A 56,257-nucleotide genomic window follows, 5' to 3' on the forward strand; every position below is an offset into this window, starting at 1 on the left:
CACCTGGCCCCGAAAATCCTGGTAGTGCTGCAGGGGCTCGTCGCCGATGGTAGCGGCTGTGGCCGCGGCATCGGCGAGGCGGTAGCCGGTGGTCTGGCGGCCGTAGCCCCGGCTCAGGATGGCGGGGTGCTGCCCGGCCAGCAGGAGTTGGCGCACTACCCAGGCCACATGGGGCGTTTTGCCCGTGCCGCCCGCCCGCAGGTTGCCGATGCTGATAACCGGCACCGGAAAAGCCACTGATTCTTTCAGCCCGTTGTCGTAGAGCCAGTTGCGCACGCGCATCACCCCGGCGTAGAGCCAGGCGAAGGGCAGCAGCAAAAAGGCAAACGGATGAGGCATGGCAAAGCAGCGGAAGCGCGGAGCCGCAAAAGTACGCCTACTTCTTAAGGTACGAAACAATATGCGTGGCGGGCTGCGCATTCCCTGCGTTTGCGCCCTGGCCGCGGCAGCGCACTGCCACCGGCCGGGCATCTGCGTATGCCAGGGTTCTACCCTGCCCGCCATGTCCACGTTTGCCGACCGTCTGCTGCACTTTCTGACCTCTTTTCCGCTGCCCACCGGGCTGCCCGACGAGGCCACGGCCCTGAGCCCCTACCAGGAAGCCATGCCCCGGGAGCTGTTCACCCGCTTTGCCCGGCGCTATTACCACGACAACCAGCCCCGCATTGCCCTGCTGGGCATCAATCCCGGCCGCCTCGGCAACGGCCGCACCGGCGTGGCCTTCACCGACCCCGTAGCCCTGGCCGACCACTGCGGTATTGCCAACGAGCTGCCGCGCCACCGGGAGCTGTCGAGCCAGTTTGTGTACGAAGTCGTGCAGGCCCTGGGCGGCCCGACCCTGTTCTACCAGGACTTTTTTCTGGGTTCCCTCTACCCGCACGTGCTGCTGCGCCAGGGCCGCAACTACAACTACTATGACTCGCCGGCCCTGCTCAAGGCCCTGGACCCGGCCATTCGGCTTTCCTTGCAGCAGCAGGTGCTGGAAGTGGGGCTGGTGCGACGAGTGGCCGTGTGCCTGGGCCGACGTAACGGGCAGCACCTGCTCCGGCTGAATCAGGAGCTGCAGCTCTTCGACCAGATTCACGTGCTCGACCACCCGCGCTACCTGATGCAGTACAAGCGCCGCGACCTGCCCGCGCACGTGGCCCGCTACGTGGCAGTGCTGACGGCCTGCCGCAACCAGATTGCCGCCGCGCACTAGCGCCTTTCCTATCTTTGCCCCATGCCTACCGTTGCTGACCTCGCCCGCGCCCTTGAGCAAGTGGCGCCCCTCGCCTACCAGGAATCCTACGACAATGCCGGCCTGCAGTGCGGCGACCCGCAGGCCCAGGTCCGCGGCGTGCTTATTGCCCTGGACTGCACCCCGGCCATCATCGACGAGGCCCTGCGGCGGGGCTGCAACGTGGTAGTAGCGCACCACCCGGTAGTATTTCGGCCCCTGAAGCGCCTGACAGGGGCCAACGAGGTGGAGCAGACGTTGATCAAAGCCATCAAAAACGATGTAGCCATCTACGCGGCCCATACCAACCTCGACAACGTGCTGCCGGGCGTGAACCACAAGCTGGGCGAGAAGCTGGGCCTGGAAAACCTGCGCATTCTGGACCCCAAAGCCGGCACGCTGGGCAAGCTCATTACGTACGTGCCCACCACCCACACCGAAGCCGTTTTGCAGGCGCTGTACCAGGCCGGCGCGGGGCAGGTGGGCCAGTACTCCGAATGCAGCTTCCGCGTGGAAGGCACCGGCACCTTCACGCCCGGTGCGGGCACCACTCCGTTTATCGGCACCCGGGAGCAGCCCGAAAAAGTGCGCGAGGAGCGCGTGGAAGTTCTCCTGCCGCTGCACTTGCAGGGTGCCGCCCTGCGGGCTCTGCGGGCCGCTCATCCATACGAGGAAGTGGCCTACGAGCTGGTAAAGCTGGAAAATACCGACCAGGACGTGGGCTCCGGTATGCTGGGCGAGTTGCCCGAGGCTCTGTCGCCGGCCGAGTTTCGCCAGCGGCTGCGCACGGCCCTGGGCGTGCCCGTGGTCAAGCACACGGAATTTGATAAACCCATCAAAAAAGTGGCGCTGTGCGGCGGGGCGGGCAGCTTTCTAATCGGCACTGCCCGCCGGGCCGGGGCCGACGCCTTTGTCACCGGCGACCTGAAGTACCACGAGTACTTCGGGGCCGAGGGCCAGCTGCTACTCTGCGACGTGGGCCACTTCGAAAGTGAGCAATTTACCGGGGAAATCTTCCGGGATTTGCTTACGGCCAACTTTAAAAGTACTTTTGCGGTCTTAATTGCTGAGACCCTCACCAACCCTGTCCGTTATGATTTCTAATCCTTCCACGGAAACCACCGTTGCCAGTAAGCTGGAAGCCCTTCTGAACCTGCAGCGCCTTGACTCGCAGCTCGACGAAATTCTGCGCGTGCGTGGCGACCTGCCCGAAGAAGTGCGCGACCTGGAAGACGAAATTGCTGGCTACGAGGTGCGCGTGAGCAAATTTGACGAGGAAATTCAGTCCCTGAACGACCAGATCAAGCAGCGCAAGCAGAACGCCAAAGATGCTGACAGCCTCATCAAGAAGTATGAGGACCAGCAGCAAAACGTGCGCAACAACCGTGAGTACGAGGCCATTGCTAAGGAAATAGAGCTGCAGCGCCTGGAAATCCAGATTTCGGAGAAGAAAATCAAGGAGGCCCAGTATCAGATTGAGCAGAAGAACGCCGATATCGCCGGCACCAAGCAGCGCCTGGAAGAGCGCAAGAAGGACCTGACCAACAAAAACCACGAGCTGCAGACCATCGTGGGCGAGAGTGAAGCCGACGAGAAAAAGCTGCTCGACGAGCGCGAAGAGGCCGTGAAGCCCATCGAGGAGCGCCTGCTGACGGCCTACACCCGTATCCGCGGCAACGTGCGCAACGGGCTGGCTGTGGTAATGGTAAAACGTGACGCCTGTGGCGGCTGCTTCAACACCGTGCCACCCCAGCGCCAGGCCGACATCATCTCCCACAAGAAAATCATCGTGTGCGAGCACTGCGGCCGGGTACTGGCCGACGTAGACGTGAAGCCCCAGGCTTAAAACGTCCCCGCTCGTTCTTCGAACGCACCCCAAAAAAGGAACGGCCCGCAAAGTCGTTCCTTTTTTATTGCCCTTCCGCTGTCTTGCCTCACTTCCCGCCGCTCCTGCGCTTCTCTGTTTCCCTCCGGCTGCCGCTGCTCTGGCTGCTGGCGTGGCTGCTGGGCGCGGCCGCCCCGCCCCAGCACGACACGGCCACCGCACAGGCGCCGGAAGCAGCCACAGCAGCGGCTGTGAGCTTATCGCCCACGGCCCGGCGCGCCTACGCCGAGTTGCTGAAGCTGCGCGTGGAGCCGGCCCGGGCCATTTTGCGCGAGGAGCTGAAGCGGGCCCCCACCAGCGCCGGCACCCTGCTCGTAGCCGACTGCATCGACTTCACCGAGCTGATGATTTTGCAGAATGCCAGCCGCTACGAGGCCGTGGTGGCAGCCCAGGACCAGCGGCTGGCCCTGCTGGAAAAGTCGGCGGAGCGGGGCCCGCTGCGCGACTACGCCCGGGCCGAAATCCGGCTGCACCAGGCCGCCGCCCAGGTCACCTACCAGCACGAAATTCAGGGAGCCTGGAGCCTGCGGCAAGCATATCAGCAGCTGCAAAGTGTGGTAAAGCGCTACCCGGACTTCATCCCGGCCCGCAAAACCCTGGGAATGTGCCAGTTTATGGTGGGCTCGTTGCCCGAGGGCTACCACTGGTTTCTGAAGCTGCTGGGCATGCCCGGCAGCGTGGAGGCCGGCGTGCGGAACCTGCGCCTGGCCGCCCAGAAGCCCAACGACTTTCAGCCCGAAGCCCGCATTATCCTGGCCCTGGTGCAGGAAACCTATTACAAGCAGGGCGAGGAAACAACCCGGCTCGTGCAGCAGCTGGCCAGTCAGCAGCCCGACAATCTGCTCTATAGCTACCTGCTCCTCAGCCTCAACAAGCGCCTGCACCGTACCGACCAGGCCCTGGCCGCCTACCGCAGCCGCCCTACCGGTGCGGGCTACCTGCCCATTGCCTACCTGCACCACATGGCCGCCGATTTGCTGCTCTACCAGGGTCAGTACGCGGCTTCCATGCGCGCCAACCAGCAGTTTTTGCAGGAGTACCAGGGCGTGCACTACCGCAAGGATGCCGCCTTCAAGCTCTACCTGGCCGCTTGGCTCAGCGGCGACGCGGCCCTGGCCGAGCGCTACCGCCAGCAAATCAGCGCGGGCGGGCGTACCGTGGTGGAGGAAGACACCTACGCCCAGCGCTTTCTGGAAGACAAGCTGCCGCTGAACCGTACCCTGACCCGGGCCCGGCTCCAGATTGACGGCGGCTATTACCGGGCCGCCCTGGCTACCCTGCGCGGCTTTGCGGTGTCGGGGCTGCTGCGCGACCGGCTGGAGGAGCCCTACCGCCGGGCCCGCGCCTACCACGGCCTGGGCCGCCTGGATTCGGCCCGCCTGTTTTACACCCGCACCATTGCCCTAACCGGCAAGTCGCCGTACTACTTCGGGCCGCAGTCGGCGCTGCAGATGGGCTACCTCTGCCAGGCCGACGGACAGCTGAACCTGGCCCGGCTGTACTTCCAGAAGGCGCTCGACTCGCCCAAGCACGAGTACAAGAACAGCACCGACGCCAAGGCGAAAGTGGCGCTGGCGGGGCTGCCGGCGGCCAAAGTCCGGTAGCGGCTGGCTACTTTTGCAGCCCGCCGCGCTTTCCCGCTTTTTGCACTTTCCGTTTTGGCTGAAGTCATCCTCTTTGCTGCTCTTCCGGTTTCGGCCGATGAATTCCGGGCCCGGGCGCTGCACTGGGCCGCGCAGCAACCGTATTGCGCCTACTTCGAATCGAACGACCTGGCCTACCCCCACGGCACCTTCGAGCGGCTGCTGGCCGTTGCCGATGCGGCCGATGCGGCGCCCGGCTCCCTGGCCGACCTGCAGGCCTGGCTGCAGCAAGCAGCGCAGGGCCCGCGCTGTGGCTTCGTGACCTACGACGTCAAAAACGAGATTGAAAAGCTGCACAGCCGGCATTTCGACGGGCTGCAGTGGCCGGCCCTGCACTTTTTCGCACCCAAGACCTGGCTATGCTGGCAGCCCGACGGAGTAGAAATCCACGGAAGGACGGCGGGCGTCTTGGCGGCTATTCTGGCGACGGTACTTCCGGCCGATACGGCACCCCCGGTGGGCCCAATGCGGCCCCGTTTGCTTAAAAACGAGTATCTGGCGGCAGTAGAAGCTATTCGGGAAGACATTCTCGACGGGGAAGTCTACGAGCTAAATCTGTGTCAGGAGTTTTACGCAGAAAATGTACCGCTGGAGCCAGTGGACACGTTTCTGCGCCTGAATGCGGCTTCGCCTACGCCCTTCGCCGGCTTCTACAAATGGCAGGACCGGTACCTGCTCTGCGCGTCGCCGGAGCGGTTTCTGCAGAAAAAAGGGCCGCAACTGATTTCCCAGCCCATCAAAGGTACCATCCGGCGCGGCACCACTGCCGTGGAAGACGCGCAGCTGCGCGAACAGCTGCGGCACGACGAGAAAGAGCGGGCCGAAAACCTGATGATTGTGGATCTGGTGCGCAACGACTTGGCCCGCGTGGCCCAGCCCGGCACCGTGCGGGTGCCCGAGCTGTTCGGCCTCTACCCCTTCCGCCACGTCTGGCAGATGATTTCGACCGTAGAGGCCGAGCTACGCCCCGGCGTTGATGTGGTGGATATGCTGCGCGCCACCTTTCCGATGGGCTCGATGACGGGGGCCCCGAAAATCCGGGCCATGCAGCTCATCGAGCAGTATGAGCGCACCAAGCGCGGCCTCTACAGCGGCAGCCTGGGCTATATCTGGCCCGATGGCGAATTTGAGTTCAACGTCGTGATTCGCAGCCTGCAGTACCGCGCCGATACCGGCTACCTCAGCTTCCAAGTGGGCTCGGCCATCACCTACGACTCCGACCCGCAGCGCGAGTACGATGAGTGTCTGCTCAAAGCCCGCGCCATGCTTGAGGTGCTCGGAGCCGAAGTGGCGAGATAGTGAGATGGTGAGTTTGCTGCTCGTATGGTGCAAATAGCGCGGGCGGCTGTCGGCACATGCAACACTGGCAAACGCCCTGTAGGTGCCGACAGCCTATTCACAAGTAGAAAAATGCCCGCCTCCTAGGCAGTAAGCACCTTTGGAAGGCAGACTGCTCATACCGCCTAGGAGGCGGGCATTTTCGTATCTTATGTAGCCTCTGCCGCCTAGGCGGGAGGGATTTTTGTAAGTACACCAGTGCCTCCCGCCTAGGCGACGCGCACTTTGGGAGTTGCGCAAGCGCCTCCCGCCTACTCGGGAGGCATTTCTGGAGTTGTGCAAGTGCCTCCCGTCCGGTCGACAGGCACTTTTGGCAAATAGCAACTGACGTTGCATGTAGAGACGCATACTTGGGTCTCAATCGTCGTTTGCCTTGGGCCCGTGAGGGCGAGGCAGAACAACGAGGAGACGCGTGTATGCGTCTCCTTGTTGTTCCGACCACCGGTGCGCAACCAGCGTTTCCCTATTTCACCACCTCACCTCTAAGCCGCCGCTCGAAGGCCTGCAGAAACTGGCCCACATGGTAGCCGTCGGCCAGGGCGTGGTGCACGTTCACGGCCACGTTCAGGTAGGTGCGGCCGTTTTCCTGGTAGAGCTGGCTGAAGGAAATCTTGGGGCAGCTGTCGGGATGAGCGAAGCTGCGGGCGTGGGTCAGGCCGGTGAAGCGCACCCAGGGAATGGCCGAGCAGTGCAGCACGTCGACACGGCCGGTGGTGTCGCTCAGGCGCAGGCCGGTGCTGGTCTGCACCGCCTCGATTTCGGCCGTGGCCGCCGCCACGAAGCCGGCCAGCTCGTCGTGCTGCTCGATAAAGGAAAAGGCGAAGGTGTGGTCCGCGCGGCCCAACGTGGCCGAGGCGTGCACCCGGTCATACAAGTACACCTGCCCGTCTTCGATGCGGGTGCGAAACTCGGGTACCTCGTTGGCCGCCTGCACGGCGTGGTAGAGGTAGTAGAGGAAAAACGACACGCCCAGCCGCTTGGCTTCGGCCTGGGCGCCGGTGCAGTCCACGGGCGCCACCAGCCCGAAAAACGGTTCTTCAAAGGCCCCGAAGAAGGCGAAATGGTCGCGGCGGTTCCAGGTCGTCAGGTCGATAAGCTGTTTCATGGCCGGCAAGTTCGGTAACTTTACGGCCTCCGCTGGCCTTTCCGGCGGTTTTTCCTGACGCTTTCCGCCATGTCCGTCCCCTACCTGATTGCCTTCGACGCCGACGACACCCTGTGGTCCAACCAGCCCCACTTCGACCAGGTGGAGGCCCGCCTGCTCGACATCCTGGCTCATTGCGGCGACCCGGCCCGCATTACCGAGCAGCTCAACGCGGTGCAGCGCCAGAACATGAAGCTCTTCGGCTACGGGGCCAAGTCCTTTATGCTGTCCATGATTGAAACTGCCATCCAGCTTACCGACGGCAAAGTGACGGGCGTGGAAATCCAGCAGATTCTGGATATGGGCAAAGACCTGCTGCGCTACACCATCGAGCCGCTGCCGGGCGTGGTGGAGGTGCTCACCGAGCTGCGCCGCCGCGGCCACCGCCTGATGGTGCTCACCAAGGGCGACCTGTTCGACCAGGAAAGCAAGCTGGCCCGCTCCGGCCTGGGCGACTTTTTCGACTACGTGGAAATCGTCAGTGAAAAGGACGAGGCCTCCTACCAGCGCATCCTGGCCCGCTACAATGCGCTGCCGGGCGAGTTTTTTATGATCGGCAACTCGCTTAAGTCCGATATTCTGCCCGTGGCCCAGCTGGGCTTTCGGGCCGTCCACGTGCCATTCCACGCCACCTGGATATTCGAGCACGTCGACCCCGAGAAGCTCGAAGGCCTGGAGTTTCACGCCGTTACGGACCTGCGTCAAGTGCTTGATCTAGTGTGCTAATGTGTTGGAATGTGTTGGAATGTGCTGATGTGCTAATTGTCTGTCATCATTGTTGATCCTGTCATTCTGAGCTTTCGAAGGACCTTCCTCACCTGAGTGACAAGGCTCCATTCAACACGAAAAAGCCCTTTACCATCAGTGTGGTACAGGGCTTTTCACTAGAGGAAACGCAGCGCATTTCAGAGGACGGATGGCGTCGTCATACTTCCTAGCAATGACACGGAACTTCATTTAGCACCTCAGCACATTCAACCATATTCGCACATTAATCAAGCTCTGCCATTCTGTCATTTTGGGGCAAAAACCGTTACCTTTGCCCTCCTTCTGTGTTTACGATACCTATGTCTCAGCCTCTGCTCACCCTCGACTTTCTGGATACGCCCGCCGCACCCACTACGGCCGACCATCAACCGGCTCAGGATGTGCGCGTCAGCCCGGCCACCCGCACCGGCCGGCAGCGCAAGCTCTACATCGAGAGCTACGGCTGCCAGATGAATTTCTCCGACTCTGAAATCGTCTCCTCCATTCTCTTCGAGGAGGGCTTTGATACCACCGAGCAGCTCAGTGACGCCGACTTGGTGCTGCTCAACACCTGCTCCATCCGCGAAAAGGCCGAGCAGACCGTGCGCATGCGCCTCTCGCAGATCAACAGCCACAAAAAGCGCAACCCCGGCCTGCTCGTGGGCGTGCTGGGCTGCATGGCCGAGCGCCTGAAAAGCAAGTTCTTGGAGGAGGAAAAGCTCGTGGACCTGGTAGTCGGCCCCGACGCCTACCGCGACCTGCCCAACCTGATCCGGGAAGTGGATGGCGGCCAAAAAGCCGTGAACGTGCTGCTCTCCCGCGACGAAACTTACGCCGACATCACGCCGGTACGCCTCAACTCCAACGGCATCACCGCCTTTGTAAGCATCATGCGCGGCTGCGATAATATGTGCTCCTTCTGCGTGGTGCCCTTCACCCGGGGCCGCGAGCGGAGCCGCGACGCGCACAGCATCGTGCAGGAGTGCCGCGACCTGGTGGCCGAGGGCTACAAGGAAGTGACGCTGCTGGGCCAGAACGTGGACTCCTATAAGTGGACGTCGGAGGACGGCCTGGAGTTCGTCAATTTCGCCCAGCTGCTGGAGCGCGTGGCCCTCATCAGCCCCGAGCTGCGTGTGCGCTTCTCGACCTCCCACCCCAAGGACATCACCGACGAGGTGCTCTACACAATGGGCCGCTACGAGAACATCTGCAAGTACATTCACCTGCCCGCCCAAAGCGGTAACTCGCGCATTCTCAAGCTTATGAACCGCACCTACGACCGGCCCTGGTACGAGGATCGGGTGCAGGCCATCCGCCGCATCCTAGGCCCCGAGTGCGCCATCAGCACCGACATGATTGCGGGTTTCTGCTCCGAAACCGAAGAGGAGCACCAGGACACGCTCAGCCTCATCGACTGGGTGCAGTACGACATGGCCTACATGTTCTTCTACTCGGAGCGCCCCGGCACGCTGGCCGCCCGCAAGCTGGAAGACGATATTCCGCTGGCCGTGAAAAAGCGCCGCCTGCAGGAAATCATCGATTTGCAGCAGAAAAGCAGCGCCGCCCGCAACCAGCTGGCCGTGGGCAAAGTGCACCGGGTGCTGGTCGAGAACTTCTCCAAGCGCAGCGACGAGCACTTGAGCGGCCGCAACAGCCAGAACCAGGTCGTCATCTTCCCCAAGAAGCACTACCAGAAAGGTGACTACGTGAACGTGCTGGTGCACACTGGCACCGGCGGCTCACTCTTGGGCAACTCGGTGGAGTAGCTAATGGCAAGAAGAGCCAATCGAACAACAAAGAGAAGGTTTTTTTCGGCGTTGTTCGTCTTCATCAGGGAAAACCTGGGGTTTTCTCTGCTAGCCTTCATTGCTTTAGGTTTTATCCTGAAGAATGCAGTTCGTAATCAATTGTTGAACTCCCTCGGTGTAGAAACTCAAGCCGTTATCATCAGTCAGAAGAATTCTCTTGGCAATAACAACGTAGCGCGAGAGCTCACCTACTCATATTCCTTTTCAGTTGCAGGTAAAATCTATTCTGGCAATTCACTTTCTCCAGAATATCGAATAGGCGACTCAGTCAAAATCAAGTACGTACCGGCTTATCCAGGATTCAATGAAATACTGGCATCCGAATAAAGCCTGGCTATTTACCCTTTAGCAGACACTCCCCGACCTTGACACCTTCCGAAATACAATCCATCAAACAACGCTTCGGCATCATCGGCAACGCGCCGGCGCTGAACTACGCCATTCAGGTGGCCGCCCAAGTCGCGCCCACCGACATGACGGTGCTGATTTCCGGGGAAAGCGGCTCGGGTAAGGAATCTTTTTCCAAGATCATTCACGCTCTTTCGCCCCGTAAGCACGGGCAGTTCATTGCCATCAACTGCGGGGCCATTCCCGAGGGCACGATTGACTCGGAACTGTTTGGGCACGAGAAAGGCTCGTTCACGGGTGCCCAGGAAGCCCGCAAAGGCTATTTCGAAGTCACCAACGGCGGCACCATCTTCCTCGACGAAATCGGGGAAATGCCGCTCGGCACCCAGGCCCGCCTGCTGCGCGTGCTCGAAAACGGCGAGTTCATCCGCGTCGGCTCCAGCAAAGTGCAGAAGACCGATGTGCGCGTGGTGGCCGCTACCAACGTGAATCTGCTGGACGCGGTGCGCGAGGGCAAGTTCCGGGAAGACCTCTACTACCGCCTCAATACCGTCCCGATTACGGTTCCACCACTGCGTGAGCGAGGCGACGATATCTACCTACTGTTCCGCAAGTTCGCTACCGATTTTGCCGAGCGCTACCGCGTGAAGCCCATTGCCTTGAGCCCCGAGGCCGTGACAGAATTGCAGCGCTTCAGCTTCCCCGGCAACATCCGCCAGCTCAAGAACGTGGCCGAGCAAATGTCGGTGCTGGAAACTGAGCGCGACGTGGATAATGCCCGCCTGCGCCAGTACCTGCCCGCCGAGCAGAGCAGCCGCCTGCCCATGCTGCTGAGCGCCTCGGGCACTCACGGCGCCGAGGCTAACTCCTACTCGGAGCGCGACCTGCTCTACAAGGTGCTCTTCGACATGCGCCGCGACATGACCGACCTGAAGAAGATGGTGCTGGACATGGCCGCCGGGCAGCGCCCGGCCGAAGCCCAGGAGCTGCTGCGCCAGAACAGCCACCTGTTCAATAACCTGAACGTGGCGCCGGTATACGAAAACAACCGGCTGTCCCGTTCTGGCCCTGCCGACAATGGTACTGCGGACTATTTCATCACGCCGCGCCCCGAAATGACGGTGGAGGATGCCGCCACCTACGAAGACGAGCCGCAGCGGGTGGAAGACATTCCGCACGAAACCGAGGAGGAAACTCTTTCCCTGGAGGCCAAGGAAAAGGAGATGATTATGAAGGCCCTCAAAAAGCACCACAACAAGCGTAAATACGCCGCCCACGACCTGGGTATCTCGGAGCGCACCCTCTACCGCAAGCTAAAGCAATATGATCTGGAGCAATTATAGGAAGCTGGCCGCCTGGCTGGTGGTGCTGGCGTTTTGGCCCCTGCTGGCCGGCTGCAGCGTATATTCCTTCACCGGCACCAGCATCGACCCGTCGGTTAAGACCATTTCCATTCAGACGTTTCAGAACACGGCCAGCAACGGCCCTTCCTTTCTGGCGCAGCGCTTTACCGAGGAGTTCAAAGACTATTTCCAGCGCAACACCACGCTCAAGCTGGTACCGCGCAACGGCGACTTGCAGTTTGAGGGACAGATTGTAGCCTACGACTTTGCCCCGGCCGCTATTCAGAGCCAAAACGGCGTCGACCAGGCCGGGGTGAACCGCCTCACCATTCAGGTGCGGGTGCGCTACACCAACACCCAGGACCCCAAGCAGGACTTCGAGCAGACGTTCCAGAGCTACGGCGACTTCCCGGCCACCCAGGATATTGCCCGCATCAACAACGACCCCGTGGCCCTGCGCCGCATCATGCTCAACATCATCACCGACGCCTTCAACAAGTCGGTAGCCAACTGGTAAACCTGGCTTAAACTAGCTGTTTTGCCGGCCGCGTGGGTTTCCTGCATAAATTGATGCACTTTTGCCGCCCCGCAATCATCCGGGCTGGCCTCAGCAGGGCTCTTTCTCCCATTACCGTTTCCGTCTATGACCCGCGCGTCGCTGTTGCACATTCTTGATCATGTAAGCGCTATTTCGGAAACCGAAATTCGTGAACTGGAGCAACTGGCGGCGGCTTTTCCTTACTGCCAGACGGCCCACGTACTGCTGGCCAAAGCCGCCCACGATCAGGGCAGCATGCTGGCCGGCCAGCGGCTGCGGCGGGCCGCTACCTACGCCGCCGACCGGCAACTGCTCCGTCAGCTTATCGAGCAGCCGGCCGCCGTTGCCACCCCGCATGTTGCCCCGGCCGAAATCGTCAGCCCCACCGTGCAGGAGCAGGCCCCCGAAGCAGCTAACGCTTTTATCCCGGCCACTGCCGACGCTACGCCCGTTGAGGAACCAGCAGTTGAGGTGCCGTCCGTGGACGAGCTGGCGCAAACCCAGGCAAGTGAAGCCGATGTAGCAGAAGCACCGGCTGCGCTGCCACTTACGGCGCCCGTTGACCTACCCGCGCAGGATGAAGAGTTGTCAGCCCTGGAGGAGGATGAGCAGCCGGAACCAGCCGCTGTTTCCTCACCCGATTATGAAGGGGAAATGGCGCTGGAGCCCAGTACGGAAGCAACGGTTGAAACCAGCCTTAGCCCAAAACCTACCGCGCCGGAAGGCACTTCGGAAGCAGAAGTGTTACTACCCGAGCTGGTCACTGAGCAGAGCAAGCAGGAAGAAATGGAGCCAATTTTCGATGCTCCCGAGCCCGCAGAATCAGTTGAGCCGATTAGCGGTAACCTCGCTTCTAATCAGGAGGTTATTTCGGACGCCCAGAAAAAAAACCCAGAACCGGCAGCTGATGAGCTACCGAAGCTGGCACAGGATGAGGCTGCGGCGGTAGAAGCTACTGATGACGACATTCTGCCGCCGGTGGCTCCGCCTATTCGGCCGCCGGTGGAAGTGGGTTCTTCCCGCTTCGAGTTCGGTCTGGGCCTGCCCGAGCCGGCCGACACGGTAGTTTATGAGTTGCCGGTACTGGAAGAAGACACCGGCGTTATCGACGCGCCGGTAGTTGCTGCTCCGGGCTTCCGGGGCGACGAGCACATTGGCTATGCCCTGGGGGGCGGCAGCCGACTGGGATTCTGCCTGCAGGTCGCCGACGAGCTGACCTTCGCCCTGCCCGACACGGCATTCTTTGCCCCCGATGCGCTGCTGCACGAGCAGGCCCCGCGCTACCAGCCGGCCCCGCCGCCCGCTCCGTCGCCGTTCGACCTGATCAATAAGTTCTTGCGCAACCAGCCCCGGCTGCGCACCCCGGCCGTGCTGCCCGCCACGGCCGAGGAACAGGCCGATTTGTCGGTCCGTAGCACGCAGGGCGTGCCTGATATTGCCTCCGAAAGCCTGGCCAAAATCATGGTACAGCAGGGCAAGATCCACAAGGCAATTGAAATATATGAGCGGCTAATGGTGCGCCAGCCGGAAAAAAAGGCGTATTTTGCCGACCAAATTCAACAACTGAAATCTACCGAGTAAATGTATTACGCTCTCATTGGCCTGATTCTCTTTGTATGCTTGCTGCTGGCGCTGGTAGTGCTGGCCCAAAACCCTAAAGGTGGTGGACTGTCGAGCCAGTTTGGCTCGGGCGGCGCAGCCAACCTGATGGGCGTAAAGCGCACCGGTGACTTGTTGGAGCGCCTCACTTGGGGCTTCGCTATCGGCCTGATGGTCCTGACCCTGGGCACGCACGTGCTCAACGGCACTTCCAGTGCTAGCGGTCCGGTTCGCAGCGTAAACCAGCAGCGCGCGCTGGAAGCCAAACTGCCCACGGCTCCTGCTGCCCCTGCCCCAACCGCCCCCGGCGCCGCTACGGCTCCCGGTGCAGCGGCTCCTGCCCAGCAGCCTGCCACTCCAGCCACGACCCCGCCCGCCGAGTAAGCACTCCGGCTTTACCAGATCTTACAAAAGCCGCTGGCTCCTTTTTGGAGTCAGCGGCTTTTGCTTTTCTGCCTTATTCGGTAGCCAGCGCAATCAGCTGTTAGTCCTGCTTTTTTGCCCGCTACCCTGACACGTGGGCACGCTACGGGGAAAAGCTGACGCTAAATAGGGCTTAAACGTGTTCATTCTGTCAGGTTCGGGGAGGCTGGCACAAGAAGTGTTGCCTGCGGCACAGGTTCATTTCAACCAACCCTTTCAACCAAAACGAACAATATGTCACTAAGCATGAAACCGCTGGCGGACCGCGTCATCATTGCACCGGCTGCTGCTGAGGAAAAAACCAAATCGGGCATCATTATCCCCGATACAGCAAAAGAGAAGCCCCAGCGTGGCGAAGTAGTGGCTGTAGGCGAAGGCAAAGTGGCCGACAGTGGCACGCTGATTCAGCCGCAGGTAAAAGTGGGCGACCAGGTCCTGTACGGCAAGTACGCCGGTACCGAAATCACCGTGGATGGCCAGGACTACCTGATCATGCGCGAGTCGGACATTTTCGCCGTCCTGTAAATCACCCTTCCCTTTCCGAATTCATCCTCTCTGTTAAATACGATGGCTAAGAACATCCAATTCGATACCGATGGTCGCGACAAACTGAAGCGCGGCGTAGACAAACTGGCGAATGCCGTGAAAGTAACCCTGGGCCCTAAAGGCCGCAACGTGGTTATCGACAAGAAATTTGGCGCGCCTACCATTACCAAGGACGGGGTAACCGTAGCCAAGGAAATTGAGCTGAGCGACCCAATCGAGAACATGGGCGCCCAGTTGGTAAAAGAAGTAGCTTCCAAAACCGCCGACCAGGCTGGTGATGGCACCACTACTGCTACCGTACTGGCCCAGGCCATCTACGCGGCCGGCTCGAAGAACGTAGCTGCTGGTGCCAACCCTATGGATCTGAAGCGGGGTATCGACAAGGCTGTGAAGGCCGTAGTTGAAAACCTGAAGCAGCAGTCCAAAAAAATTGAAAACTCGTCGGAAATTGCCCAGGTAGGCGCTATTTCGGCCAACAACGACATGGAAATCGGCCAGATGATTGCCGATGCCATGGACAAAGTGGGCAAGGAAGGCGTTATCACCGTGGAAGAAGCCCGCGGCACTGAAACCGAAGTAAAAACGGTGGAAGGCATGCAGTTCGACCGTGGTTACCTCTCTCCCTACTTCGTGACCAACCCGGAGAAAATGGAGGCCGAGTTCGACAACCCTTACGTGCTGATCTACGACAAGAAGGTGAGCACCATGAAGGAGCTGCTGCCCGTGCTCGAGCAAGTTGTGCAGACCGGTAAGCCCCTGGTTATCATCTCGGAAGACGTAGACGGCGAAGCGCTGGCTACGCTAGTAGTAAACAAGCTGCGCGGCTCGCTGAAAATAGCGGCCGTGAAGGCTCCCGGCTTTGGCGACCGTCGCAAGGCCATGCTGGAAGACATTGCCGTCCTGACCGGTGGTACCGTTATTTCGGAAGAGCGCGGCTACAAGCTCGACAGCGCTACGCTGGAGTACCTGGGCACCGCCGAGAAAATCATCATTGACAAAGACAACACCACGATTGTCAACGGCAAAGGTGAGAAAGAGACCATCACGGCTCGTATCAACGAAATCAAAGGCCAGATCGGCACCACTACCTCCGATTACGATAAGGAGAAGCTGCAGGAGCGCCTGGCCAAGCTGTCGGGTGGTGTGGCCATCCTCTACATCGGTGCTTCCACGGAAGTAGAGATGAAGGAGAAGAAGGACCGCGTCGACGATGCTCTGCACGCTACCCGCGCTGCCGTGGAAGAAGGTGTAGTGCCCGGTGGTGGTGTTGCCCTGGTGCGTGCGCTGGATTCCCTGGAAGGCGTTGACACGATCAACGGCGACGAGCGGACCGGTGTAAACATCATCCGCACGGCCATCGAAGCTCCCCTGCGTACCATCGTAGCCAACGCCGGTGGCGAAGGTTCGGTAGTAGTTCAGAAAGTGCGCGAAGGCAAAGGCGACTACGGCTACAACGCCCGCGAAGACCGGTACGAAAACCTGATGGCGGCCGGCATCCTCGACCCCACCAAGGTAACGCGCCTGGCCCTGGAGAATGCCGCTTCTATTGCCGGCCTGCTCCTGACCACCGAGTGCGTAATCTCGGATGAGCCCGAGAACGAGAAAGACAGCCATGGCGGTGGCAACCCCGGCATGGGTGGCATGGGCGGCATGATGTAATCAAGCCCGCCTGAGCTAGCTGCTCTAGAGTAGAAAAGCCCCGCTGGACATTGGTCCGGTGGGGCTTTTCTTATGAGGGCAATGCCTTTATCTATCAGGCGGGCTAATAGGGCCAGATGCTAGCGACTAGGCCCGCAACCAGCTCGGCTGCTACGGTGCTAAGAACCAAGCAGAGCGCCATCAGGCGGGCTCTGGTAGTAGCCGGGCCGTAGAGACTAATCAGAATTGGGAGTAAAAAGAGTAAGCAGATTATGGCCGTATGCAGCGGCAACGTGGCGGCCAGCCGCTCAAATTGAAAAGCGCTTAATCCCGCGCCCACCTCAAAATACTGCAGCAGTACCAGCAACACCGGAATAGCTCCAACCCCGGCTAGAATCAAACCGGCATTCCACAGTCGGTAGCCGCCAGTTGCCTGAGGTTCCCAACGCGTCCACAGAAACAACCCCAGCAGGGCACCCATCGGCACCAAGCTCCATATCATCAGTTGCCTTGGTTCGGGGGCAACGGTATAACCGGCCTTGGTGACTACAGCCAGCAAAAGGCTCAAGCCAAATACCCCCAGAATTTGAACAAGTAGCTTCCGGGGAGCAGGTTGCGTCTCTTCACCAGCGCGGGGCGTAACAGTTGACCACGCCAGGTAGCCTAGGGTACCCAAGAATAAGCTTCCTAGTAGCACAGTCAGCATTTTAGCTGAGCCACCCGCGGCCCTCAGTATAAGAATCAGCCCAGGGAGCACGCCCCAGTACTGCCGGATCAAGGACTTAGAGCTTACGGATGGCGCCGGGGGCAACAGGTAGCGGTAGCGCACTAGCAATAGTACCAACAAAGCTGCCAGGCAGCCAGCACTACCCAGAATCCATCCTGCTCCGAAGCGGCCTACAACTGTCCCTATGACCAGGGGCAGGATAATGCTGGCCAAGCCGGCAACCAAGCGTATCAGTAGAAAGTCCCGGGCCAAGGTGCGCAAAGAAAATCGGCCTAGCCCTGCTACTGCTACGAGCAAGCCGGGCAGCAGCAGGCCGGCCCCCATAGCGGGCAGCGCCAACAGCATCGGCAAAAGCACACTATCGTTTCCACCGAAAGCGGCTGGCCTAGCCCAGAAAACACCAGCCAAAGCCCCGAAGCCAATTGCTACCAGCAGCGCCCCAACCAGTAGCGTCCGCCGCACTCCCCAGTACAGATCTGCTACCCATCCACCGACTAGCAGCATACTGGCATTAAGCAGGGAAAATCCAACGAGCAGCTCTTGCGTGGAAGATACGCTATACCCCAAGGGAGCCAGCAAACCCAGCGCTAAGCCGGTTTGAATAGTCCCCATGCAAAGGCGTTCCAGGAGGGCAATTGCCAGCAGAACCCCCAGCGCCCAGCGTGGATGCACCGGGGTGGAAACTGATACTTCGGGGGTAACTAAGAGAGTAGAGCTCATCATATAGTTGGCGGACTAGGTCAAGAAAAAGCCCCACTGCTGAAAAACAGTGGGGCTTTTTCTTGTCACGGGAAGTAGCAGAAGCTTAAGCCTGTGGCGTCACAGGCTCCTCCATCATGGTATACAGGCGCTTGTAGATAAAGAACAGAATGAGCGACGCTACCGCCGACAAGCCCACGAAAATCATGAAGAAGTCGTAGAGGCTGGTGATCTGGAAGCCCAGGAACGAAGGCCACATCGACGTCAGCTCCAGCGCCTTCAGCTTCGCCGCTAGGTCGACCGTAACCTGGGAGCTGCCGTTGAGGATGGCAGGCAGGTTAATGCCTTCCTTAGCCGCTTTGGCAAACTCGGCGGGGCCGGGAGGATACAAGCCCGAGAGTACGCCAGCCAGCTTGTTGCCGGCAGCAGTAGCCAAGAACCATACGGCCATCAGCAGGGAAGCAAAGCGGGCCGGAGCCAGCTTGTTTACCAGAGCCAGACCGATGGGTGACAAGCACAGCTCGGCGAAGGTATGCACCAGGTACATGGTAATCAGCCAGAACATGCTCACCTTGGTATTAGCATCTACACCTTTCACGCCGAAGGCAATGATGAGGTAGCCAATGGCCATCAGCATCAGGCTAAAAGCCATTTTCAGCGGCGACGAAGGCTCAGTACCCCGCTTGCCCATCCAGGTCCAGAGCACGGCGAAGATGGGAGCAAACACGATGATGAACAGCGCGTTAGCCGACTGGAAGTACGAAGCCGGTACTACGCGGCCCATCAGGTTGCGGTCGGTTTGCTCGTCGGCGAAGAAAGTAAGCGAGGCGCCAGCCTGCTCGAAGGTGCCCCAGAAGAAGATTACAAAGAAGCTCAGAATGAAAATAACGTAGATCTTCTGCTTCTCGCGGCTGGTCAATGATGGGTCGGTGAGGATGGTAATGGGGGCAACAATCATGGCCGAGAATACCAGCGCACCAATCCAGTCGCGGTCCATAATCCAGGCAATGGCGGCATATACCACGGCAAACAGGCCGATGAGCATGGGCAGCTTGCTGGCGAAGCTCTTGGCAGCGGGCTGGGCAATGGTTTCGGAGCGCACGGGGCTGTCGGTTTGCACCGGCACCACGGGCGAGTGCTCTACGGCACGTTCGGGCTTAGCGCCCAGCGGAGCACCTTCGGAAGTCACCACGTACTTGTTTTTCAGCAGCTCGAAGGTGAGGCTACCGATGAGCATGCCAATACCGGCGGCCAGGAAGCCCCACTTAAAGTCGGCGGGGTTGTCCGTGTCGCCCAGTGTACCGCAGACCAGAGGCGAGAAAAACGCGCCCAGGTTGATGCCCATGTAGAAAATGGTATAGGCCGCGTCGATACGGGAGTCGCCTTTGGGGTAAAGCGAGCCGACCATCGAGGAAATGTTGGGCTTGAAGAAACCGTTACCAAAAATCAGGCAGCCCAGACCCAGGAAGAACAGCAACAGCTGCAGCTGCGGGGCCGACGTCTGGCCGGCTCCGTACATCGAAGCCGAGAAAAACAGGGCAAACTGCCCGGCAGCCATCAGCAGACCGCCCACCAGAATGGATTTGCGGTTGCCCCAGTAGCGGTCGGCCATGTAGCCGCCCAGCAACGGCGTGAGATACACTAGGCTGGTATAGTTGCCATAAATGAGCGAAGACATCTCCTTGTTCATCAGGAGGGCCTTGATCATATAAAGCGACAACAGGGCGCGCATGCCATAATAGCTGAAACGCTCCCACATTTCGGTAGCGAAGAGCACATACAGGCCCTTGGGATGACCAGTCGACGCGGGCGTAGTGGGTTGCTCGCGTACGGCGGAGGCTGTTTGCATGAAGGGGAAATAAAGGTGAAGGGAGAAAGAAAGACCCGCTGGCACATGCCAGACGGGGGTTGGTAAAGCTACAAAACTTTCGCAATTGGTAACCGTAAGGGCATTTTTCCCCTAATCACGCCGGACTTTAGCGAATTTTCGCTAAATTTTCTCATAAACTAACAGGTGTAAGCCCCTGTATCGGTTTTTTGTCTATTTTTGTCCTGCAATTCCCCCATCTCCCACCCACTTTTATCCCGTTTTCGGCCCCATGATGGATACTGCCGCTACCACCTCTCTCCGCAATCGTTTGCAGCCCCTGGGCTTCGACCAAACTGGCGAAGTACACCTCAACTTAACGCCGGCTGAGCTTGTAGAACACGCTCTGCGCCGTGGGGAAGGGACCCTCACCGACACCGGTGCCCTGATGGCCGACACCGGCAGCTTCACCGGCCGCTCCCCCAAAGACCGCTTCGTGGTAAAGGATGCCAACACCGCGGAATCAGTGTGGTGGGGTGACATCAACATTCCTTTCGAAGCCGATAAGTTTGACCAGCTGCACACCAAAATGGTGCAGTACCTGGCCGATAAGGAACTGTATGTGCGCGAGGCGTACGCCGGTGCCAACCCCGACTATCAGCTCAAGCTTCGCGTAGTAAATGAGCTGGCGTGGCACAACCTGTTTTGCTACAACATGTTCCTGCGCCCCGAAGCCGGGGCCGACACTTCCTGGCTGCCCGACTTCACCATTATCTGCGCCCCTGGCTTTGAGGCCGATCCGGCCGTAGACGGCACCCGTCAGGCGAACTTCGCTATCCTGAACTTCACCAAGAAGATGATTCTGATTGGCGGTACGGGCTACGCCGGTGAAATGAAGAAAGGTATTTTCGGCGTGTTGAACTACCTGCTGCCCCACGAGCACAACACCCTGAGCATGCACTGCTCGGCCAATGTGGGTGCTGAAGGCGACACGGCCGTATTCTTTGGCCTCTCGGGCACGGGCAAAACGACGCTGTCGGCGGACCCGAACCGCGGGCTGATTGGCGACGACGAGCACGGCTGGACTCCCGATGCCGGTATCTTCAACTTTGAAGGTGGCTGCTACGCCAAGGTTATTGACTTGAGCCGCGAGAAGGAGCCCCAGATCTGGGACGCCATCAAGTTTGGCTCCATTGTCGAGAACACGCGCTTTGTTCCCGGCACCCACACCGTGGACTACGCCAACAAGTCGGTGACGGAAAACACCCGCACGGCCTACCCTATCAGCTACATCGACAATGCCATTGAGCCATCGGTAGCCGATGCGCCCAAGAACATCTTCTTCCTGACGGCCGATGCTTTCGGCGTGCTGCCTCCCATCAGCAAGCTGGACAAGAGCCACGCTATGTACCACTTCATGAGTGGCTACACGGCGAAAGTAGCCGGTACGGAAATGGGCATCACCGAGCCCCAGACGACCTTTTCGGCCTGCTTCGGCGCCGTGTTTCTGCCCCTGCACCCCACCAAGTACGCCGAGATGCTGGGCCAGAAAATGGATGAGAACCCCGACGTCAACGTGTGGCTGATCAACACGGGCTGGACGGGCGGCTCCTACGGGGTAGGCTCGCGCATGAAGCTGGGCTACACCCGGGCCATGATTACGGCGGCCCTGAACGGGGAGCTGAACGAAGTAGCCTTCACTAAGCACCCCATCTTTGGCGTTGAAGTTCCCGCTTCCGTGCCCGGCGTGCCCACCGACATCCTGGACCCCCGCAACACCTGGTCGGAGAAAGAAGCCTATGACAAGACGGCCGCTTCCCTGGCCGAGAAGTTTGTCAATAACTTCCGCAAGTACGCGGACTTCGCCAACGAGGAAATCCTGGCGGGTGCGCCCAAAGTAGCCGAAGCCACCGTGACGGCGTAAGCACTTCGCTGTAAGTATGTAAGCCCAAAAAAGGCCCCGCCGGATTCTCCGGCGGGGCCTTTTTGTTTACTGGCTGTCTTACGGGGCTATTCTACCCACTGAGCCGTCTTGGATTCTGACGCTGGCTCGTGGCCAGTAGAAGAGCCATTCTTCGACTTGCGCACCAGTGCGGCCACGCCCAGCCCCACGGCGCCGGCTACGGCGGCCGTTACCAGAGGGTGCAGCGTCGCAGTGGTATAGTAGCTGCTTTCCCGGGTATGGCCGGGGTAGTTGCCACGCTCTTCGAGGCGGCCCGCAGCGTGGTCGAGGCCATTCTGGTGACGAGGACGCGGGGCGTAATCGGCTTTTTCCTGCTTGGCAAATACGTTTTCCATGAACTTGTCGAGCAGCCGCGGGGCCAGGTGGGCCATGGAGGTAATCATGCGGCCACCGCCACCCACGGTAATTTCGCGCTCGGGCGTTTCGCAGCAGTGAATAATGGCGCGGGCCACGGTTTCAGGGGCGTAGGCGGGCGGCGCGTGCTGCGCTTCGCGCTCCATGTAGTTCTTGGCGTGCAGCGGGTAGGGCGTGTCAATGGCGGCGGGCTTGATGAGGGTAACCACAACGGGCGCCTTGTCCATTTCCAGCTCCATGCGCAGACCGTCGGTAAAGCCCTTCACGGCGTGCTTGCTGGCCGAGTAGATAGTTTGCAGGATGGCTGTGCTTTCCGACAGAATGCTGCCGATGTTGATAATGGCCCCACCGCGCTGCTTCAGGTGCCGGGTAGCTTCCAGGGAGCCATAAATCAGGCCCCAGACGTTGGTATCGAATAGCTTGCGCATATCCTCAATCGGTACGTCCTCTACTTTACCATAGATAGACACGCCAGCATCGTTGATCCAGGTATCGAAGCCGCCGTAGGTGGCCTGGGCGGCCTGGGCAATGCGCTTCACATCGTCCTGGCTGCTGACGTCGGCTACTACATACGTGGCCTGCCCGCCGCCCTGGTTGATTTCGTCGCAGAGCTGGCGCAGGGCGTTTTCACTGCGGGCGGCCAGCACGAGCTTGGCACCTTTTTCGGCCGCCATGCGGGCCGTAACCAGACCAATACCGGAGGAGGCACCGGTAATGACTACTACTTGCTGGGATAGTTTTTTGAGTTTGGGTGTCATAGCGTAAGTGAGTTCAGAGGGTTAAGCCCTCTTCTACGACCTTCACCGGGCTTGGGTACATAAAATATTCTGGCCAATTCCCCGTCGCGCGCCCACCCTGCCAATGGCGCTTACCGTCCGGGAAGTCCTACTTTTGCGCCATGCCTACCTTCTACGCCCCCGACCTTGCCGGCTCCGCCTACACCCTGCCCGAAGATGAAAGCAAGCACGCCGTGCGCGTGCTGCGCCTGGGCCCGGGCGATACGGTCGAGCTGGTGGATGGGCGCGGCGGGCTCTACCAGGCCGAAGTGGCCGACGCCAACCCCAAGCGCTGTCAGCTGCGCATCGTGCGCCACGAAACGGTAGCGCCGCGGCCCTACTTCACCCACGTAGCCGTGGCTCCCACCAAAAACCTCGACCGGATGGAGTGGTTCGTGGAAAAAGCCGTGGAAATGGGCGTGGAGCGCATCACGTTTCTGCGCTGCAGCCGCTCGGAGCGGCGGGAGCTGAAGCTGGACCGGCTGGAGAAAATAGCCGTCAGCGCCCTGAAGCAGTCGGGGCAGGCGTGGCTACCGCAATTGGACGAGCTGACCGACTTCGCCCACTTTATCCCGACCGTTGCCGCCGACACGGCCTTTATTGCCCACTTAGAGGAAGGCGAGCGGACAGCCCTGGCGCAGGTGGCGGCGCAGGGTGCCGGCTGCTGCGTACTCATCGGCCCCGAAGGCGACTTTACGCCCCAGGAAATCGAGGCAGCGCGGCAGCGCGGCATTCGGCCCGTGACGCTAGGGGCCTCGCGCCTACGCACCGAAACAGCAGCCTTGGCGGCAGTGCATACCGTGCACGTGGTGCGGGAGCTGTAGGCCCGCCCGGCAAGGCTCTTACTCCGAAGAAAGCGCCGAACAGTCGGCCTGGGAGTCGTCGGCGGCCCGGCGGGCAGCTTCCTTGGCCAACTTTTTCTTGCGCCAAGGCGCGTCCTGCTCCCAGTCGCCGGCCATAATGCAGCCGTAGGGCCGGATTTCGTCCAAAGTAGTGGCCAGGTTGAAGTCCACAATCTGCCGCTTCACTTCTTCGGCATCTTTATAGGCGCTGGGCAGCTCGGAAATGTCAATCCGATTGAAGAAAAACCGGGCGTCGATGCCCTGGGTTTCCTCGGCAAACAGCTCCTCCCTGGTCTGCCCGATCTTGCTGTATTTGTGGCGCGTGCGGCTCAGGTTGCGCCCGGCCCCGTGGGGCGCAAAGCCCAGATTATTTTCCGTGGTCGAGCCTTCCACAATCAGGATGGGCTGGGCCATGTTCAGCGGAATGATGCGCGGCCCGGTAATGTCGGGCATAAATTTCGGGTCGAGCGGGGTGGCGCCTTTGGCGTGGTAGTACAGGTCGCCGTCACGAAACACGAAGTTGTGCTCGTTCCAGAACTGCTGCTGCACCGCCGCGCCCAGCTCCTGGGCAATGGCCTGGTGCAGGCACAGGTGGTTTTGCTTGGTCCACTTCCGGATGGTTTGCAGCGCGGCCCAGTAGTGCTGCCCTTCTTCCGACTGGCTGGGAATCCAGGCGTTGTGCGGGTCGGTGGCGGGCGAAATAGCCTGGCGAAACCGTTCGGCGACTTTCATGCCCTGCGTGTACAGGGCCGCGCCGGGCCCCCGGGAGCCGTGGTGGGTTACCAGCACCGTGTCGCCGGTGTTGCGCGAAATGCCCACGTAGAGAAAGTGGTTGCCGTCGCCCTGGGTGCCTAGGTGCTCCTGGGCCAGCTTGAGGCTGCGCAGGGAGTTTAGAAATGGATTGGCCCGAAACTCGGCCTCGATGTCGGTGGGCAGCGCAAACTCCCGCTCGGGCGGCCGGCCGCCGGGGCCGAAATGGGTAATCTGCTGGGCCGTGTCCAGCACCGTTTTCGGGTCCAGCTTGCCCAGGTTGGTCAGCATCACCGAGCAGCAGATGTCGGCGCTGTGCATGCCGGGGTGAATGGCATTGCGCGTCACGACGATGCCGCCCACCGGAATCGTACCCAGCGGCCCGGCCGGGCAGGCGTCGGGCATGATGGCCCCGGCTACCACCGTGGGCGTGCGCATCAGCTGCTGCATTGATTGGCGGACGTAGGCAATATTGGCTTCCTCCACCGGGGAGTCGGCGCTGATGTTCTCGTGAAAAGGCACCGGATGGGCCAGCAGCGGAATTTCCGGGGCCGGCTTCACCGTATCGAGGTAGGCCTGCAGCGCGTCGCCTGCCAGGGCGTGCGTGTTGATGTGCTCCAGTGCCTCTTTAAACCATTTGCCCGGCTGTAAGCCCAGGCTCAATAAGTCGTTACCGGTAATCATTATCCTTAATTAGGCAGAGTGCTTCGTCGCTACTCTTGAGTGGAAATAGGAAAGTCTTGCTCTATAAGAAAGGCATGGGGCATCCAACAATCCGATTTTTCCGTGCCCACCTCGTGGCCGTTAGAGCAAATCTTATTAGGTCCATCGGTGCCATCAAGCCCGCAGCAGCCGTTAAGCCGACTTGGATTGGGGTGATTGGCGCAGTTGAGCATATCCCGCACATTAATAATCAACTGGTTTGCGGAGTTGGTAAAATAGCTCCCGTCGCTAATCACAAAGAAGCCCTGCGGAATATAGTCTTCCCCTTCCTCCTCGCTGATAAGCGCCCGGTTGGGGAGCTCCAGCAGGTCATTGGTGAGCGGAATCTTACATTTACGGCAATACAAGACCATGCTAGGAAATTTACCGGCGCTCAAGGTACAGGTATTGCCCGAGTTGCAACCTTACGCTGCTATTCCAAGCCTTTTCAACTATCTGTTGTCGAACTTTTGAAAGCCTCTGCTCCTTTCCAGTAAAGCCTACGCTACTAGTTTCCCATGCTGAAAAACCTGCTGCTTTCCGCCCTTCTCCTGCTTTCCCTCACGGCCGCCGCGCCCGCGCCCAGCTTCCGCATTGCCAAGCTGCACTACGGCGGCGGCGGCGACTGGTACGCCAACAAGACCTCCCTGCCCAACCTGATTCGGTTCTGCAACCAGGCCCTGCGCACCAACATTGCCCCCGACGAGGCCATCGTAGAGCTGGATTCGCCGGAGCTGTTCACCTACCCCTTCATCCACATGACGGGCCACGGCAACGTGTCCTTCACCGAGGCCGAGGCCAAGAACCTGCGCCGCTACCTCACCGGCGGAGGCTTCCTGCACATCGACGACAACTACGGCCTCGACAAATTCATCCGGCCCGAAATGAAGAAAGTGTTTCCCGAGCTTGAATTCGTGGAGCTGCCTTTCTCCCACCCGATTTACCACCAGAAGTTTCAGTTTCCCAAGGGCCTGCCCAAAGTACACGAACACGAGGGCAAGCGGCCCCAGGGCTTCGGCCTGCTCTACAAAGGCCGGCTGGTGTGCTTCTACAGCTTCGAGTGCGACCTAGGCAACGGCTGGGAAGACGTGGGCACCTACGACGACCCGCCCGCCACCCACGAAGCGGCCCTGCGCATGGGCGCTAATTTGGTTTCGTATGCTTTGACGCAGGATTAATAGCAGGATTGCGTTGGCAACTCGACTCGAGCAGTTCCCATCTCTCAACATAACCTGCGTTATACAACCGACCGCGGAATAGTGGTGGTCTTGGGGCTGAATTTTTGCTGTTGCTATAATTGCATTCTGCCTTTTTTAGCCCATGTCGGAAGTATCGTATCCACCCTGGCGCAAGAACTGTTGGAGTTGAAAATAAGGGCTAGCTACATAATCAGCGTCGTAAGGCAGCCATAGCTTAAACGGCGGATTAGAATAAAACTCAAAGAGGCTTTCTGTTTCCGTATCAACCCAATTTCGGTCGGCTATCGTCCGCCAAGATGGTTGAATCCCCAACCATGCTAATGCCTTCCGTATCCCCACTGGGTGAGGCCAGCGAGCAAGCGGGGCGAAGGGTACCGCTATCCATTGGCTGGCTGAACATACCATCATTCGGTCGTGATAGAAAACAATTTCTGTTACCTCAGGTAGGCCTTCGGTGCGAGTAGGGACCACACGCATGATGTCTGTGGACATAGCAGTTAATTATTATTCAATGGTTTTACACGCTGCAAATAGTGGTCGATAACTTGTAAAAGGTTTACCTGCCTATTCCACCGCCGCGGCTGTGCTGCTGGGCCACTTGGCGTTGCGCCTCCTGCTCTGGCTGTGAGTTGAATTCCCCCTACTCAAACCTCCGCTTCAGTATCTCGCTCAGAATAAAAGCATCCCGCAGCTCGGCCGGGTTGCGGAGGCGGCTGGTCAGGGAGCGGCCGGACGATACGGGGGCGGCACTGGGCGACTGACGCGGCTGGTGGGCCGGCTGGCTGTGGTCCATGCCGGTGCCGCGCCGCGCTACCGGGGCCGGCCGTTCGAGCGACATATTCGTGGCGCGTCGCTCCTGCGAGAGGGCGCGCTGGGCGGGCCGTTCCAGGGTGCGGGCAGCGCGGGCCTGCTCCTGCGGCAGCTTGCGGCCCCCGGGCGTAGTGGCTGGCGCGGCCGGCGCATTGCCCCGCTGATTCTGCTGCTGCATCTGCTTGAGCAAATCTTCGAATGATGAGCCGGATTGCGACCTCTGACTCTGGGCCCGGGGCCGCTCCTGCTGCTCCTGCCGGGTGGTGTCGCGCATTTTCTGCACCATCCGCCACACGAAGAGGGCGAGTCCAAGCAGAATCAGACCGAGGGTTTGCAGTTTTTCCATAACAACGGGCGAGGCTTAACGCAGAAAAGGTACGCCTTTTCGGGACGTACCTTTTCATTTTCATGGGCCGAAAGCCGATTACAGCTTAGCGCACGCCTTTTTCCGGGAACCGGCCGGCCTTGGTGCGGTAAAATGCCTTGATTTGCTCCAGGTCCTTTTCGTAGTCGCCGGTGGGCCAGAAAGCGGGTCCTACGCCGGCTTCCTTGTTTTTGTAGTCCAGGTAGCCCAGCAGAATCGGGACATTGGCGCCCATAGCGGCGAAGTAGAAGCCTTTTTTCCAGCGGGGCTGGTAGGCGCGGGTGCCTTCGGGCGTGATGAGAATCACCAGCTCGTCGCGCTCATTGAAGAGCTGCACCATGCCATCCACGAGGCTGTTGTTTTTCTGCCGGTCTACGGGCAGCGCGCCCAAGGCCAGCATCAGCTTGCCCAGCACCGGAATATCAACCCACGATTTTTTTACCGTGAAGCGCACGTCTACGTCCATCAGGAAGAAGGCGGCCCGGGAAAACATGAAGTCCCAGTTGCTGGTGTGCGGGGCGGCAATCATCATGCTTTTGGGAATGCCGGGCGGCACCTGCGGGCCTAAATGCCAGCCAGTTATCCAAAACCAGAAACGGGAAAACTGATACCAGAACGTAGAGGTCTTTCGTGCTTTTTCCATGAATAATGTCAGCGACTATTGCCGAAATGGTAGTAGCCAGAGGTCAAAACTAAAGAAATTTCAATCCTGTCCATTAGCAGAGCCTTCGGCCAGCAGCTCCCGCAGGGCCGCCGCCTGGGCCATGGTGTGCGCATAGCCAATGTCGAATATTTCGGGGGCCCGCCGCAAATCCGTGACCCGGAACCGGTGCAGGGCGGGCGGCTCCAGGATAAAGTGGCACTGGGCCAGGCGCGGCTGCACGTTCATGGAAATAGCCAAATAGGCCGTCCGCTCCCCTACTTCCCGCAGCGTGGTCAGCGGGGCCTCGGGGCTCATCGGGTTGCAGTGCACGCCCACCACGGCCAGGTTGGCCTGAGCCAGCAGCGGCTCCACGGGTAGGTTGTTCATCACGCCACCATCCACCAGCACCTGCCCCTGCCACTCGACGGGCCGGCAGACGATGGGTACGGCCGCCGCGCCCAGCAGGGGCTTGAGCAGTGGCCCCTGCTGAAAATACACCGTCTGCCCCGCCGCCAGGTCGGTAGCCACCAGCGTCAGCGGCGTTGTCAGCGCCTCAAAGGTCGGGGCCGCGCCCAGGTAGTGCTGGTAGAGCTTCTCCACCAAATCGAGGCGCACCAAGCCCAGGCGGAAGGACGGCCGCAGCAGGCGCACAAACCGGGTGTCGGTCAGCAGCCGGAAAATCTCCCGCGGGGCAAAGCCCGCCGCGTAGAAAGCCCCCGCAATGGCCCCGGAGCTGACGCCGGCAATGTGGCCGATGGGCAGCTGCAGCTCATCCAGGGCCTGCAGCACCCCCAAATGGGCAATACCGCGCGCCGCGCCTCCCGACAAGGCCAATCCGAGCTTGCGCATACTATTGGGGTCAGGTTAAAGGTCTTCGAGGCGGAAGGTTTCGGCCACGCGCACGCCTTTTTCGGTGTGCTGCACCGTGCAGCAGGGCGTGGTGGGGTCGTGTTCGAGCACCAGTACCCAATTCTCGTCGGCGGCCCGGCGCAGCACGGCTTCTTTCTCGGTCATCGTCACCAGGGGGCGCATGTCGTAGCTCATCACGTAGGGCAGCGGGATATGGCCCACGGAGGGCAGTAAATCGGCCATAAACGCCAGCTTCCGGCCTTTGTAGTTCAGCACGGGCACCATCATCTTCTCGGTGTGGCCATCGGCAAAGATGATTTCCCGGAACTGCGACAGTTCGGCGGGCACCCCTCCGGCCCCGACGAAGCGCAGATGGCCGCTCTCCTGAATCGGCAGGATATTTTCCTTCAGAAAGCTGGCCTTCTCGCGCGGATTCGGCGTCACGGCCCAGTCCCAGTGGGCTTCGTTGCTCCAGTAGGTAGAATTCGGAAACGCCAGCCCCAGCTGCCCGCCGGCCGTGCGTACCACTGAGCCGCCGCAGTGGTCGAAGTGCAGGTGGGTCAGGAATACGTCGGTGATGTCGGCCGAGGTAAAGCCTTTCTGCCGGAGCGAAGCTTCCAACGATGCGTCGCCATGCAGGTAAAAGTGGCCCCGGAACTTCTCGTCCTGCTTGTCGCCAATGCCGTTATCGACCAGCAGCAGACGGTTGCCGTCTTCTATCAGCAGGCAGCGCATGGCCCAGGTACACATATTGTTGGCGTCGGGCGGGTTCAGCTTCTGCCACATCGACTTAGGCACGACGCCAAACATAGCGCCGCCATCGAGTTTAAACAGGCCGGTATCCAGGGTATGAACAGTCATAGAAAAGAGTGAGTTGGGTGGGGCAACAATGCAGCGGGAAAGGTAGCAAGGAATAAAAAAAGCGCCATGCCCAGCTCCGCAGAACCCAGCATGACGCTTTTACGATGCTTACGGCTGGTAAGCCGCCAGCGTTATTCTATTCGACCACGACACCCATGGCCGAGAACTTGTCGATGCGCTGGCTGATGCGCTCCTCAGCGGGCAGGGCTTCCAGCTCGTCCAGGGTTTTGATCAGGGTTTTCTTCAGGGTGTCAATCATCTTGGCCGGGGCAGTGTGGGCACCGCCCAGGGGCTCCTTCACAATGCCGTCCACGAGCTTGGCGCTCAGCATATCGGTGGCCGTAAGCTTCAGAGCCTCAGCGGCCTGCTCCTTGTAGTCCCAGCTGCGCCACAGGATGCTGGAGCACGACTCAGGTGAAATCACCGAGTACCAGGTGTTTTCCAGCATCAGTACCCGGTCGCCGATACCGATGCCCAGGGCGCCACCGGAAGCACCTTCGCCAATCACGACGCAGATAACGGGCACTTTGAGCATGAACATCTCCTTCAGGTTGCGGGCAATGGCTTCGCCCTGCCCCCGCTCCTCGGCTTCCTGGCCCGGAAAAGCGCCCATAGTGTCAATCAGCGTTACAACAGGCTTGTTGAACTTCTCGGCCAGCTTCATCAGGCGCAGGGCCTTGCGGTAGCCTTCGGGGTTGGCCATGCCGAAGTTGCGGTACTGCCGCTCCTTGGTGTTGCGCCCCTTCTGCTGACCAATAAACATCACCGAGCGGCCGTCGAGGTCGGCAAACCCGCCCACCATGGCCTTGTCGTCTCCCACGGTCCGGTCGCCGTGCAGCTCCACAAACTTGGAGGTCATGCCCTCGATATAATCGAAGGTGTAGGGCCGGTCGGGGTGGCGCGAGAGCTGCACGCGCTGCCAACGGGTGAGGTTGGTGTAGGTTTCCTTCTTGAGAGCCTTGATTTTCGCCTCGAGGGCGGTTACGGCCTCCGATACATCTACCTGGCTATCCAGGGCCAGTTGTTGCATTTCGCGGAGTTTGCCTTCGAGGGCAGCAATTGGTTGTTCGAAATCGAGGAGCATTGCCGGGGGTGAATGCGTCAGGGTGGCAGAAATGGGAATACGCCAGGGCTACCGCAGCGGCCCCGACGAAAGCAAAGGTAATTGAAACGTCTCCATACGTGCCTGCAATGGCCGGGAATGATTTTTCGGAAAAATAATGTCGCTGAAAAACAGCCACAAAGCCCCGCTGCTCCGTTTTATTTGCGGAAAAAGCGCGGCCATAGTTGTGTAATCTAAAAGGTCGTTCTACTTTTGCACCACTTCAACGGAAAGCAGCTGGCTTTGCAGAAGGAAATGGTTCGGTAGTTCAGTTGGTTAGAATGCCGCCCTGTCACGGCGGAGGTCGCGGGTTCGAGTCCCGTCCGGACCGCAAAAGGCTCTTAGCTTCACGCTGAGAGCCTTTTTCGTTTTCTGGCAGTCACCACGGTCCGTGTATTTCGCTACTTTGGGGCCATGAAGCCTCCTTTAAGCCTACTGGCCACTCCAGCCTCCGTCGTACCGCTGCTCGAAACCGCCGACCTGCTCCTGCGCGGCCCGCGCCCGAGCGACCTGCCCGCCGCCGCCGCCATGCACGCCGATCCGGCCTTTTACCGCTTCCTAGGCAACAAGCCCCATTCCCCGGAAGACGTGTGGCGCCGCCTGCTGGGCCAGCTCGGCCACTGGGCCATGCTCGGCTACGGGTCTTGGTCCATTGAGGAAAAAGCCACCGGCGAGTACATCGGCACCGTGGGCTTCTTCGATTTTCAGCGCGACCTTACCCCCTCCATCAGCGGCACCCCGGAAGCCGGCTGGGTCCTGTCGCCGCGCGTGCACGGCCGCGGCTACGCCAGCCAGGCCCTACAGGCCGCCCTGGGCTGGGCGGAGGCGAACATGCCCGCTGAGCGCCTCACCTGTATCATCGACCCCGATAATGTGGCGTCTTTGCGCCTGGCCGGCAAGTTTGGCTTCCAGGAGTTTGCCCGCACTACCTACCACGACGAGCCTATTATGCTGCTGGAACGGCGGCGCTGAGTTCCGGCCCCGGATGTCGGCGCAGCTATGCTACGCGGCAACGGTAGCCTATCCACCTTTTCTCACGGTCGGCGCCGCGCTCCAATCAGCTTCCGGCAGGCTTCACCAACAGGATTTTCAAAAATTAATCTCCCTTAAAACCAGCGACTACGGCGCAAACCGGCCCTTTTTTCGACAAAAACATAGCGCTTGGGTTGTGTAATCTAAAAGGTCGTTCTACCTTTGCACCACTTCAACGGAAAGCAGCTGGCTTTGCAGAAGGAAATGGTTCGGTAGTTCAGTTGGTTAGAATGCCGCCCTGTCACGGCGGAGGTCGCGGGTTCGAGTCCCGTCCGGACCGCAAAAGGCTCTTAGCTTCACGCTGAGAGCCTTTTTCGTTTTTACGCGTCCCTGCTGGTGGCGCAAAATCATGGCCGTTCATCATTGGACTTCCGATTCGCGGGCTGTGTCGTTCCGGCGCGGGGTTTGAACGAAGCAGCCCCTGCCGCTGTCTGACACTTGCGTATCTTTGCCCCGCAGTGGCTCAGCCACGACACGACTACCTTATTTGCTTGATGAAAAAGCTTTTTCTACTCATTACCCTTCTCTCCTCTTTTGCCGCTTCCGCCCAAATGGTTACGCCGGAGCGCAAACGCTATATGCGCCCTAAGAAGGACGAAGAATGTGCCCTGGTGCTCAACGTGACGAAAAACACGGATGAGGATTCCCAGAAAGATGCCTCCATGACCCGCGTGGCCTACCGGCCCTACGCCGAGCTGCTCACCGCCCTGGATGCCATGCGTGAAATGAACCGCTGGGCCGACAGCACTTACCAGCGCCGCTTCAAGGCTCTGCCGCCCGGTGGTGAGCTGCAGGTAACCATGTACCGCCGCGGCGCCCAGAATGCCGACCCCTCGGCCCTGTCGCTTTCGGCCAAGACCAAAGACGGCAAAGAGGTATTCGCCCAGACCCTGACGGCCGGCAGCGGCCGGTTCTGGAACCAGGATCAGTACAAGAGCGAGCGGGTTATTCCATTTGTAAAAATGGAGGCTCCCCAGCCCCTGACGCTGATCATCACCGATGCCAAGCTGAAGCAGGATTTCGAGTACGTGATTAACGCTCAGTAACGCGCTGCTCCCCTAAACAGTAAGCCTGATGAGGTTTTGTCCTCATCAGGCTTTGCTTTATCTGGTTTTTACAAATGGTAAAAACCCTGCTTTTCCAGGCGGCCTCCTTTGCTTAGCGTAGCTGGGCCCACTGCACGGCTATCAGGGTTTTGGCATCCTGCCAGGGCTCGGCGGCCAGCTCTTCGTAGCGTAGCGCCACGACTTCGATGTTCTCGTTTTCGTCGATGGCTCCCCCGCCGGGGCCGCTCTGGTGGCTCACCTCGGCGTAGTACAGCCACAGCAGTTCGCTGCTGCCCCCGGGCGAGGAGTAAAAGTTGGTGATATAGGTAAGCCGGTCGACGTCGTAGCCCAGTTCCTCCTGGATTTCGCGGCGCATGGCTTCTTCCGGACGCTCACCTTCCTTGTCGAGCATGCCGGCCGGAATTTCCAGCAGCTCCGATTCGGACCCAACCCGGAACTGCCGCACGAAGAGGTAGCGCTGCCGTTGGGTGTCGAAAACCAGGGCTGCTACGGCATTGCCCGGCTCGAACCGCTCCCGCTTGAGCTGCTGCCCGCCGGTCTGCACCAGCAATTGACTAAGTTTGTAGTGCCCATCGTGGAGAATTTTGCGGTTGGTGACGTTCATAAATAGTCGAGGTTAGTGGCTTTTTCATCCTTCAGCGCGTACAACCGCTGACGTACTGCCTGGCTTATACGCTCGTGGCTGTTTCCCGCTTGGCCGGGGCCAGAGTTTCTTTTTCTTCGCCAAATTTATCACGCTTACCCGCAGCCTGCTTTCCAAAAAAGGCTGCACCGGCCGTCTCAAGTAGTGCCGCGGCCTTTTTTCTTTCCATTTCCTTTCTGATGACGTTCGACGAACTCAATCTTATTTCGCCCATCCTGCGTGCCCTGCACGAGGAAGGCTACACCACCCCTACGCCCATTCAGCAGCAAGCCATTCCGCACGTGCTCGACGGGCGCGACCTGCTGGGCGTAGCTCAGACCGGCACCGGCAAAACCGCCGCCTTTACCGTTCCGATTCTCCAGATTCTGAGCCAGACGGCCAAGCTGGAAAATCATTCGCACTCCCGCATCCGCTGCATGGTGCTTACGCCTACCCGGGAACTAGCCATCCAGATCGGGGAGAGCTTCGCCGCCTACGGCCGGCACTTACCCCTGCGCCACACCGTTATTTTCGGTGGCGTGGGCCAGACACCCCAGACCAACGCGCTGAAGCGCGGCGTGGAAGTGCTCATTGCCACGCCCGGCCGCCTGCTCGATTTGATGAACCAGGGCTTCGTAGATCTGCGGCACATCGAAGTATTTGTGCTCGACGAAGCTGACCGCATGCTCGACATGGGCTTCATCAACGACATCAAGCGCATCCTGCCCAAGCTGCCAGCCTCGCGCCAGACGCTGTTTTTCTCGGCTACCATGCCGGGCGTGATTCAGGAACTGGCGGGCTCTATCCTGAAGCCTAACCCGGTGAAAGTGGCCGTCACGCCCGTTTCCAGCACCGCCGACACGATTACCCAATCCGTGTATATGGTGCCGAAAAACGACAAGCCGGAGCTGCTGGAGCATATTCTGCGCGACAAAAGCATCAAGCGGGTGCTGGTGTTTACCCGCACCAAGCATGGCGCCGACAAGGTGGTGAAAACCCTGGCCAAGGCCAACATTCCGGCTGAAGCCATTCACGGCAATAAGTCGCAGAACCACCGCCAGCGGGCTTTGTCCAACTTCAAAGCCGGTAGCACCCGCGTGCTGGTAGCTACCGACATTGCCGCCCGCGGCATCGACGTGGACGAGTTGACCCACGTTATCAATTACGAAATTCCCAACGAGCCCGAAACTTACGTGCACCGCATTGGCCGCACCGGCCGCGCCGGCGCCGACGGTGTAGCCCTGTCGTTCTGCGACGAGGAAGAGCGGGCTTACCTGCAGGATATTCAGAAGTTGATCCGCCGCCAGATTCCGGTGGTTTCCGACCATCCCTACTTCAGCGTATTTGTGGTACCCGTGCCGCTTACGGGTGGTCCCGCCATTCAGCGGCCCAAAGGCCCGGCCGGACGGGCTCCCCGCCCCGGCCGGGGCACGGATGCTCGTCCGCCCCGGGCGGCAGGTGGTGCCGCGCAAGGGACAGGCCGGAGCGCGGGCAGCACCTCCGGACGGGGTGAGTCGCGGCCTGCCTCTTCCGGCGGTGCGCGTTCTACCTCTGCCAATGCCAACCGCCCCGCCGGTGGCCGCCCCAGCGGCGGTGGCACGGGCGGCGGGCAGCGGCGCCGCTTCCGCGGCGACAGCAGCAACAGCCGGTAAGGCTCTCTGCTGGTAGCTAAGCTCCTGGTCAAGTACTGAAAAGGGTGTCTGAACGCTGATTCGGGCATCCTTTTTCGTTTTATTAAGAGTTAAGTCCTGGGCGCTGGCTGCTTTGTGACACCTAGAGAGGCATAGCATCTAGCCCCAGGGCATCTGCCAGACTGACCGGCAGCCGATTTGAAACAAAAAAAGCCGATTACGGCTTATAATACCGCCGTTGGCACCAATCTTTTAATCCCTCGCCTAATTTCTCTTTGTATGGCCCTCAGCTCGTTTCCTGTTATTCAGGCCCTGCGCGACACTGCCCAGCGCCTCGCTACGCAAGCGCCCTACCAGTGGGGGCACATGGGTAGCTGTAACTGCGGCCACCTGGCCCAGACCGTGACCCACCTGACCAAAGCGGAAATTCACAGCCGGGCCATGCAGCGCTACGGCGACTGGGAGCGGCAGCTCCTGGACTACTGCCCGACCAGTGGCCTGCCCATCGACCAGACGATTGATGAGATGCTGGCCATGGGCTTCACCCGCACTGACTTGTCGCATCTGGAGCGCCTCTCCGACCCAACGATTCGCGCCGCTATTCCATTTGAGCGCCGCAATGCCCTACGCCATAATCAGCGTGACGACGTTGTCTTATACCTCCGGACGTGGGCGCAGCTTCTGGAAAACCAGCTGGTGAGTACGATTCAGCTGCCAGCCGATTTGGTCGGCGCTCAAAAAACCGTGCCAGCGGCAGAGGCCTTACTAAGCCACTAAGGCGGCTTAAGTCTGCCTGGTTACATCACAGAACAACTCGAAATGCCAAAGCCCCGCCGACTTACGTCCGGCGGGGCTTTTATTTTTTAGGTAGAGCTGCTTAGCTCATCTGCTGGCAGCGTCCAAAGAGGGGCTACTAATTAGCGTTGCTGCGTTGCGCGTCGCGGTAGAGTTCAGCACGGTGGTTACGCTTATAGGCGGCATCAGCGCTTGGGTCTTTCTCGGGGTCAGGAGCTTGCTCACAGGAAGAAAGGAATAACGAGGCGCAGGCGGCAAACAGGAAGAGCAGACGGGACTTTTTCATGGCCCAAAGGTAAGCACCGACTCTAAAACAGCCAAGGATTATCCAGCTTCTCTTCCAAGACAGAATTTGCCAGTGATCAACGACCGCAAGCAGAAATGTAACCAAGCCTATTCGTCAGTTCTCAACCCGCAGCTACCATTTGCATCAATTACATATGACAACACCTGTTCCTTTCCACTTTTGCTTTTTACACGCTTGTCGGCTTCTGGATTCACAACCAACAACTGCTTCTTAGTCTTCGCTGAGCTTCAAGCCAGCCGCGCTAAAGGCATTAGCCTACTCTGCTGCTGGACATATTGCCTTTTTTCATGCTTCCGGCATGACAATGTTCTTAGCACCGCAAGGGTTTTATCAGTGCAGAAGTAGTAATACCAAACAACCAATTACCCATGAAACAAAACCAAGTCAATCAACTCCTGTAAAATGCCTAGCAATATCCAAACAAGCACTTTATTTGCAATTCATAATAGCACTGACTAACAGTATTTTAATTTTACATATTAACAGATTATGCTAATAGAAATAACTCTTGCATGTAATATAACATATACCATAAAATCCACTTGGCAACTTATAGAGAGGATGGCAAACTTAGCGACTCAGCAGGTGTTGAATAGAAGTCAAAATTCCCACTCTGCCAAATTGCACTCAGCTACCCACGAGCAAAAACTCAAAGTATAGTAGCCAAAGCGCAGGTAGTCTATACCACCTCCGGCTGATAATCGGAGAAGGTGCCGTCCTGATAGAAAATAACGATTCGTCTTATCTTCTTCCCAGTTTCGGCAAAAGCCAACGCAGTATTGTTCATTATATGAGAAGGAGCTACTTGCTGCTCTGGTAGGGCCGCTACGGTTGTAGGCAGGGCCGGCACTGGCGCTGCCGGGACGATTGGGGGAGCGGGCGGCACTGCTTCAGCAACGGCGCTCTGGACCGATTCGGTTTCGGCGGGCTGGGGAGTTGCTGCCGGTACCTCAACACGTGCTGTAGCCCCTGGATTTCGCTTTACAGGTGTCTCTACGGCTTTGGTGCTTTCCACGGGCGCTACGGGAGCGGCAACGGGCAGAACGCCTGCTGTGGAGCCGGAAAGAGCCATCATTGAACCGGTACCACTTAATAGCCAGGGCAGCGACAAATCCGGGAAAGCGCCGATGATCTTCTGCACCACTTCCAGGCTGGGCTTGTTGCGCCCGCTCAGAATGTGGCTCACAATAGGCCGGGCAACTCCAATAGCGTCGGCAAACTGAGTAGGCGTCAACTGCCGGGCTTGTAGAAGGGTGCGAATTCGGTCAACCATAAACAAAGCCTGTTTATTTACAAATGTACGGAATATCCGGCGAGGTATTACCGGATTTAATAGTTGATACAATTGTAATTACAATCATTCATACTAGTAACTTTTGTAATATACCAGAAATCCAGCCCACTCTGTTTACAAAAGTTATACAGATGTAAACTAGGGCAGCACACCCCTGAACTAAGCTCTGTTACCTCGCTTGCCGGAATACATTATTGTTAGTGTATTACTTAGTGCTGGTGCAGGCTCAGACGAACACCTGCCGTCATGCTATACCTGCCAGCAAAAAAAGAGGCCACCAGCATTTGCTGGTAGCCTCTTTTAGAGGCCGAGAGCCTCACTCTGTATTTCGCAAGCTTAGTCGAAGTACTCGCGGGCCAAGGCCTTGTCGTGGCTGTAGATGTCCTCCCGGAAATGTACGCTTCCAACCTCATCAACCCAGGCCGTGAAATATACCAGGTATACGGGCAGCGTTTCCTTCAGCGACACGTACTTCTCCTTGCGGTTAGCAATGGTATCCTGAATAGTCTGCATGTCCCAGCCGGGCTTGTTGCGCAGCAGATATTCCGCCAGCTTCAGGGGCTCGGCCACGCGGACGCAGCCGTGGCTGAAGCCCCGCTTGGTTTGGCTGAACAGCTCGTCGTGAGGCGTGTCGTGCAGGTAGATGTCATTCGAGTTCGGGAAGATAAACTTCACTTCTCCAAGGTCATTCTTTGGGCCGGGGCGGCGGCGCACCGTGTACTTAAACGTCTCCTGGGAGATGCTCGACCAGTCAATAGTGCTGGGGTCAACGACTACGGCTTTCTTGCCTGAGCCCTTCACCACCTCCATGTCGAGACGGTCGAGGTAGTTAGGATTATTGATCAGCTTGGGCTTAAACTCTTTCTCAATGATGCTCCACGGCACGTTCCAGTAGGGCGAGAGTACGACGTATTCCAGCTTGTCGCTGAACACGGGCGTAGCGTTCATTGTCTTGCCCACGATGACGCGCATATCGAAAACTTCCTTGTTGTTTTCGATGACGTGCAGCTTATAGTCCGGGATGTTGACCAGCAGGTAGCTAGGCTCAAACTTCTTCGGAACCCAGCGCCAGCGCTCCATATTCAGAATGATCTGGTCGATGCGGGCTGAGACCGGAATGTTCAGCGCCTTGAGCGTTTCGCCGCTCACGATGCCGTCGGCCTTGAGGCCGTTCTGCTCCTGAAACTGCTTAACGGCTTCTACCAGCTGCCCCCCATACTTCTCGGCCGGCGCTGCCGCTGGAGTCGTGTTGTTGGTGGCCTGCACGGGAGTATTCGGCGTATTTTCCGGCTGGGGTGCGGCCGTGGCCGCCCCGCCCAGCAGGCGCTGGCGCAGCAGGGCTACTGCCGGGGAAGCATCCCCGGGCTTGAGCTTGGTGGTAGCGGGCAGCGTAGGCCAGCCACCACTGCGCTGCATGGCGCGGTAGTCAGCCAGGGCTTTTTTCAGCCGGTCATACTCGGGGTGCAGGGGCTCAAACTCGTAGTACGGGTAAGTACTTTCCCGCTCCTTGAGAATGGTCATCAGGGCCTTATGCAACTTGATTTTGTTGCGCTTAACCTTCCAATCAATGCTCTTGACCTCGCGCGGATTTACCGTCCCCCGGTAAAAATCGGAAGCCCAGTTGAAGTAAGTAGCTGATAATGCGACGTCTATTTCCTTTTCCAGTGCGTTGCGCTTGGTCGAGTCCGACTGGGCCTTCTCAAAGGCGGCAAAGAGCTTGTCAAAGTCTTTTACCTTATAGTCCCGCGGGTCCAGGCCTTCGTCGGCAGCTTTGTTGATAACGCTGAGCAGAGTTTTGGCCTGGGGTACCAGCTCGTGGTTCCGAAACCAGCCGAGGCGAAAATCCCGCTCCCGGTAGAATTTCTTGCCCCACTCCAGCTGATCTTTGAAGGCCGGCTCGGCTTTCATGTACTGGATGACATAGGTGCTGTCGAGCTTGGGTTGCGCGCCGCCGGCCTTGGTGAGGCCGCCGGGTAGCGCATCCTGTATCTTATCTTTCTGATCCTGGCTGCACGCCGTCGTGAGCATGGTCAGGCTGACAAGCCAGAACAGCAGGACGGTGAGGAAGGCAGGACGCTTCGCTTGGTTCATGTACAAGGGGTGTGGTGAGGAAAGCAGAATTGGCTGCTGCCGGAGCCGGTCAAACAAAAAGCTGACCAGCCCTCCGGCGGAGCGCTCTGCGCGTTCTACTGCTTTCCGGCCCCGGGGGTTGTCGAAGCAGCAGAACTACACCACGGTGCAAGATAACAGTTTTGCCGCTACCCCGCCGCCGCTGTCCAGGGCAAATTAAGCCTTGGCATTACGTTATATTTACCTCCTTTCCCGGTTTTCCGTACACGGTGGTTATTGTTCTGTTTCCCCGGCTTCCCTCCTTATGCTGTTCACTCCCGACCCCCACAGCTATGCCCGCCCCGCCCAGGTGCAGGTACGCCACCTGGCCCTCGACCTGCAGGTTGACTTTTCCTCGCGCACCCTCCGGGGCCAGGCCACCTGGCAGCTGACCAACCACACGGGGGCCACCGAGCTGTGGCTCGATGCTCGTACCCTGCACATCGAGTCGGTGCGGCTGGACGGCCCGACCGGTGAGCAGACCACCTTCACGCTTGGCGCCGACGATCCGATATTAGGCCAGCCCTTGAGCATCATGGTGCGTCCCGACACCAAGGTTGTTTGTATTGAGTACACTACCTCCCCCGAAGCGGCGGCCCTGCAGTGGCTCATGCCCGAGCAGACGGCTGGCCGCGAGCAGCCGTTTCTCTTTACCCAGTCGCAGGCTATTTTGGCCCGCACCTGGATTCCGTGCCAAGACTCGCCGGGGGTACGCTTCACCTACGAGGCCCGCGTGCAGGTGCCCGCTCATCTGCTGGCGCTGATGAGTGCCGAGAATCCGCAGCAACTCGATTCAACCGGAACTTACACCTTCCGGATGGAGCAGCCCATTCCGGCTTACCTGATGGCCTTGGCCGTGGGCAACGTGGAGTTCACCCCGCTCAGCACCCGCACCGGCATCTACGCCGAGCCCGTCACGCTGCCTAGCGCTACGCACGAGTTTGTGGATCTGGAGAAAATGGTGGGTGCCGCCGAGGAGCTGTATGGCCCTTACCGCTGGGGTCGGTACGATTTGCTGGTGCTACCGCCCAGCTTTCCATTTGGAGGCATGGAAAACCCGCGTTTAACATTTGTAACACCTACTATTCTGGCCGGTGACCGGAGCCTGACCAGCCTGGTAGCCCACGAGCTGGCCCACTCGTGGTCGGGCAACCTAGTGACCAACGCCACCTGGAATGATTTCTGGCTGAATGAGGGATTCACCGTGTACTTCGAGCGTCGTATCATGGAGCGGCTTTACGGCCGGCCCTACGCCGACATGCTGCAGGTGCTGGGCCATACCGGCCTGCTCCACACCGTAGAGGAGCTTGGCCCAACCAGCCCCGATACCCACCTGCACCTCGACCTAGCCGGCCGCGACCCGGACGAAGGCCTCACCGAAATTGCCTATGAGAAGGGCGACTACCTCCTGCTGACCCTGGAGAAATTAGTCGGCCGCGAGAAGCTCGACTCCTTTATTAAGGAGTACTTTGCCCGCTTCAGCTTTCAGTCGATGGACACCATTTCCTTTGTAGCCTACCTGCGGCGCGAGCTACTGGCTCAGGAGCCGGGGCTGGAAGAGCAGCTGCAGCTTGAGACCTGGGTAAATGGCCCGGGTATTCCGGCGGTGGCCCCGCCCGTGTCGTCGGAGCGCTTTGCTGCCGTGGAGCTGGCCCTGCAGCAGTGGCAGCGGGGCACTCCCGCTGCTGCCCTCCCCACTGCGGAGTGGAGCAGCCACGAATGGGTGCATTTTCTGCACGGCTTACCCAAAAGCTTGCCGGCCGCAAAACTGGACGAACTGGATGCAACCTTCGGTTTTACCCATTCTGGTAACGCCGAGATTCTATCGGCGTGGTTTCCCCTGGCCCTGGCCGCCGGCTACCAGCCCGCCGACGAGGCCATGGAGCAGTTTCTGACTAAAGTCGGACGGCGCAAATTTCTGACGCCGATTTATAAGTCGCTGCTGGCGGTACCGGGCGGCGCTGAGCGGGCCCGAGACATCTACGCCCGGGCCCGGCCCAACTATCATTCGGTGGCCACCACCACATTTGATGCAATGGTGGGCCAAACCGCTTAATTTACCGCTCAGCTTTGGCGGGTGTGGCCTGAACCTTGCTTGCCCGTTCGGAGTTATTTTCCTTTCGTTTTCATTAAAGTTGATTTGTCGCGTTGAAAGCACCTAAACCTCTCGGGAAGTTAATTGCCATCGGAGGCAATGAAGATAAAGGCACCTACCCCAACCCACGCACCAAGAAGAAATACTACCTCAATTTTTTTGAGCTCGGTATTCTCAAGCGCGTGGTTACGGAGTCGGGCAAGACGAATCCGCGCATTGAGGTCATCACCACTGCCTCCATGATACCGGAGGAAGTAGCCAAGATTTATGTCTCGTCCTTCGCCATGCTCAACTGCATGAACGTGGGCATTCTGGATATCCGCACGCCCGAAGACGCGCAGCAGCCCGAATACCTGGCCCGTTTGCTCGAAGCCGACATTGTGATGATGAGCGGCGGCAACCAGTCGCGCCTGAAGATGATGTTTGGCGAAACGGAATTTCTGGACCGCCTCACTGCCCGCTACTACAACGAGTCCAACTTCGTTATTGCCGGTACCAGCGCCGGGGCCATGGCTATGTCGCACATCATGATTATGGGCGGTAGCGTACCGGACGCCCTGTTGAAGGGCGCCGTAAAAATTGGGACGGGCCTGAGCCTGAACAACAGCGTAGTCATTGACTCCCACTTCGTGAAGCGTGGCCGGTTTGGGCGCCTGATGGAAGCCGTAGCCTTGCACCCCAAGCTCATTGGTATTGGCCTGGGCGAAGACACGGGCGTGCTGATTACCGAAGGCAACCTGATTGAAACCATCGGTTCCAACTTGGTTATCATCATGGATGGACACAACCTGCAGCACAACAATGCCGCCGCCGCCAAGAAGGGCGCCGCTCTTTCGATGGAAAATATGACCCTGCACGTGCTGGCCAAGGGCAACACCTACGACATTCAGGAGCGCCGGTTCTACGCCGACCGGACGGCCTATGCCCCCGCGCCCACCGTGTCGCCCGAACCAGTGGCGGAATTGCCTACCGAAGCGCATACGGCTACGGCATAGCAACGCGGGTTGCTCAAAAGCAGAACGCCGGCTTCCACAGGGGGCCGGCGTTCTGCTTTTGAATGCTTAGAAATCTGCAAAAGAAGATTTTTACTCCTTATTATATAGGATGACCAGATTCAGCCTGCGTAGCTAGTCTTTGTAGATACCCACGTAGAGCGAGCCATCGGAGCTGAGGCTGGCGCGGTACATACCGTCGGAGTTGAAAGGCAGCGCAATCTGGCCGGTGCCGTCGACGGCCACTAGGCCACCCTCGCCCCCAACCGGCGCCAGCTTATCGTGGACCACAACGCGGCAGGCTTCGGCCAGGCTCAGGCCACGGTATTCCATCAGGCAGGAAATGTCGTGGGCCACAACGGCGCGCAGAAAAAACTCGCCGTGGCCGGTGCAGCTGATGGCGCAGGTGCGGTTGTCGGCAAATGTGCCCGAGCCGATGATGGGCGAGTCGCCGATGCGGGAGTAACGCTTGTTGGTCATGCCGCCGGTGCTGGTGGCGGCGGCCAGGTTGCCGTGCTGGTCACGGGCAACGGCGCCCACGGTGCCCATCTTTTTCTTCGGGTCCTCATCCACGAAAGCCACGGGCTCTTCCAGCGGGGCCTTCGCGGCTTCGCTGTGGTCGAGGCGCATGCGGCCTTCAGCCAGGGCTTCCTGCAGCTGCTCGAAGCGGTGCTGGGTGAAAAAATACTCCTTAGGCTGCATGGCCAGACCAAACTCGCGGGCCAGCTCCTCGTTGCCGGGATAAGCCAGCAATACGTGTTCGGTTTTGTCCATCACCAGGCGGGCGGCCCGAATCGGGTTCTGAATGTGGCGGGCCCCGGTGACTGCGCCGGCCGCGCGGTGGCGGCCATCCATCAGGGAAGCATCCATTTCGTGGTGGCCTTCGTGGGTGAACACTGCGCCGCGCCCGGCATTAAACAGCGGGCAGTCTTCGAGGCTGATGACGGCTGCTTCTACCGCGTCGAGGGCCACGCCGCCGTGACGCAGCACGTCATAGCCGGTTTCGAGGGCTTCCTGCAGCGCCCGCCGGTAGTTTTGCTCGGCTTCAGCCGTCATCAGGGTGCGCGAGATGGTACCGGCACCGCCGTGCAAGGCTAAAGCAAAAGGAAACTCCATAATAGTTGGGCTGTTTAGAGGGCTGAGGACAAGATCGAAAGGCAAAGATACGCAGCTGAACGGTCCGGATTTTGGCCGGGCCGGATAGCCATACCGCGTTTTTTTTCGTACGTTTGAACTACCGATTTCCCCACTTAACTATTTTTTTTATGGCTTACGACGCTACCGGCCGCCTGCACGAGATTTTTGACGAACAGCAGGTGAGTGAGAAATTCCGCAAGCGCGAATTTGTGCTGGAAGTTCAGGATGGCCAGTACCCTGAGCATATCAAGTTCCAGTTGGTTCAAGATAAAACGGCCCTCATCGACTCCTACAAAGTAGGCGACGAGGTGAAAGTTACCTTCAACCTGCGTGGCCGCGGCTTCAACAAAAACGGCCAGATGCTGTACTTCACCAACCTGGAAGCCTGGAAAATCGAGGCTGGCACGGGCGGTGGTGCTCCCGCTGGCGGTGGCTACAATCAGCAGGCGGCTCCCCGCGCTGCAGCCCCGGCCCAAAACCAGAACCCCAACCTGCGTGCGGCCCCCGCGGCGCCTATCGCCGGCGACGACGACAACGACCTGCCCTTCTAAGGCTGACCAACTCAGGCATTCGCCTTGAGCTGCAAAAACGGAAGCTGATGCTCTCTTGGGGGCTTCGGCTTCCGTTTTTGCGTGTTCGGGGCCTGGCACCTTTCCCGTTGCCAGGCCCGCCCGCTCATCAATCGATAAAAAGTAATACTTCCCGGTATCCTTTTATCGTTTACCCACAAGCCAGCCTCCCCTAGAGAGTGCCTGGCATCCGCTTTTTTCTGCCTCCTTCTGCCCGCTCATGGCCGCGCCTGCTGATTCACAACGACTTGATGGAAAAACAGTACTCATCACCGGCGCTTCGGGCGGGATTGGGCAGATAACGGCCCGCGAGCTGGCGCGGCGCGGCGCCCACCTGCTGCTGGTGTGCCGCAGCCCGGAGCGCGCCGAGCAAACCAAAGCCCTGATTCGGCAGACGAGCCCCGACAGTGAGCCCGATATTCTGCTCTGCGACTTGTCGGTACTGGCGCAGGTGCGCGAGCTGGCGGCTGAGGTTACGCGCCGCTACCCGAAGCTGGATGTGCTGATTAACAACGCCGGTATTATGCCCGGTCCGCTGACCATTACCGAAGAGGGCCATGAGCTGAGCTGGGTAACCAACCACCTGGCGCCGTTTCTGCTGACCAACCTGCTGCTGCCCCTGCTGGAAGCGGCCGGCGCGGCCCGCATTATCAATGTAGCGTCGGAGGCCCATTGGCTGGGCGAGATTGAGCCGGCGCAGAATTTTCGCAACGACCGGGAAAAGTACAGCCCCTTCACGGCGTACTGCGACTCGAAGCTGGCCAACATTCTATTTACCAATGAGCTGGCCCACCGCCTGGAGCTGACCGGCATTACGGCCAACTGTCTGCACCCCGGCATTGTGGATACCGGCCTGGTGAACCCGCGCAGCTCGCGGCTGCTAAAGCTGATGTGGCTGCTGGCCCGCCCCCTGATGGTAAAGCCGGAAGCCGGGGCTCAAACCAGTATCTACCTGGCCACCGACCCCAGCGTGGCTACCATCAGCGGCCGTTATTTTAAGAACAACAAGCCGGCCCGCAGCTCGGGCACGGCCCGCAACCGCGCCGAGGCCAGCCGCCTATGGCGTATTTCGGAAGAGGAAGCGGGCCTGGAGTAACTTCCCGGGCGACGGCATCCGTACCATAGCCGGGCGACCATTGCCGGGGCTTTCGTTTTTCACCTTCGGACACTATGCACATGTCGGAACTGCAGCAACTCATAAAGCACGGGGAAGGTGAGCGGCTTGAATTCAAGAAGAAGACCACGCACCCCACCCGCATTTCCCGCACCCTGACCTCGCTGGCCAACACCCACGGCGGGCACGTGCTGGTGGGCGTGGAGGATGATGGCCGCATTGTGGGCGTGCGCGACGCGGAAGAGGAAAAGTACGTGCTGCGCCTGGCCGCCGAGCAGTACATCGACCCACCGATTGAGCTGCACTTTGCCGAAGTAGAGGAAGACGGCCGCGTGGTACTCATCGTGACGGTGCCCGAAAGCCGCCACAAGCCGCACCGGGCCCAGATAGCCGAGGGCGACTGGCGGGGCTACGTGCGCGTGCGCGATGAGAGCGTGCAAACCAGCGGCCTGACCGAGAAGCTGCTGGAACGCCAGGAGCCGCAGCAGTTCGAGAAAATCCCGCTCAACCGCCACGAGCTGGCCGTGCTGGACTATCTGCGCAAGCATCCGCGCATTACGCTGGGCCAGTACATGCGGCTGGGCAACCTGGGCAAGCGCCGCGCCTACCAGACGCTGATTAAGCTGGTGCTGCACGGCTACATCCGCCACCACGACAAGGAGAAAGAACCCTACTACACGCTGTAGCAACCCACCTTTGCAGCGCAAAAATCCCCGCTGCCTCCGAAAGAAGCAGCGGGGATTTTCGCGTGGTACTAGCAAACGCGCAGTGGAGCTTATTCGCTGCTGCTGTTCTTGGCGCGTTTCTTTTCGTCCTTGGCCGCCTTTTTCTCCTTGGTGGTTTTGGCAGGCTCCTTTTTCTTCTCTTTGCGGGGTTCTTGTGCTTTAGCCATGATGCAGAATGGGTTTGGGGTAGAAAGGTGTATTCAGATTCCTAACGCAATGAGGCGCGCGGGTGTTGTGTAAAAGGCCTTTATGCCAGCAGGGGCAAATACCGCTCCCGCAGGATGCTGTAGTGGTGTAGCTCGTGGCCGGGCACGATGAAAAGCAGGGCCCGCACGCTAGTCGGGCCGCCGTTGGCCGTCCCGACCCGTTCGAGCTGCCGGGGCGTAAACGACTGAAACAACGACAGCGTGGCAGCCCGCACCGTGCTGTACTCGTGCAGGATGTCGCTCAGGCTCCGGTCGTTGGCGCCCGACTCAGGCACGTAGTCGTCCTGCTCGTAGCCGGGCAGGTCGGTGTGGTCGTTGCGGGAGAACCGCAGGGCGCGGTAGGCAAAAATCCGCTCGGTGTCGATGATGTGGACCAGCATTTCCTTGATGGTCCACTTGCCCGGTGCGTAGGCAAAGCGGGCCTGCTCGTCGGTGAGCTGGCCCACGAGCTGGGTCAGCTGGGCGGGCAGCTCCTGCAGCATCTGCAGCGGGTCGGCTCCCTCGGGAATGTGGCGGATGTAGGTAGCGGCGTAGGGCAAAAACTGGCCCTGCACGGGCCGGGTGGTCATCGACATAGAACGGAGGAGCTTGGTGGCGGGGCGAAGGTAACCAACTTCCCGGCCTGGGGCTGCGTACACGCAGCAAATCTTCTTCCTAACCTCTCTCCTATGTCGTCACTCGCCGAAAAAGGATTTTCGATTTCCAAAAACGCCCTGTTCAGCGTCTTTATCAACCGCGCCGGTAAGCTGCTGGGACGCCCGTTCAAAGTGGTGCTGGTGCTCAATGAAGTAGCCAATAAGCTGGCCGACAAGAAAAGCGGCGACAACAAGTTCCGGCAGCTGCTCGACGTAATGCTGACCGTGGTGCGCATGGTAAAAAGCTACGTGGGCGGCTCCTACCGCCAGATTGAAACCCAGACGATTCTTTCCGGCCTGGGTGTGCTGCTTTACACCCTTTCGCCCCTGGATCTGGTGCCCGACTTTATTCCCGTGGTGGGTTTTCTGGACGATTTGAGCCTGATGAGCTGGTTCGTAGGCTCGTTTCAGGACGAGATTACCAAGTTCCGGGAGTGGGAACGGACCCACGCTATTGAAGCCGGTGAGGCGGTGAAGGACGTGCCCGCGGCCGTAGCCGTCGACACGGACAAAGCCACGCCCGCCGTGGCCGAGCTGGGCCATTCGTAGCAGCCGGCTCCACATGTAGCATACTTCCCGAACCCCGGCGCCGTGCGTCGGGGTTTCTTTTTTGGTGACTTTGCTCAGTAGCTTCTGCTCACCGAAAAACTGCGAAATTTGTGCCGGCCGCGCTACGGCGGCTTATTCCTTTCCGCTCACCCACTCCACCTCTATGCGCCTTACTTCCCGGCTGGCTCTGCTGGCCCTTACTCTCCTTTCCTGCCTGCCGGCCCGCGCCGACGAAGGCATGTGGCTGCCGCTGCTGCTCAAGCAGCTCAACGAGGCCGACATGCAAAGCAAAGGCCTCAAGCTCACCGCCGAGCAGATTTACAGCGTGAACCAGGGCAGCCTGAAAGACGCCGTGGTGCAGTTTGGCGGCGGGTGCACCGGCGAAATTATTTCCGACCAGGGCCTGCTGCTGACCAACCACCACTGCGGCTACGGCCAGATTCAGCAGCATTCGTCGGTGGAGAAAGACTACCTCACCAACGGCTACTGGGCCATGAACCGGGACCAGGAGCTGCCCAACCCGGGCCTGACGGCCACCTTCATTGTGCGCATGGAAGATGTGACCAGCCAGGTGCTGGCCGGTGTGCCCACGAGCAACATCACCGAGGCCGACCGCGAAAAGCTGGTGCAGGGCAACATTGCCCGCGTGGCCCAGGCCGCCGTGCAAGGCACGCACTACCAGTCGTTTATTCGGCCTTTTTACAACGGCAACGAGTACTACATGTTCGTCACGGAGGTGTTTGAGGACATCCGCCTAGTGGGTGCGCCCCCGAGCAGCATCGGTAAGTTTGGTGGCGACACCGACAACTGGGCCTGGCCCCGCCACACCGGCGACTTTTCGATCTTCCGCATCTACGCCGGCCCCGACAACAAGCCCGCCGCGTATTCCAAGGACAACAAGCCCTTCAAGCCGCGCCACCACCTGCCCATTTCCCTCAACGGCATCAAGCCCGGCGACTTCACGTTGGTATTCGGCTTTCCCGGTCGCACCAACGAATACCTCACTTCCTGGGGCGTGGATGAGGTATACTCCCTGTCGAACCCGGCCAAGATAAAGGTGCGCGACGCCAAGCTGCGTATCCTGGACCAGGACATGAAGGCCTCCGACAAAGTGCGGATTCAGTACGCAGCCAAGTACGCCGGCATTGCCAACTACTGGAAAAAGTGGATTGGCGAAACCCGGGGCCTAAAAAAGCTCGACGCCGTGACCCGCAAGCAGGAGCAGGAAGCCAAGTTTACGCAGTGGGCCCAAGCCGGCACCGAAGCCCAGAAAGCGGCCTATGGCCCATTGCTGCCCCAGCTGGAGAAAAACTACCGGGCCGTGCGCGACTACACTCTGGCCCGCGACTACGTAACCGAAGCTGCCCTGGGCGTGGAGCTGCTGGCGTATGCCAACAGCCTGCTGCCGCTGGTAGATATGGTAGAGAAAAAAGCCTCGGCCGAGGAGTTGGCCACCGCCGTAGCCCGGGCCAAAAAGGGCGTAGCCGGCTTCTTCCGCAACTACACCGCCGCCACCGACCAGAAGGTGGCCACGGCGCTGCTGCCCCTCTACGCGGAAGGTACGCCCACGGCCCTGCTGCCGGCCTACGTGAAGAACCTGCAGAAGCAATACCCCGGTAAAACGGGCTGGGCCACCTACGTTAACTCTCTCTACAGCAAGTCGAAGCTCACGAGTGAAGCCAGTGCCCAGGCCGTGCTCGATGAAGTAGCCAAAGGCAACGTGCGCGCCCTCGCCGACGACCCCGCCGCCCAGTTGGCCTCGGCCATCATCACGAACTACCGCGCGGCTATTCTGCCGACGTATACCACGCACACCGACCAGATTGCCCTGCTGCAGCGCACCTACGTGGCCGGCCTGCGCCAGATGCAAACCGACCGGAAGTTCTACCCCGATGCCAACTCGACCCTGCGCGTGGCCTACGGCCAGGTAGCCACCTACGAGCCTGCCGACGGCGTGAAGTACGACTACTACACTACCCTCGACGGCATCATGGAAAAAGCCGACCCCACCAACCCCGACTTTGAGGTGCCGGCCCGCCTGGTAGAGCTCTACAATACCAAGGATTACGGCCCCTATGCCCTGAACGGCACGGTGCCCGTGGCCTTTATTGCCACCAACCACACCACCGGCGGCAACTCCGGCTCGCCCGTCATCAACGGCAGCGGCGAGCTGATTGGCACTAACTTCGACCGCAACTGGGAAGGCACTATGAGCGACATCATGTTCGACCCCGACCGGGTGCGCAACATCACGCTGGATGTGCGCTACATGCTGTTCGTGGTCGACAAATACGCCGGCGCTGGCCACCTGGTGAAGGAAATGACGCTGGTAGGCGGGCCCAACGGCACTGCGGCCCCCGAACCGAGCAAGGAAGTCAAGAAAATGAAAGTGAAGCAAAAAGCGGCCAAGGTAAAAGCCTAGTCCACTATTTACGGCTCACATGCTGCAACGCCCGCTGGAATGTCTAATTTCCAGCGGGCGTATTATTTCCCGGCTCCATGAAAAATGTATTGCGCATAGCCTTGGGCATGCTCCTGACCCAGCCGGCCTGGGCGCAAAAACCTGACCTTCACGCCATAGAGCAAAATATTCTGCAGGAAGGTTTGGCCCTTTACCGCTCCGAGCGAGCGTCCTGGGTGGCTACCGACTTGCTCATGGCCCGTAAACCAGATCTGGCCGATGTGGTCGGGTACCTGTCCTACGCCGAAGGCGACTCGTTGCGGACGGTGTTCTTTCAGCAAGCTTCCGACACGGCCCCGCTGCTGGCCCGCTATATTTTCAGCTTTCCACAAGGTGCTATTGAACCTAGGGCCGGCCGCCAGCTGAAAACCCGGCCCGCTTCTGCTACAGAGCAGAAACTCTTCACGGTTCGGCGGCACGTCATGGGAGAGCTTACGGCACATAAAGTCGCGGGTGCTCCGTATGATTTTCCGGAGAATACGCACCCCAACGTGGCTATCCTGGAGCAGGGCAATACTATCCGGGCTTATGTGCTTACGGGCCCGCAGCAAGGCGGGGTGCTCCCGATTGGCAACGATATTCTGATGCAGATAGGCCGGGATTTGCAAGTGCGCTCGGTTGAACGGCTCCATACCAGCTATCTGCCCATGAAGCTACCCGAAGGCCAGCAGGTAACTACGGGCATGCACTCCCACCTGCCCGCTCACCCCTACATTACCGCTACCGACATCTGTTCTTTGCTGCTCTTCCAGGATGCTTTTCCCGTGCCCCGTCACCTGGTTGTTGGGCGCGAGTACGTGTCGATATTTGACGCCAGCACGCAGAGCGTCGTCATTCTTACTAAAAAGGCATACGAGAAAATGGGCCGTGACAAGAAGTAACCGTTGCGCTAACTCTATCCCAATGCCGACCTGCTTGAACGTGACTTCGGAACTTCGCCACCTTGCTTTCGGCCTCCTGCTCGGGGTGCTTAGCTGCCCGGCCGTGGCTCAAAGCCCAGTCCCCAGCAGCAAACCTTCCTCACTGCTGCTGCGCCCCGCCGCCGTTTTCGACGGCGAAACCATGCACGCGGACTGGGCTGTACTGGTGGAAGGCGACAAAATCAAAGCCGCCGGCCCGGCTTCGCAAATCAGCGCGCCGGCGGGGGCCCGCACGGTAGAGTTACCGGGCCAAACCTTGCTGCCCGGTCTCATCGAAGGCCATTCGCACCTGCTGCTGCACCCCTACAACGAAACCACCTGGAACGACCAGGTGCTGCTGGAGTCGCAGGCCCTGCGCGTGGCCCGGGCTACGGCCCACGCCCGCGCCACGCTGCTGGCCGGCTACACCACCGCCCGCGACCTGGGCACCGAGGGCGCCGATTATGCCGATGTGGGCCTGAAACAGGCTATTGATCAGGGTCTTATTCCGGGTCCGCGCCTGCTGGTGGCCACCCGCGCCCTGGTGGCCACGGGCAGCTACGGCCCCAAGCTTTCCGTGGACGTGCACGTGCCTCAGGGCGCGCAGGAAGCCGATGGCGTAGATGGCATCGTGCGGGCCGTGCGGGAGCAAATCGGGCGGGGCGCCGATATTATCAAGGTATATGCCGACTACCGCTGGGGCAAGGGCGAGCCTTCCCGGCCCACATTCTCGCAGGATGAGCTAACCCTGATTGTGCAGACCGCCAAAGGCGCCGGCCGGCCCGTGGTAGCCCACGCCTCCACACCCGAAGGCATGCGCCGGGCCACGCTGGCCGGCGTCGAAACCATCGAGCACGGCGACGCGGGCACGGCGGAAGTGTTCAAGCTGATGAAGCAGCGCGGGGTGGCCCTGTGCCCCACCGTGGCCGCCGGCGACGCCATTTCGCAATACCAGGGCTGGAAAAAAGGCTCCGGCCCCGAGCCCGAACGAGTGCAGCAAAAGCGCCAAAGCGTGCAGGCCGCCCGCAAAAGCGGCGTCACCATTGTGGTGGGCGGCGACGTGGGCGTGTTCCGCCACGGCGACAACAGCCGAGAAGCCGAGCTACTGGTGCAGGAATTCGGCTTCAGCCCGCTGGAAGTATTGCGGGCCCAGACCAGCGGCAACGCCCGCACGTTCCACCTACCGGACCGCGGCCGGATTCAGCCCGGTCTGCTGGCCGACTTAGTAGCCGTGGAGGGCGACCCGACCCAGCAAATTACGGCCCTGCGCCAAGTGAAGCTGGTCGTGAAAGGCGGTGTGGTGTACAACGAGTAGCGCTTACCCCGGCCGCTCCACGCCCAGCGCCCGTAGCTGCTCGGCGTACTTGTCGTAAATCACCCGCAGATCCTCCCCGTGCTTGTCGGCATCGACGCCGATGCTGACGTTGCTGCTGTGGAAGCGGTGCAGGTGGCTGATGTGGGGCGAGAGTACCGGCAAGTGGCCGGCCAGCAGAAAGCGCACGTACAGGTCGAGGTCTTCGGCCATAGCCAGCTCCGGATCGTAGCCGCCTACTTTATCGAACAGGGCCCGGCGGTAGCACACGTTGCCCTGAATGAAGTGCTCGGCTTTGAAAATAGCCTGCAGCATAGCCTGGGGCGAGTCGAACCGCCAGGCGTAGTAGTCCTCACCGGGCAGGTAGCGCCGGTCCTGGTCCATGCGCAGGAAGTCGGCCACAAACCACTGCGGTTCAGGGCTCTTCTCAATCAGGGCGGCGTAGTGGTAGAGGCAGCGCTGCAGCAGAATATCGTCGTCGTCGAGGGGAACAATCCAGGCGGTCGCGTCAGTTTGCTCAATCAGGCGGTTGCGGGCCAGGCCGGCGCGCACTTTGTCGGGGTGGCTCCAGTAGCGCAGGCCCTGGTCGGGCTGCCGGGCCGCCTGCTGCAGCCACTCGGTGGTGCCGTCGGTCGAGCCGTTTTCGTAGATGAGGTGCTCCCGGGAAAAATCAAGCGGGGCGTGGACGCTGGCCTGCACGCTGGCAACGGCTTCGGGCAGGTATTCACGGCGGTTGTGGCTGGGGGTTATCAGGGCGAAATGCATACCCGCTATTCTGCTAAAGGCGGTAAAAAGTTGCCTTTTCAGGGGGTTCAAGCCCAACTTTACCGTGGGGGCCGGCGTTTACTTCCTACCTGATTCCTCCCGTATGGCCAAGTTTGTTGTCACCGTCCGCTTCCCGGATTCCTTTGACGAAGAGTTCATTGCGCTGATTCCCGAGCACCGCCACCTAATCAATGAGCTGATAGAGGCCAACGTGGTGGAAGCCTACGCCATTAGTGCCAACCGCACGCGGGGCTGGATTACGATGAACGGCAGCAGTGAGGAAGCGGTTCGGACCACCGTAGAGCAGTTTCCTCTGTTCCGGTTCTTCCTGCAGGTCGAAATCGACGAGCTGTTTGTCTTCGACAGCACAGCGTCGCGCTTTCCCCGGATCAGCCTTAATTAAGCCATTAACGACCATTTATCAGCTCCGGCGCGGTTTTGGCTCCGAGCGAATTTTCCCGCCTGCTATCCTCATTTTTACTTCTGCATGACTCGCATTTTCCGGCTTCCGGTTTTCGCCGCTCTTTCCCTGGTAGCCCTGGCTGCCGCTGCTCCCGCTCCCGCCGATAAGATTACCACCGAGCAGCTGCTCACCCGCCTGTCGGGCTCCATCGAAAATCTGAAAACCCTGCGCTGCTCGGTGCGGGCCCAGGAACGACTACAGGGCACCACCTACCAGCAGGCCCGCTCCACCATGAAAATAGCCTTCAGCCCGCTGAAGGTGTACGTGCGCAACCAAAAGGGCATTGAGGTGCTCTGGGTAACGGGCCAGAACAACGGCGATGCCTGGGTCAATCCCAACGCGTTTCCCTACGTGACGCTCAATCTCGACCCGAAAGGGGCCGTGATGCGCCGCAACCAGCACCACAGCGTACTAAGCGCGGGTTTCGGCACCATTGCCGACCTGATCAAAGGCTCGAGCCTGCGCCAGGACCACGCTTACGAGCGTAGCTTCCGCTACGCCGGCGACTCGGTGGTGGCCGGCCGGGCCTGCCACATCCTGCGCTCCGACTTTCCGCAGTTTCGCTACGTCACCTACAAAACCACCAAGGCCGAGCCCATTGCGCGCATCGCCGACCGGTTTGGCTGCGGCGAATACCGCATTATGGAACGCAACGGCCTGTCGGCGGGCGAAACCGTGCCGGCGGGCAAAACCCTGCAGGTGCCCAACAGCTACGGCCGTCGTACCATCGTCTGCGTCGACCAGAAGACATTTCTGCCCACAATGGTGCAGGTCAACGACGACAAGGGTTTGTTCGAGAAGTTCGAGTTTTCCGACGTAGTGGCCAATCAGCCCATTCCCGCCGCCGAATTCACCAAGGAATACAAAGACTATAAGTTCTAAGAAACGCTGCGGACGAAAGCCGCATATGACCTTTCCTAACACCAGCATCCCGGTTGCCCGGAGCCCCCGTAAGTGGGCCCAGGCAACCGGGATGCTGGTGTTATACCCCGGCGTCAATTACGTATTGGCCGGCCGGGCCGCCTGAATCAGGCCATCGTGATGCTCCTGCAGGCTCTTCTTGATTTCATTCAGGTACATGGCGTCGTTGCTGATATCGGCGGCATCATCCTCCGATACGTTCGCACTTTGCAGCTGCTCGGTGAAGCGTTCCTGCTGAACGTTGATGGCTTGAATAAGGAAGCGGATGGCTTTGGGTGACAGGTTCATAGGAGTTCTGCTTTAAATTTCTAGATCCGAACGAACGACGGGTTTACCAGAGCCAGGAGCGCCTTAAAATCGGCCAGCGTCATGGCGATGCGCGGCGACCAAAGGTAGTGGTTGCCGTGGTCATTGGCCACCACCAGGTTGCCGTTGTAGTTATAGCCCGAGGTGAGCTTCCATACGGGGCGCCCTAGTCCGGCGGCGGCGGAAGAGGTCGAGATGCCACCCGTGTTGGGGTCTACCCACGGCACCCCGCCCTGGTCGCGGGTCGGGATATCCTGGGGGCGCACATTATCCATGCGCGGGCCAGTGGCGTTTCCACTGCGAAATAAATCGACTGCTGTTGGCATATGCGGTTTGGTTTGGCTACAAAAGCCTGGGGGCAAGGGCCTTTCCGGGCCGACAGCCGAGGCCGGCCCTCACCCATAGGTCTTGTATGGATAGCGGATAGATAGTATTACTTAGCGGCCGATGCGGTCTGGCTTACTTGGGCCACGCCTTCCGGCTGGGGCGCCAGCGTCCAGGCCGAAACCATTCCGACAATCAGCGGCCAGTCCGACATCGACTGAATCACGAGTTGCCCGTTGCTCACGCTGGCCGTTGACTGCTGGCTGGAGCCCCCGGCTTTGCCACCAAAGAAGAAGGGCCCGATTTCGATGCCGGCTTCGGTCTGCCACTGCTCGTAGAGGTAGCTGGCAAACGATTCGCTGGCGTCGATGGTGATGGTAGGGCGGTAGGCCACAATCATCTTGGTGTAGATGCGGCTCAAGGCCCCGCCTTCGCCGAAGAAATAGTTGTCGTTGCCCGATTTGAAGGCAGAGAAGCCCGTGGCATACGGCCCTTCGCCGTACGAGGTAATATTAGCGCCGGCGTACCAGGCCTCCGGGCTCACCGTGACCGTGCCCAGATCCTGCCACTGAATGGAGATGTTGTAGCTCTCTGAGAAGCTCGTCCAGTCAATCTTTTGGTACGAGCCTTCGCCCTCAATGGAAATAAAGTCCAGAAAGGCCGCTCCGCCGCCTTCTCCATATACTTCGTTGTTGGTGTACTGCTCCGAACTGGCATCGAAGGTGATGCTATCTGCTTTTCCTTTGGTCGCATCGCCCCCGAAATTATTGTCGGTGATGGTTTCAACGTAGGTAAAAGGGTTAATGGGGTCGGTATTCCACAGCTTCACCGTCACAGATTTGCCCGAGTTCGGATCGGTCACGGCGCCCTGGTAGCTGGCGTTGCTGTACTCGCTGGCAATGGTAGCTACCGGCGTTTTGATCTGGTTGCGGTAGTTATCCAGCTCGGTCTGCATACCGGTCAGGTTCTGCAGGTCTTCGTTCAGCTGCCCGCTCAGCGCAATTTGGGGCGGCAATGCCAGCCAAGCGGCCAGCGTAGGGCCCGTGCCGCCGGTTTGGTTGGTCCAGGTATTCTGGGCATTCTGGTAGTCCTGGGTATACTTGGTGGCCGCCGCGTTGTACTGATCCTGCAACGACTGATAGTGCTGGTCCTTGTCCAGGTCGCCGATAGCCAGCGTGTTAAACCAGTTGCTGTAGGCCTGGTCGAACCCCGACTGGGAAGCGGCCGCGCTGGAGTTGCTGTTCTGGGTCGGGTCGGCGG

General features: G+C 59.7%; 54 protein-coding genes and 2 tRNA genes (1 of these 56 cut by a window edge). 34 read left to right on the forward strand and 22 right to left on the reverse strand.

All coding sequences use genetic code 11. The annotated features are described in order from the left end of the window. On the reverse strand, nt 1–339 hold a 339-nt coding region (locus LGH70_RS17560; protein WP_226188271.1), incomplete at its 3' end, for a tetraacyldisaccharide 4'-kinase. A 163-nt stretch (nt 340–502) separates the two neighbouring features. Here LGH70_RS17560 and LGH70_RS17565 point away from each other — a divergent pair. The 5 genes from LGH70_RS17565 (at nt 503) to LGH70_RS17585 (ending at nt 6,046) form a co-directional block, all read left to right on the forward strand. Next, nucleotides 503–1,201: a uracil-DNA glycosylase family protein gene (locus tag LGH70_RS17565; protein ID WP_226188274.1), complete on the forward strand. Its 699-nt coding sequence runs from the start codon at nt 503–505 to the stop codon at nt 1,199–1,201. A 21-nt stretch (nt 1,202–1,222) separates the two neighbouring features. Next, a complete protein-coding gene (locus LGH70_RS17570) occupies nt 1,223–2,323 on the forward strand; it encodes a Nif3-like dinuclear metal center hexameric protein (RefSeq protein ID WP_226188278.1) in 1,101 nt (366 codons plus the stop codon). Then, complete coding sequence (locus LGH70_RS17575) at nt 2,313–3,065, forward strand: zinc ribbon domain-containing protein (RefSeq protein WP_226188282.1); 753 nt, start codon at nt 2,313–2,315, stop codon at nt 3,063–3,065. Before LGH70_RS17570 ends, LGH70_RS17575 begins: the two co-directional genes overlap by 11 nt. Before the next feature lie 83 nt (nt 3,066–3,148). Continuing rightward, on the forward strand, nt 3,149–4,708 hold the full coding sequence (locus LGH70_RS17580) for a DUF3808 domain-containing protein (protein ID WP_226188285.1): 1,560 nt from the start codon (nt 3,149–3,151) through the stop codon (nt 4,706–4,708). A 54-nt stretch (nt 4,709–4,762) separates the two neighbouring features. After that, complete coding sequence (locus LGH70_RS17585) at nt 4,763–6,046, forward strand: anthranilate synthase component I family protein (RefSeq protein ID WP_226188288.1); 1,284 nt, start codon at nt 4,763–4,765, stop codon at nt 6,044–6,046. Nucleotides 6,047–6,548: 502 nt separating this feature from the next. Here LGH70_RS17585 and LGH70_RS17590 read toward each other — a convergent pair. After that, nucleotides 6,549–7,190: a chloramphenicol acetyltransferase gene (locus tag LGH70_RS17590; protein ID WP_226188291.1), complete on the reverse strand. Its 642-nt coding sequence runs from the start codon at nt 7,188–7,190 to the stop codon at nt 6,549–6,551. Between the two features lie 69 nt (nt 7,191–7,259). On the opposite strand from LGH70_RS17590, the gene LGH70_RS17595 reads away from it, so the two are divergent. The 9 genes from LGH70_RS17595 (at nt 7,260) to groL (ending at nt 16,240) form a co-directional block, all read left to right on the forward strand. Further along, on the forward strand, nt 7,260–7,955 hold the full coding sequence (locus LGH70_RS17595) for an HAD family hydrolase (protein WP_226188294.1): 696 nt from the start codon (nt 7,260–7,262) through the stop codon (nt 7,953–7,955). Between the two features lie 341 nt (nt 7,956–8,296). Next, the gene (miaB, locus tag LGH70_RS17600) at nt 8,297–9,742 is read left to right on the forward strand and encodes a tRNA (N6-isopentenyl adenosine(37)-C2)-methylthiotransferase MiaB (RefSeq protein ID WP_226188297.1); all 1,446 of its coding nucleotides are present in this window, start codon (nt 8,297–8,299) and stop codon (nt 9,740–9,742) included. Between the two features lie 51 nt (nt 9,743–9,793). Then, nucleotides 9,794–10,111 (forward strand): hypothetical protein, encoded by a 318-nt coding sequence (locus tag LGH70_RS17605; protein ID WP_226188299.1) that lies wholly within the window; start codon nt 9,794–9,796, stop codon nt 10,109–10,111. Between the two features lie 38 nt (nt 10,112–10,149). After that, nucleotides 10,150–11,475 carry a sigma-54 interaction domain-containing protein gene (locus LGH70_RS17610; protein WP_226188301.1) on the forward strand — a complete coding sequence of 442 codons (1,326 nt, stop codon included), beginning with the start codon at nt 10,150–10,152 and terminating at the stop codon, nt 11,473–11,475. Further along, entirely contained in the window at nt 11,456–11,992 is a 537-nt protein-coding gene (locus LGH70_RS17615) for an LptE family protein (RefSeq protein WP_226188303.1), read from the forward strand. The genes LGH70_RS17610 and LGH70_RS17615 overlap by 20 nt, the downstream gene beginning before the upstream one ends. 126 nt (nt 11,993–12,118) lie before the next feature. Next, nucleotides 12,119–13,594 (forward strand): DUF8458 domain-containing protein, encoded by a 1,476-nt coding sequence (locus LGH70_RS17620; RefSeq protein ID WP_226188304.1) that lies wholly within the window; start codon nt 12,119–12,121, stop codon nt 13,592–13,594. Continuing rightward, a complete protein-coding gene (gene secG / locus LGH70_RS17625; protein WP_226188306.1) occupies nt 13,595–13,996 on the forward strand; it encodes a preprotein translocase subunit SecG in 402 nt (133 codons plus the stop codon). A 273-nt stretch (nt 13,997–14,269) separates the two neighbouring features. Further along, nucleotides 14,270–14,560, forward strand: coding sequence for a co-chaperone GroES (groES, locus tag LGH70_RS17630; RefSeq protein WP_135391854.1), 291 nt, complete (start codon nt 14,270–14,272; stop codon nt 14,558–14,560). 42 nt (nt 14,561–14,602) lie between these two features. Beyond that, nucleotides 14,603–16,240: a chaperonin GroEL gene (gene groL / locus LGH70_RS17635; protein WP_226188308.1), complete on the forward strand. Its 1,638-nt coding sequence runs from the start codon at nt 14,603–14,605 to the stop codon at nt 16,238–16,240. Between the two features lie 103 nt (nt 16,241–16,343). Here the strand turns inward: groL and LGH70_RS17640 are convergent, their stop codons facing one another. Next, a complete protein-coding gene (locus tag LGH70_RS17640; RefSeq protein ID WP_226188310.1) occupies nt 16,344–17,669 on the reverse strand; it encodes a hypothetical protein in 1,326 nt (441 codons plus the stop codon). An 82-nt stretch (nt 17,670–17,751) separates the two neighbouring features. Further along, nucleotides 17,752–19,494, reverse strand: a complete 1,743-nt coding sequence (locus LGH70_RS17645) for a peptide MFS transporter (protein ID WP_226188313.1) — start codon at nt 19,492–19,494, stop codon at nt 17,752–17,754. Nucleotides 19,495–19,747: 253 nt separating this feature from the next. On the opposite strand from LGH70_RS17645, the gene pckA reads away from it, so the two are divergent. Next, nucleotides 19,748–21,376: a phosphoenolpyruvate carboxykinase (ATP) gene (gene pckA / locus LGH70_RS17650; protein ID WP_431357429.1), complete on the forward strand. Its 1,629-nt coding sequence runs from the start codon at nt 19,748–19,750 to the stop codon at nt 21,374–21,376. Nucleotides 21,377–21,462: 86 nt separating this feature from the next. Here pckA and LGH70_RS17655 read toward each other — a convergent pair whose 3' ends face one another. Further along, the gene (locus LGH70_RS17655) at nt 21,463–22,527 is read right to left on the reverse strand and encodes an SDR family oxidoreductase (RefSeq protein ID WP_226188319.1); all 1,065 of its coding nucleotides are present in this window, start codon (nt 22,525–22,527) and stop codon (nt 21,463–21,465) included. A gap of 140 nt (nt 22,528–22,667) precedes the next feature. Here LGH70_RS17655 and LGH70_RS17660 point away from each other — a divergent pair, with 140 nt between their 5' ends. Further along, nucleotides 22,668–23,369, forward strand: coding sequence for a 16S rRNA (uracil(1498)-N(3))-methyltransferase (locus LGH70_RS17660; protein ID WP_226188322.1), 702 nt, complete (start codon nt 22,668–22,670; stop codon nt 23,367–23,369). An 18-nt stretch (nt 23,370–23,387) separates the two neighbouring features. On the opposite strand, the gene LGH70_RS17665 is transcribed toward LGH70_RS17660, so the two are convergent. Together LGH70_RS17665 and LGH70_RS17670 are read right to left on the reverse strand one after the other, a co-directional pair. After that, on the reverse strand, nt 23,388–24,821 hold the full coding sequence (locus tag LGH70_RS17665; RefSeq protein WP_226188324.1) for an RtcB family protein: 1,434 nt from the start codon (nt 24,819–24,821) through the stop codon (nt 23,388–23,390). Between the two features lie 29 nt (nt 24,822–24,850). Beyond that, complete coding sequence (locus LGH70_RS17670; protein ID WP_226188327.1) at nt 24,851–25,207, reverse strand: hypothetical protein; 357 nt, start codon at nt 25,205–25,207, stop codon at nt 24,851–24,853. Nucleotides 25,208–25,357: 150 nt separating this feature from the next. Here LGH70_RS17670 and LGH70_RS17675 point away from each other — a divergent pair, with 150 nt between their 5' ends. Continuing rightward, nucleotides 25,358–26,017 carry a DUF4159 domain-containing protein gene (locus tag LGH70_RS17675; RefSeq protein ID WP_226188329.1) on the forward strand — a complete coding sequence of 220 codons (660 nt, stop codon included), beginning with the start codon at nt 25,358–25,360 and terminating at the stop codon, nt 26,015–26,017. 661 nt (nt 26,018–26,678) lie between these two features. Here the strand turns inward: LGH70_RS17675 and LGH70_RS17680 are convergent. From LGH70_RS17680 to LGH70_RS17700, 5 genes are all read right to left on the reverse strand, one after another. Beyond that, nucleotides 26,679–27,194 carry a hypothetical protein gene (locus LGH70_RS17680; RefSeq protein WP_226188332.1) on the reverse strand — a complete coding sequence of 172 codons (516 nt, stop codon included), beginning with the start codon at nt 27,192–27,194 and terminating at the stop codon, nt 26,679–26,681. An 85-nt stretch (nt 27,195–27,279) separates the two neighbouring features. Continuing rightward, complete coding sequence (locus tag LGH70_RS17685; protein ID WP_226188335.1) at nt 27,280–27,855, reverse strand: 1-acyl-sn-glycerol-3-phosphate acyltransferase; 576 nt, start codon at nt 27,853–27,855, stop codon at nt 27,280–27,282. Between the two features lie 60 nt (nt 27,856–27,915). Next, a complete protein-coding gene (locus tag LGH70_RS17690) occupies nt 27,916–28,704 on the reverse strand; it encodes a patatin-like phospholipase family protein (protein ID WP_226188337.1) in 789 nt (262 codons plus the stop codon). 15 nt (nt 28,705–28,719) lie between these two features. Then, nucleotides 28,720–29,565 (reverse strand): MBL fold metallo-hydrolase, encoded by an 846-nt coding sequence (locus tag LGH70_RS17695; RefSeq protein WP_226188340.1) that lies wholly within the window; start codon nt 29,563–29,565, stop codon nt 28,720–28,722. A gap of 136 nt (nt 29,566–29,701) precedes the next feature. After that, entirely contained in the window at nt 29,702–30,649 is a 948-nt protein-coding gene (locus tag LGH70_RS17700; RefSeq protein ID WP_226188342.1) for an acetyl-CoA carboxylase carboxyltransferase subunit alpha, read from the reverse strand. 275 nt (nt 30,650–30,924) lie between these two features. Here LGH70_RS17700 and LGH70_RS17705 point away from each other — a divergent pair. From LGH70_RS17705 to LGH70_RS17720, 4 genes are all read left to right on the forward strand, one after another. Further along, nucleotides 30,925–30,998, forward strand: a tRNA-Asp gene (locus tag LGH70_RS17705). Nucleotides 30,999–31,081: 83 nt separating this feature from the next. Then, nucleotides 31,082–31,639 carry a GNAT family N-acetyltransferase gene (locus tag LGH70_RS17710; RefSeq protein ID WP_226188343.1) on the forward strand — a complete coding sequence of 186 codons (558 nt, stop codon included), beginning with the start codon at nt 31,082–31,084 and terminating at the stop codon, nt 31,637–31,639. Between the two features lie 266 nt (nt 31,640–31,905). After that, nucleotides 31,906–31,979, forward strand: a tRNA-Asp gene (locus LGH70_RS17715). A 214-nt stretch (nt 31,980–32,193) separates the two neighbouring features. Beyond that, nucleotides 32,194–32,745, forward strand: a complete 552-nt coding sequence (locus LGH70_RS17720) for a hypothetical protein (RefSeq protein ID WP_226188345.1) — start codon at nt 32,194–32,196, stop codon at nt 32,743–32,745. Nucleotides 32,746–32,857: 112 nt separating this feature from the next. Here LGH70_RS17720 and LGH70_RS17725 read toward each other — a convergent pair whose 3' ends face one another. Beyond that, entirely contained in the window at nt 32,858–33,370 is a 513-nt protein-coding gene (locus LGH70_RS17725) for an NUDIX domain-containing protein (protein ID WP_226188347.1), read from the reverse strand. Nucleotides 33,371–33,588: 218 nt separating this feature from the next. Here LGH70_RS17725 and LGH70_RS17730 point away from each other — a divergent pair, with 218 nt between their 5' ends. Together LGH70_RS17730 and LGH70_RS17735 are read left to right on the forward strand one after the other, a co-directional pair. Further along, a complete protein-coding gene (locus LGH70_RS17730) occupies nt 33,589–35,040 on the forward strand; it encodes a DEAD/DEAH box helicase (protein WP_226188349.1) in 1,452 nt (483 codons plus the stop codon). Nucleotides 35,041–35,298: 258 nt separating this feature from the next. Next, nucleotides 35,299–35,796: a hypothetical protein gene (locus LGH70_RS17735; protein ID WP_226188351.1), complete on the forward strand. Its 498-nt coding sequence runs from the start codon at nt 35,299–35,301 to the stop codon at nt 35,794–35,796. Between the two features lie 136 nt (nt 35,797–35,932). Here the strand turns inward: LGH70_RS17735 and LGH70_RS17740 are convergent, their stop codons facing one another. From LGH70_RS17740 to LGH70_RS17750, 3 genes are all read right to left on the reverse strand, one after another. Next, nucleotides 35,933–36,100 (reverse strand): hypothetical protein, encoded by a 168-nt coding sequence (locus LGH70_RS17740; protein ID WP_226188353.1) that lies wholly within the window; start codon nt 36,098–36,100, stop codon nt 35,933–35,935. A 700-nt stretch (nt 36,101–36,800) separates the two neighbouring features. Next, a complete protein-coding gene (locus tag LGH70_RS17745) occupies nt 36,801–37,466 on the reverse strand; it encodes a helix-turn-helix domain-containing protein (protein WP_226188355.1) in 666 nt (221 codons plus the stop codon). 285 nt (nt 37,467–37,751) lie between these two features. Next, complete coding sequence (locus tag LGH70_RS17750; protein ID WP_226188358.1) at nt 37,752–39,506, reverse strand: L,D-transpeptidase family protein; 1,755 nt, start codon at nt 39,504–39,506, stop codon at nt 37,752–37,754. A gap of 283 nt (nt 39,507–39,789) precedes the next feature. Between LGH70_RS17750 and LGH70_RS17755 the strand changes: the two genes are divergently transcribed. Then, nucleotides 39,790–41,580: a M1 family metallopeptidase gene (locus LGH70_RS17755; RefSeq protein WP_226188360.1), complete on the forward strand. Its 1,791-nt coding sequence runs from the start codon at nt 39,790–39,792 to the stop codon at nt 41,578–41,580. 92 nt (nt 41,581–41,672) lie between these two features. After that, nucleotides 41,673–42,614, forward strand: a complete 942-nt coding sequence (locus LGH70_RS17760) for a cyanophycinase (protein WP_226188362.1) — start codon at nt 41,673–41,675, stop codon at nt 42,612–42,614. Between the two features lie 132 nt (nt 42,615–42,746). Here the strand turns inward: LGH70_RS17760 and LGH70_RS17765 are convergent, their stop codons facing one another. Continuing rightward, nucleotides 42,747–43,727, reverse strand: a complete 981-nt coding sequence (locus LGH70_RS17765) for an isoaspartyl peptidase/L-asparaginase family protein (protein WP_226188364.1) — start codon at nt 43,725–43,727, stop codon at nt 42,747–42,749. A gap of 149 nt (nt 43,728–43,876) precedes the next feature. Here LGH70_RS17765 and LGH70_RS17770 point away from each other — a divergent pair, with 149 nt between their 5' ends. The 3 genes from LGH70_RS17770 to LGH70_RS17780 all read left to right on the forward strand — a co-directional run bounded on the left by LGH70_RS17770 (nt 43,877) and on the right by LGH70_RS17780 (nt 46,117). Then, the gene (locus tag LGH70_RS17770; RefSeq protein ID WP_226188366.1) at nt 43,877–44,299 is read left to right on the forward strand and encodes a DUF3127 domain-containing protein; all 423 of its coding nucleotides are present in this window, start codon (nt 43,877–43,879) and stop codon (nt 44,297–44,299) included. 238 nt (nt 44,300–44,537) lie between these two features. Continuing rightward, nucleotides 44,538–45,413 carry an SDR family oxidoreductase gene (locus LGH70_RS17775; RefSeq protein WP_226188368.1) on the forward strand — a complete coding sequence of 292 codons (876 nt, stop codon included), beginning with the start codon at nt 44,538–44,540 and terminating at the stop codon, nt 45,411–45,413. A gap of 74 nt (nt 45,414–45,487) precedes the next feature. Next, nucleotides 45,488–46,117 carry an ATP-binding protein gene (locus tag LGH70_RS17780; RefSeq protein ID WP_226188370.1) on the forward strand — a complete coding sequence of 210 codons (630 nt, stop codon included), beginning with the start codon at nt 45,488–45,490 and terminating at the stop codon, nt 46,115–46,117. 286 nt (nt 46,118–46,403) lie between these two features. Here the strand turns inward: LGH70_RS17780 and LGH70_RS17785 are convergent, their stop codons facing one another. Continuing rightward, the gene (locus LGH70_RS17785) at nt 46,404–46,937 is read right to left on the reverse strand and encodes a DinB family protein (protein WP_226188372.1); all 534 of its coding nucleotides are present in this window, start codon (nt 46,935–46,937) and stop codon (nt 46,404–46,406) included. Nucleotides 46,938–47,030: 93 nt separating this feature from the next. Between LGH70_RS17785 and LGH70_RS17790 the strand changes: the two genes are divergently transcribed. From LGH70_RS17790 to LGH70_RS17805, 4 genes are all read left to right on the forward strand, one after another. Further along, nucleotides 47,031–47,546, forward strand: coding sequence for a YkvA family protein (locus LGH70_RS17790; protein WP_226188374.1), 516 nt, complete (start codon nt 47,031–47,033; stop codon nt 47,544–47,546). A 163-nt stretch (nt 47,547–47,709) separates the two neighbouring features. After that, nucleotides 47,710–49,968: a S46 family peptidase gene (locus tag LGH70_RS17795; RefSeq protein WP_226188376.1), complete on the forward strand. Its 2,259-nt coding sequence runs from the start codon at nt 47,710–47,712 to the stop codon at nt 49,966–49,968. 77 nt (nt 49,969–50,045) lie between these two features. Continuing rightward, nucleotides 50,046–50,888, forward strand: a complete 843-nt coding sequence (locus LGH70_RS17800; protein ID WP_226188378.1) for a hypothetical protein — start codon at nt 50,046–50,048, stop codon at nt 50,886–50,888. Between the two features lie 22 nt (nt 50,889–50,910). Then, a complete protein-coding gene (locus LGH70_RS17805; protein ID WP_226188379.1) occupies nt 50,911–52,221 on the forward strand; it encodes a metal-dependent hydrolase family protein in 1,311 nt (436 codons plus the stop codon). Nucleotides 52,222–52,224: 3 nt separating this feature from the next. On the opposite strand, the gene LGH70_RS17810 is transcribed toward LGH70_RS17805, so the two are convergent. Beyond that, the gene (locus tag LGH70_RS17810; protein ID WP_226188381.1) at nt 52,225–52,983 is read right to left on the reverse strand and encodes a glycosyltransferase; all 759 of its coding nucleotides are present in this window, start codon (nt 52,981–52,983) and stop codon (nt 52,225–52,227) included. A gap of 103 nt (nt 52,984–53,086) precedes the next feature. Here LGH70_RS17810 and LGH70_RS17815 point away from each other — a divergent pair, with 103 nt between their 5' ends. Together LGH70_RS17815 and LGH70_RS17820 are read left to right on the forward strand one after the other, a co-directional pair. Then, complete coding sequence (locus LGH70_RS17815) at nt 53,087–53,386, forward strand: hypothetical protein (RefSeq protein WP_226188384.1); 300 nt, start codon at nt 53,087–53,089, stop codon at nt 53,384–53,386. A gap of 84 nt (nt 53,387–53,470) precedes the next feature. Then, complete coding sequence (locus tag LGH70_RS17820; protein WP_226188387.1) at nt 53,471–54,328, forward strand: LysM peptidoglycan-binding domain-containing protein; 858 nt, start codon at nt 53,471–53,473, stop codon at nt 54,326–54,328. Between the two features lie 117 nt (nt 54,329–54,445). Here the strand turns inward: LGH70_RS17820 and LGH70_RS17825 are convergent, their stop codons facing one another. The 3 genes from LGH70_RS17825 to LGH70_RS17835 all read right to left on the reverse strand — a co-directional run. Beyond that, nucleotides 54,446–54,655, reverse strand: a complete 210-nt coding sequence (locus LGH70_RS17825) for a hypothetical protein (RefSeq protein ID WP_226188390.1) — start codon at nt 54,653–54,655, stop codon at nt 54,446–54,448. A 20-nt stretch (nt 54,656–54,675) separates the two neighbouring features. Next, complete coding sequence (locus LGH70_RS17830) at nt 54,676–54,999, reverse strand: hypothetical protein (RefSeq protein ID WP_226188393.1); 324 nt, start codon at nt 54,997–54,999, stop codon at nt 54,676–54,678. 107 nt (nt 55,000–55,106) lie between these two features. Further along, nucleotides 55,107–56,257, reverse strand: partial view of a hypothetical protein gene (locus LGH70_RS17835; protein WP_226188396.1) — the 3' portion only. 178 nt of this gene lie beyond the right edge of the window; the window shows 1,151 of its 1,329 coding nt (coding positions 179–1,329); its start codon lies beyond the right edge, outside the window; it ends in the stop codon at nt 55,107–55,109.

The sequence above is a fragment of the Hymenobacter nitidus genome, assembly GCF_020447315.1.
GTDB classification, from domain to species: Bacteria; Bacteroidota; Bacteroidia; order Cytophagales; family Hymenobacteraceae; genus Hymenobacter; species Hymenobacter nitidus.

Bases quoted from the DNA above. Each gene is read 5' to 3' on its own strand.
- LGH70_RS17615 (WP_226188303.1), top strand. From the start codon at position 11,456: ATGATCTGGAGCAATTATAGGAAGCTGGCCGCCTGGCTGGTGGTGCTG.
- LGH70_RS17785 (WP_226188372.1), bottom strand. From the start codon at position 46,937: ATGTCGATGACCACCCGGCCCGTGCAGGGCCAGTTTTTGCCCTACGCC.
- groL (WP_226188308.1), top strand. From the start codon at position 14,603: ATGGCTAAGAACATCCAATTCGATACCGATGGTCGCGACAAACTGAAG.
- miaB (WP_226188297.1), top strand. From the start codon at position 8,297: ATGTCTCAGCCTCTGCTCACCCTCGACTTTCTGGATACGCCCGCCGCA.
- LGH70_RS17640 (WP_226188310.1), bottom strand. From the start codon at position 17,669: ATGATGAGCTCTACTCTCTTAGTTACCCCCGAAGTATCAGTTTCCACC.
- LGH70_RS17795 (WP_226188376.1), top strand. From the start codon at position 47,710: ATGCGCCTTACTTCCCGGCTGGCTCTGCTGGCCCTTACTCTCCTTTCC.
- LGH70_RS17575 (WP_226188282.1), top strand. From the start codon at position 2,313: ATGATTTCTAATCCTTCCACGGAAACCACCGTTGCCAGTAAGCTGGAA.
- LGH70_RS17805 (WP_226188379.1), top strand. From the start codon at position 50,911: ATGCCGACCTGCTTGAACGTGACTTCGGAACTTCGCCACCTTGCTTTC.
- LGH70_RS17660 (WP_226188322.1), top strand. From the start codon at position 22,668: ATGCCTACCTTCTACGCCCCCGACCTTGCCGGCTCCGCCTACACCCTG.
- LGH70_RS17775 (WP_226188368.1), top strand. From the start codon at position 44,538: ATGGCCGCGCCTGCTGATTCACAACGACTTGATGGAAAAACAGTACTC.
- LGH70_RS17810 (WP_226188381.1), bottom strand. From the start codon at position 52,983: ATGCATTTCGCCCTGATAACCCCCAGCCACAACCGCCGTGAATACCTG.
- LGH70_RS17620 (WP_226188304.1), top strand. From the start codon at position 12,119: ATGACCCGCGCGTCGCTGTTGCACATTCTTGATCATGTAAGCGCTATT.
- LGH70_RS17570 (WP_226188278.1), top strand. From the start codon at position 1,223: ATGCCTACCGTTGCTGACCTCGCCCGCGCCCTTGAGCAAGTGGCGCCC.
- LGH70_RS17590 (WP_226188291.1), bottom strand. From the start codon at position 7,190: ATGAAACAGCTTATCGACCTGACGACCTGGAACCGCCGCGACCATTTC.
- LGH70_RS17735 (WP_226188351.1), top strand. From the start codon at position 35,299: ATGGCCCTCAGCTCGTTTCCTGTTATTCAGGCCCTGCGCGACACTGCC.
- LGH70_RS17750 (WP_226188358.1), bottom strand. From the start codon at position 39,506: ATGAACCAAGCGAAGCGTCCTGCCTTCCTCACCGTCCTGCTGTTCTGG.
- LGH70_RS17825 (WP_226188390.1), bottom strand. From the start codon at position 54,655: ATGAACCTGTCACCCAAAGCCATCCGCTTCCTTATTCAAGCCATCAAC.
- LGH70_RS17690 (WP_226188337.1), bottom strand. From the start codon at position 28,704: ATGCGCAAGCTCGGATTGGCCTTGTCGGGAGGCGCGGCGCGCGGTATT.
- LGH70_RS17815 (WP_226188384.1), top strand. From the start codon at position 53,087: ATGGCCAAGTTTGTTGTCACCGTCCGCTTCCCGGATTCCTTTGACGAA.
- LGH70_RS17725 (WP_226188347.1), bottom strand. From the start codon at position 33,370: ATGAACGTCACCAACCGCAAAATTCTCCACGATGGGCACTACAAACTT.
- LGH70_RS17655 (WP_226188319.1), bottom strand. From the start codon at position 22,527: ATGACACCCAAACTCAAAAAACTATCCCAGCAAGTAGTAGTCATTACC.
- LGH70_RS17595 (WP_226188294.1), top strand. From the start codon at position 7,260: ATGTCCGTCCCCTACCTGATTGCCTTCGACGCCGACGACACCCTGTGG.
- LGH70_RS17765 (WP_226188364.1), bottom strand. From the start codon at position 43,727: ATGGAGTTTCCTTTTGCTTTAGCCTTGCACGGCGGTGCCGGTACCATC.
- LGH70_RS17730 (WP_226188349.1), top strand. From the start codon at position 33,589: ATGACGTTCGACGAACTCAATCTTATTTCGCCCATCCTGCGTGCCCTG.
- secG (WP_226188306.1), top strand. From the start codon at position 13,595: ATGTATTACGCTCTCATTGGCCTGATTCTCTTTGTATGCTTGCTGCTG.
- LGH70_RS17675 (WP_226188329.1), top strand. From the start codon at position 25,358: ATGCTGAAAAACCTGCTGCTTTCCGCCCTTCTCCTGCTTTCCCTCACG.
- LGH70_RS17720 (WP_226188345.1), top strand. From the start codon at position 32,194: ATGAAAAAGCTTTTTCTACTCATTACCCTTCTCTCCTCTTTTGCCGCT.
- LGH70_RS17565 (WP_226188274.1), top strand. From the start codon at position 503: ATGTCCACGTTTGCCGACCGTCTGCTGCACTTTCTGACCTCTTTTCCG.
- LGH70_RS17685 (WP_226188335.1), bottom strand. From the start codon at position 27,855: ATGGAAAAAGCACGAAAGACCTCTACGTTCTGGTATCAGTTTTCCCGT.
- LGH70_RS17740 (WP_226188353.1), bottom strand. From the start codon at position 36,100: ATGAAAAAGTCCCGTCTGCTCTTCCTGTTTGCCGCCTGCGCCTCGTTA.
- LGH70_RS17645 (WP_226188313.1), bottom strand. From the start codon at position 19,494: ATGCAAACAGCCTCCGCCGTACGCGAGCAACCCACTACGCCCGCGTCG.
- groES (WP_135391854.1), top strand. From the start codon at position 14,270: ATGTCACTAAGCATGAAACCGCTGGCGGACCGCGTCATCATTGCACCG.
- LGH70_RS17680 (WP_226188332.1), bottom strand. From the start codon at position 27,194: ATGGAAAAACTGCAAACCCTCGGTCTGATTCTGCTTGGACTCGCCCTC.
- LGH70_RS17755 (WP_226188360.1), top strand. From the start codon at position 39,790: ATGCTGTTCACTCCCGACCCCCACAGCTATGCCCGCCCCGCCCAGGTG.
- LGH70_RS17820 (WP_226188387.1), top strand. From the start codon at position 53,471: ATGACTCGCATTTTCCGGCTTCCGGTTTTCGCCGCTCTTTCCCTGGTA.
- pckA (WP_431357429.1), top strand. From the start codon at position 19,748: ATGGATACTGCCGCTACCACCTCTCTCCGCAATCGTTTGCAGCCCCTG.
- LGH70_RS17830 (WP_226188393.1), bottom strand. From the start codon at position 54,999: ATGCCAACAGCAGTCGATTTATTTCGCAGTGGAAACGCCACTGGCCCG.
- LGH70_RS17770 (WP_226188366.1), top strand. From the start codon at position 43,877: ATGGCTTACGACGCTACCGGCCGCCTGCACGAGATTTTTGACGAACAG.
- LGH70_RS17710 (WP_226188343.1), top strand. From the start codon at position 31,082: ATGAAGCCTCCTTTAAGCCTACTGGCCACTCCAGCCTCCGTCGTACCG.
- LGH70_RS17695 (WP_226188340.1), bottom strand. From the start codon at position 29,565: ATGACTGTTCATACCCTGGATACCGGCCTGTTTAAACTCGATGGCGGC.
- LGH70_RS17790 (WP_226188374.1), top strand. From the start codon at position 47,031: ATGTCGTCACTCGCCGAAAAAGGATTTTCGATTTCCAAAAACGCCCTG.
- LGH70_RS17800 (WP_226188378.1), top strand. From the start codon at position 50,046: ATGAAAAATGTATTGCGCATAGCCTTGGGCATGCTCCTGACCCAGCCG.
- LGH70_RS17665 (WP_226188324.1), bottom strand. From the start codon at position 24,821: ATGATTACCGGTAACGACTTATTGAGCCTGGGCTTACAGCCGGGCAAA.
- LGH70_RS17700 (WP_226188342.1), bottom strand. From the start codon at position 30,649: ATGCTCCTCGATTTCGAACAACCAATTGCTGCCCTCGAAGGCAAACTC.
- LGH70_RS17780 (WP_226188370.1), top strand. From the start codon at position 45,488: ATGCACATGTCGGAACTGCAGCAACTCATAAAGCACGGGGAAGGTGAG.